Raw genomic sequence first — 56,382 nt, forward strand, 5'->3', positions numbered from 1 at the left:
AAAGCCCCTCGCGCGCGCATCCTACACCGGGCGCGTGTACCCTGGGCGTACTTCATAATAACAAACCCCCGGGGGGGGGGGCGCCCCCGGCCCCCCCCCCCCCCCCCCCCGCTCAGTGTTTTTGACTACACGTCAGTTACCGCAAGGTCACTCGGCGCTTACGCGTCGCGCTTCCAGCGCGGCTTGCGGTCACCCGCCGGGCCGCCGGCCGGACGGTCGTAGTGACCGTCCCGACGCGGCGCACGGTCGTGCGAACGGTCCCGGTCGTTGTAGGACGGCCGGTCGTTGTTGTACGTCGGACGGTCACCGCGCGGGGCACGGTCGTTGCCGTAGGCGGGACGGTCGCCGGTACGCGGCGCGCGGTCCCCGTACGACGGACGGTCGCCGCGGTAGCCACCCTCGCGCCGGTCGCCGCCGCCGTAGGACGGACGGTCACCGGAACGCGGCGCCCGGTCCCCGTACGCGGGACGGTCGCCGGTACGCGGTGCCCGGTCGCCATAGGCCGGCCGGTCACCCGTGCGCGGAGCGCGGTCGCCACTGTTGTAGGCCGGACGGTCACCGCTGTTGTACGCGGGACGGTCGTTGTACGCGGGACGGTCGGCACGCGGGCCGCGGTCGCCCGACGGACGGTCGCCGCGGTAGCCACCCTCGCGCCGGTCGCCGCCGCCGTAGGACGGACGGTCGCCGGAACGCGGTGCCCGGTCCCGGTCGCCGTAGGACGGACGGTCGCCACGCGGCGCGCCGCCACGACGGTCGCCGCCGCGGTCGCTGCCGTACGGCGGACGGTCGCTGCCGCGGTCGTTGCGGTCGCCGCCCCGGTAGCCGCCCTCGCGCCGGTCGCCGCCGCGCTCGCCCCGGTCCGGACGCTCGTAGCGCTCGGTCCGCACCGGCACGTCACCGTTCTTCGCGGCCTCGGCCAACTCGGCCGCCTTGCGCCGCAGTTCCGCCGCCTCGGCCTTGAGCTCGATGATCCGACCGGCGAGCCGCTCGGCCTCGGCCTCGGCCTCGACCGCGGCGTCCGCCACGGACTGCGCCTTGACCTCGGACAACGTGCGTGCGCCGGTCAGCTTGCGCATCTCCGGGTCGTTGGAGCCCTGCACCCGAAGGCGGGTCGGCTCGACGCCGGCGTCCTCCATCAGGCGGTCCACCGTGCGGCGCTGGTGCGGCAGCGCGAGCGTGACCACCGCACCGGCCTCACCGGCGCGCGCGGTACGACCCGCGCGGTGCAGGTAGTCCTTGGAGTCGGCGGCCGGGTCCACGTGCAGGACCAGGTCGATGCCGTCGACGTGGATGCCGCGGGCGGCGACGTCGGTGGCGACCAGGACCGGCGTGCGGCCCTCCTTGTATTCGGCCAGGGTGCGGGTACGCGCGCCCTGGGTCATCCCGCCGTGCAGCGCCTCGGCACGAACGCCCGCCTCACGCAGCTGCTGCGCGACGCGGTCGGCGCCGAACTTGGTCCGCACGAAGATCATCGTGCGCCCGCGACGGGCCGCGATGGCCGCCGTGACGTACGTCTTGTCCTTGGGCTGCACGACCAGCACGTGGTGCGACATGGTCGTCACCGACGATGAGTGCGGGTCCACCGAGTGGGTGACCGGGTCGACCAGGTACTTGCGGACGATCGCGTCCACGCCCTTGTCCAGCGTCGCGGAGAACAACATCCGCTGACCGCCGGCCGGGATCAGGTCGAGCAGTGCGGTGACCTCGGGCAGGAAGCCCATGTCCGCCATCTGGTCGGCCTCGTCGAGGATGGTGATCTCCACGTTGTCCAGCACGGCCGAACCGCGGTCCACCAGATCCTGGAGCCGACCGGGGGTGGCGACCAGGATCTCCACGCCGCGCTCCAGCGCGAAGATCTGCTTCGGCATCGACATGCCGCCGGTGACCGTCTTCATCCGCAGGTCGAGAATGCGACCGTAGGGCTCCAACGCGTCGTGCACCTGCATCGCGAGTTCACGCGTCGGCGTGAGGATCAGCGCGAGCGGGCGACGGGCGCGGGCCTTGCGACCCGACAGGCGGGTCAGCATCGGCAGGCCGAAACCCAGCGTCTTGCCGGAACCGGTCCGACCCCGGCCGAGGATGTCCTTGCCGGCCATCGCGTCCGGCAGCGTCGCCGCCTGGATCGGGAACGGGTGGGTCACGCCGCGTCGCGCGAGCGCGTCCACGACGTCCTTGTGCAGACCGAACTCGGCGAAGCTGGGGCCGGTCGGCTCGGGCACGGCCTCGGCGTCGACCTCGTCCGAGGCGTCGTCCGCCCCGTCGAGCCCGGCCTCGTCGGCGGCGTCGTCCTCGACGCTCGCGTCGACGTCCGTGTCGCCCTCGGTGTCGTTGTGCACATCGGCGTCCGTCGCGGCCTCGTCCTGCGCCGCGAGCTCGGTGTCGCCGTCATTGGTGTCGTCGTTCTCGACGACCTCGGGAGCGATCTCGGTGATCTCCGCGGCGACCTCGGTCACCTCGGCTGCCTGCGCACCCGCCACACCCTCCTGCACCTCGGCACCTTCGGTACCGGGCATGGGCGTAGCAGTGTCATTGGCATAGGGGGGCATGCAAAACCTTCCGGATGCGGCCCGTCTCGAAGGTCCGCAGCCGAAATGTGGTCGCACGAGAAAGCGACACTTCTGCGGAGCACCAGAACGAGCCTACGAGGCGCCGCGACTCATGGCGGTGCCTGGATATGGGCAAAGCGATTCACCAGCGTACCCGATCACTGCGCGTTTACGCCTATCGGGTGCGTTCGTACTCCACCCTCAGACGTGCGTCCTCGTGCACGACGAGCAGCCTCGGACGCTGCCACGACCAGTGCTCGGGGAGCAGGTACAGCGTCCCCGGCGCACGCCGCAACAAGCGCAGTCCGGTGTACCGGTAACGGTAGGAGGCGCCGATTTCTTCCTCGACCGCGATCCCGTCGTCCGATCGCATCCGCAGATCCTGCACCGAATACAGGACCACCCCGGTCCGCCTGGGCAGTTGGTGCGCGACGGCCTTGCCCGCGTCCCGCCCGGACACCTTCGCGTACGCCGCCGATGCCCAGAACAGACACAGCACCACGGCGGCGGCGGTCAACAACACCGACGGCGACCACGGCCGCGAGCCGGCCGCGGAGCTGCGCCGGTGCGCCCCGATCCGGCGCGAGAGCAACACCCCGTACGCACTGATCAACAGCCCCAGCGCGAGCGCGCACGGCAACAGCAGAGGCCACCACTGCGCACCGCGGACGGGCCACCGGTACACCCCGATCCAGGTCGCGCCCGGCAACACGAACCACGCACAGCGCAGCCACCACGCACACCATGCGGCGATCCGTCGGTGCCGACGCAGCCACACCAGCAGCCGGGGATGCACCACCCGGGTCGCGAGCAGCGCGGCGACGAGCACGAGCAGCGGCCGGTACAGCGCGCGCAGGCCGTCCGCCAGATACTCCAGGGTCGGCCTGTCCAGCACGCTCTCGTCGAACCCGAGGTACTCGGACCGAGCCGAGTCACGTGCCCAGCCGAAGTGGTACAGCAATCCGGTGAGTACGAGCGCGACCACCACGAAAGCGGTCACGAACTCGCCGTGGGGGCTTGCCGATCGCCCCTCCGGGGCGCCCTTGGCGACCTCGGTGCGTGCCGTCTCGACGACCCGATGGGCCCGGTGCGCGGACCTGCGCCGCCCGGGCGCCCGTCGACCCGCCGGCGGGGATCCGTGTTCCACCACGGGTGCGGGCTCGATCGTGTCCGGTTCGCCGAACCACTCGGTGAGCATCGAGACCGGCTCGCGGTAGGACACCTCGGCATGCCCCACAGAAAGGTTGCCGGTCGTCCGGAAGGGCGCGAACTCGGCCGGCCCGCCCGGGATTTGCTCGCCCCGCTCGCCCCGCTCGGCCGGTCCGACGTGCCCGCCGGGTGCACCGGAACCGGCCCGGGCGCCCGGCCCGTCGGCACCCTCGCCCGCCCGGGCCGTCCCCCGGGTCCGCGGCTCCGGATCCCCCCACGCCTGTCCGGGCCCCGGTTCGTACGCCTGCGGCCCCGGCGAGCGCCGCCACTCGCCGCGAGCGCGCGGCACCGCCGCCTCGGCCGCTGCGGGCCCGCCCACCCGGGTGGTCGATCCGGTTCCGGGAAACTCGGGCTCATCGTCGGCGAAGTCCGGCATCGGCCCGATGTCCCCCTGCGTGGTCACCGCTTCAGCATGGGCACGGAAAAACCTTGGCTCCAATTCACGACACCACGCGTCACCCGTTCGGCCGCAGCGCGTGAGGGCGCGACGGGAGCGCACGAGATCCCCGACCCGCCCGGGCCGGATACCCGTCCGGTGGATCCCGCTGCGGCGCGGCCCCACCGGGATCCACCGGGCGCGGCACCAGGCCGTGTCCGGCGGATCCCGGGGGGGCCGCGCCGCCTGGCACCGCACCTCGCCGCACCGGAGAAACAACCGAATAGCACCACTATGCGGCTGCTTCTCCGGCACGCCGAGCCACGGCACCAGACGACGCGACCTCATCCACCAAAATCCACCGGACACGGCCTAGCGTGCTCGGGTGTCACAGACCCGAGTACTCACCGCCGTCTCGATCGGCGGCGCCGTCGGGGCGCTGGGCCGCTGGGCACTCGCGGAGGCGCTCCCCCACAGCGGCACCGCCTTCCCCTGGGCGACCCTGCTCACCAACGTCACCGGTTGCCTGCTGATGGGGATCCTGATGGGCCTGACCCCGCCCGGCCCGCTGGTCCGCCCCTTCCTGGGCACGGGTGTGCTGGGCGGCTTCACCACGTTCTCCACCTTCGCCGTCGAGACCCGCACCCTGGCGGCCGGCCACGCGTGGGCCTCGGCCTTCCTCTACGTCGTGGGCAGCGTCGCCCTGGGCCTGGCCGCCGTGCAGATCGGCCTCGCCGTCGCCCGCCGCCCGCGCGGGGTCGCCGGATGATCCCGCTGATGGTGGTCCTGGGCGCGCTGGTCGGCGCACCGCTGCGCTACCTGACCGACCTGCACGTGTCCGCGCGCACCGAGTCGGCCTTCCCGTGGGGCGTGCTGACCGTGAACGTGATCGGCTCGCTGATCCTGGGCGTGCTCACCGGCCTGGCCCCCGACGAGCGGATCGCCGCGCTGATCGGCACCGGCTTCTGCGGCACCCTCACCACGTTCAGCACCTTCGGCTACGCGACCGTGGACACCTACGCCCGAGGCCGGCGCGCCGTCGCCGCCGGCTACGTCCTGCTCAGCCTGACCCTGGGCCTGGCCGCGGCCGCCCTCGGCCACGCCGCGGCCCGCTGACACACCGTCAGCCGTACCCGTGCTCGTGCAGCCACTCGTCCCCGATCCCGAAGTGGTGCGCCACCTCGTGCACGACGGTCACCTCGACCTCCTCGACGACGTGTTCGTACGTCTCGCAGATCCGCAGGATCGGGTTGCGGTAGACGGTGATCCGGTCCGGCAGGACGCCCGCGTACCAGTCGCCGCGCTCGGTCAGCGGGATGCCCTCGTACAGGCCGAGCAGGTCGGCCCCGTGCTCGCCGTCGGGGGCGGGTTCGTCCTCGACGAAGATCGCCACGTTGTTCATGAGCCTGGTCAGCTCAGGCGGGATCCGGTCCAGGGCCTCGGCCACCAGTTCCTCGAACTCCTCGCGCGACATCTCCAGCACTCCCCCATTCTGCGGGTTCGCACCCCCGTTCGCGGGGCCTGCCGGGGGCCCGCACCGGCCCCCGGTTATCCGCTTTGCAAGCGCCGCCGAAAACCCCGTATAGTTCGGGACGTCCCCGACGGCAACAAGACGCCGGACACGGCCAACAAGCCCCCATCGTCTAGTGGCCTAGGACGTCGCCCTTTCAAGGCGGTAGCACGGGTTCGAATCCCGTTGGGGGCACGCAACAAACCCCCTCGGGGGCCGCAACAAGCCGGACAGCCAGTACGGTAGGGTTCAACACGAAGGAAGCCCAAGGAAACGCGGGTAGAGGTCCTGTGGAGCAGTTTGGAGTGCTCGTCACCCTGTCAAGGTGAAGGCCGCGGGTTCAAATCCCGTCAGGACCGCAAGATGGAAAGGTCGGGGCGCCGAAAGGCGCCCTGATCCATCGAGGCCAGGTAGCTCAGTTGGTACGAGCGTCCGACTGAAAATCGGAAGGTCGGCGGTTCGACCCCGCCCCTGGCCACCGCAGCCGGAGAAACCGACGCCCCAGACGATTCGTCGTCCGGGGCGTTCTTGCATTGCCGAGCCGGGCGCCGGTGGCCCGATCGGGCGGCTCGGCACCGCAGCGGCCGGCCGACGCGGCCGGCCGACTCACCCGCTCGGGTGTCGCCCCGGGCGCGCGCTCGTGTCCGCGCCGTTCGTCCCGGACTTCGTCGTGATACTTCGGTCATGAGCGCCGCGGACACCCCCGACCGGATGCCCACCCATCCCCCGCACGACGAGGCGATGGGAACACGGCTGAACTGGCTGCGGGCGGCGGTGCTGGGCGCCAACGACGGGATCGTCTCCACCGCGGGTCTGGTGGTCGGCGTCGCCGGAGCCACCGACGAACGCGCCCAGTTGCTCACCGCCGGACTGGCCGGACTGCTCGCCGGATCGTTGTCGATGGCCGCGGGCGAATACGTCTCGGTGAGCACCCAGCGCGACGCGGAGAGGGCCGCGCTGGTCCAGGAGCGGCGCGAGTTGGCCGACGAACCGGAGGCCGAGCTCGACGAGTTGACCGGCCTGTACCAGGAGTTGGGCCTCACCCGGCCGCTCGCGCGCCAAGTGGCCGAGCAGCTCACCGCCCACGACGCGCTCGCCGCACACGCCCAGGTCGAGCTCAGGATCGACCCGGACGAGCTGACCAACCCGTGGCATGCGGCGGGCGCCAGCTTCCTGGCCTTCACCGCCGGCGCCCTGCTGCCGCTGCTCGCGATGGTGCTGCCGTCCGCCTCGACCCGACTGCCGATCACGGTGGCCGCCGTGCTGGTCGCCCTGGTGGTGTGCGGCTGGAGCGGGGCCCGATTGGGCGGTGCCCCGCCGACGCGCGCGATCGTGCGCACCACCGCGGGCGGGGCCCTGGCGATGGCGGTCACCTACGGGGTGGGCAGTCTGCTCGGCGCGAGCGGGGTGTGAGCCGGATCACCGCCCGCGTCCGGGATCGGGCATCCGCGTCACCATCGAACAAATCGGCCCGGACTCGTCGAGGACTTCCGTGTTTTCCCACTCACCGGGCCACCGCCGGCCCGCAGGTCTCGATACCGTCCTCGGAGTCGGTTCGCATCGGACCGTCACCGACAGCCCGTGGAGCGGAGGATTCGTGGCCACCCCCTCTCGTGTCATCAGGCTCGTGTCGTCGAGTTCGCGTCCGCAACGCAAGGGCGGCATGAAGTCGACCGCGGTCGCGGCGACCCTGACCCTGACCCTCGCGGGCGCGCTCACCGCGTGTGGAAGCGGCGGCGGCAAGAACTCCGCCAGGAGCGGTTACGCCGAGATCTGCGCGGACCGCACGCACAATGTGCGCGTCGACGACTTCCGCTGCCTCGGCCGAACCGACCCGACGCTGTCCTGGTACTACATCCCGCATTCGTGTGGACAGACCCTCACTCCGGCCAGGGGTACGACCCTGCTCGCCGGGCAGGGATCCTTCGATCGCCCGCGCAAGGGCAAAGTGGAACGCGGCGGCTTCGGCTCGTGCCCGTCGAAGAGTTCAAGCTGACGCGGTGTCACATCCGGGGAGGGCTTGAGCCATGCGCCGTATACCCAGTACGCCTCGACCGGGCTGGAAGCCGCTCGTCGAGTCGCAGGGGCTGCTCTACGCGACCTGGCAGGAGGACGACGGCACCGAGGTGCCGTACTGGCACGAAGAGGCGTACTACGAGCTGACCCTCGACGAGGTGGACCGGCTCGAGGACGTCACCGAGGAACTGCACGAGATGTCGGTCGCCGCCGCCCGGCACGTGATCGAGCGCGGCGACCTGACCGCGTTCGGCCTGCCCGACGAGGCCCGCGACTACCTGCGGATCACGCTGGAGGAGGAACACCCGAGCGTCTACGGGCGGTTCGACCTCGCGTGGGGCGGCGACGGCCGCGCGGCCAAGCTGCTCGAATACAACGCGGACACCCCCACCGCGCTGATCGAGGCCTCCCTGGTCCAGTGGTACTGGCTGCGCGACTGCTTCCCGGAGCGCGACCAGTGGAACAGCCTGCACGAGCGGCTGGTCCGCGCGTGGCGGCGGATCAAGCCGTATCTGCGCTCGGAGACGATGCACTTCGCACATGTGGAGGGCACCGAGGACGAGGAGGAGTGGCTGCACACCGCCTACCTCCGCGACACCGCCTCCGAGGCCGGGCTGACCACGATCGGCCTGGAGGTCGCCGAGATCGGCTGGGACAGCGAGCGGCTGCGCTTCGTCGACCTGGAGGAGCGGGGCATCGACACGATGTTCATGCTCTATCCGTGGGAGGACATGCTCGCCGAGCCGTTCGGGAAGCACCTGGTGAGCCATCCCCGTTCGTGCCTGTTCATCGAACCGGCCTGGAAGGCGATCCTGTCCAACAAGGCACTGCTCGCGGTGCTGTGGGAGCTGTACCCCGGCCACCCGAACCTGCTCCCCGCCTTCCTGGACTCGCCACGCGGCATGGAGTCGTACGTGGCCAAGCCGCTGCACGGACGCGAAGGCGACGCGATCCGGATCGTCACCCCCGCCGGCGAGCACATCCAGCCCGCCGAGGCGTACGGCGACGAGGGCTGGTGCTTCCAGGAGTACGTGCCGCTGCCCGACTTCGACGGCAACAAGCCCGTGCTCGGCGCATGGGTGGTGGACGGCAAGTCCGCGGGCGTCGGCATCCGCGAGTCCAGCGGCCCGGTCACCGACGGGTACGCCCGCTTCCTGCCGCACGTGATCGACGGCCCGGCCCCGGACGAGGACACCCGGCTCGCCTGGCTCGACGAGGACTGACCGGGCACGACCCCGCGCGCACGGTCACGTTGCTCGCACACAGTCACGAACGCCGGCGATTCGGCGAGATCGAAATCGCGCCCCGGACGTGCGGATCATCACTCTGCGTGTTCAATCGCCGATTTCCGGTCGGGTCCGTCGAATCCACCCCGATGCCCCGATCGTCGGGCCCGCACGGCACCGATGGGGCCGGGAACCCGGATCCGCCGAGCCGCCGCGGCTGCGTTCCCCGACCGACGGCGCCGAGACCGGGCCCCGATGGCGCCCACCGGCCGTCCCGAAGCCCCACGGCGCCCCCGGCCCGCCGAGGCCGAGCCGGGTCCGCCCCACGACTCGGGCCGCCCGGCCGGCGGCCCTGCGGATCCCCCGCCCCGGGAAAGGTTCGAACCACTGCCGCGGGCAGCCGGCCGGACCGGCCGCGAACATCCGTGTGACCAAGGTCACTGTTTTGACTGGCAATGGTTTTCATCGACGGCCGGAAATCGACTGTGCATTCTATGTGATATTTTACTGGACGCCGTCATGGATCCCGGACGAAAACGCCCCGGCGGGCCCCGTCCCACTCCGGGCCGAGCGTCCCGGACACCGCCCGAAAGCACCGCCGGAACCGCAGGCCGGCCCGCTGAGCGGCACCGCGACGGCCTCGGGCCGACCGTCCGCCGGGTCGGCACTTTCCGGGCACGCAAAAGAGTGCTGCACCGGACCCGGCGGGATCCGGTGCAGCACTCAGGGGAAAAGCTTTCGACGCAGCCCTCAGGCTTCGCTGCGCTGCTGCGGAATGCCCGCGAGCAGGGCGCGGACCTCCACCTCGCGGTAGCGACGGTGTCCGCCGAGCGTGCGGATCGACGTGAGCTTGCCGGCCTTGGCCCAGCGCGTCACCGTCTTGGGGTCGACGCGGAACATGCTGGCAACCTCGGCCGGCGTCAGCAGCGGCTCGGCATCAGGCGTACGAGCGGTCATGAGCGGCCTCCTCGGGAGAACCGAACCAACACGGTTCTTTCTTCAAATTCTGCACCTTGACCCACGATGTCCTAAATAGTTCACGAGGGCCAAGTCGGTTATAGGACGAACGGCTTGTCCTTCACAGTACAAGTACACCATCCGTCGCACCCGGTTGGTCAAACCGCCGGATTTGGCATCCCAGGGTTCAAGCCACGCGATCCCGAAGGACCAGGCATAGCGGACAGTCACCCGACTGTGACGATGAGTCACTCGGGCCCGATCGACCCCTCGTGTCCACCCCGTCCCACCAGCAACGAAGTATCCCCGATGACTCGACCCGACCAGACCGACTACATCTGGTTTGTCCTTTTCATCATATACGAACCATTCGCTGGCGTATGCACCTTGTTGTGAGTCGATCTCCAACAACCTGGAGGGCTGGGAGTCCCACAACTCGAACCAGCAGGTTGAGAGGCTTTCAGATCACGGGGTGAGTGAACACGAAAGAGTGACGACGGTCACGCCGAAACTTCATGAAATGCGGACGCTTGCTCAGCTCGCGTGCTCCAGAGCACGTACCGATTGCCAACGCTCCGTAATCCTTCGGTAGGCCGCCGATGCTCGCGCTCCGTCACCGGATCCCAGTGCGGCGATGCCCTCGGCGACGTCCGCGACCGAGTTCTCGGTCGCCGGATCACCCGTCCCGAGCAGTCGCACGAGCCCGCCGTAGTCCAACTCGACCAGCGCCCGCGGGTGGAACTCCTCCAGCCAGCGGCCCACGTTCTCCAGCCCGGTGATCAGCGCACCGTCCTCGACCGTCTCGCGGAGCACCTTCAGCGCCCGGGCGACCCGACGCCGGGCCTGCACCATCGGCGTGCGGTAGTAGAGCTCGCCCGGCCCCGCCGACGCGTCCTCGGCCGCCGGCACCAGGACCCGCTCCTCCGGGGCGAACAGCACGAACCAGCGCACCGGGACGTGCCACGTGCTGCTGTGGATGTGCGGATGCACGTCGGGGTGCGCGGACTTCCACCGCTCGTGCTCTACGTGCGCCTGATCGATCACCATCCGCGGCCAGAACACGTCCAGCACCGCGGCCGGATACTCCCGCCGCAGCTCGGCCAGCGCCGTCCAGCAGCGCAGCCGGGTCTGCCGCGGGCAGATCACCGTGACGCCGTCCAGGACGTGCACGTAGGCGTCCTCGCTCTCGTGCGGCGGCGCGATCACCGGAGGGGTGGCCAGGAGGTTCTCCAGGCCGCTCCGGTGCTCCTGCGCGGTCAGTCCGGCAGGCGAAGGTGCCTCGGGCGACGCGGGGGTGCCTGTCGGCTGTGTGGCGACGTACGCGGCCCACCGCTCGCGTTCCGGCTCGGGAAACGCGGCAAGCGGCTCGTACACCCGCAGGTACGCCGCGTAGGGGGCAACCACCGAAGTCCGCACGAACGAATCTTGGCACGTCGGTCGAGCCCCGACGTGGAGAAGGTCCGACCCGGTGATCCCCGGGGGTTCTAGGCTTGAACGGCCGCGCAGATCCGCGCGGCGGATACATCACCACGATCCCATGGAGTCACCACAGTGACCGACAGGATGGATGGCCCCGACGGCACGACGTCGGGCCTGGTGTTCGGCAGGTCGACCGGCCACGAACAGGTCGTCTTCTGCCAGGACCGCGCGAGCGGCCTGCGCGCGATCATCGCGATCTACTCCAGTGCCCTGGGACCCGCCCTCGGCGGCACCAGGTTCCACCCCTACGAGACCGAGGAAGCGGCCGTCGCGGACGTCCTCAACCTCTCCCGCGGCATGGCCTACAAGAACGCCCTGGCCGGACTCGACCACGGCGGCGGCAAGGCCGTGATCATCGGCGACCCCGATCGGGACAAGTCCGAGGTGCTGCTGCGCGCCTACGGGCGGTTCGTCCAGTCGCTGGGCGGTCGCTACATCACCGCCTGCGACGTGGGCACCTACGTCGACGACATGGACGTGGTCGCCAAGGAGTGCGACTACGTCACCGGTCGCTCCCCCGAGAACGGCGGTGCGGGCGACTCGTCCGTGCTGACCGCGTACGGGGTCTTCCAGGGCATGCTGGCGTCCGCCGAGCACCGCTGGGGCACCCCGACGCTGCGCGGACGCCGAGTGGGCGTGGCGGGCGTGGGCAAGGTCGGCCGGCACCTGGTCGGCCACCTGGTCGAGGACGGCGCCTCGGTGGTGATCACCGATGTCGACGAGCGGGCGGTGGCGCACGTGCGCCGGCTGCATCCCGAGGTGGACTTCGCAGCCGACACCGACGCCCTGATCCGGCTCTCCGACCTGGACGTGTACGCGCCGTGCGCGCTGGGCGGCGCGCTGAACGACGACACCGTCCCGGTGCTGACCGCGGCCGTGGTGTGCGGGGCGGCCAACAACCAGCTGGCCCATCCCGGCATCGAGAAGGCGCTCGCCGAGCGCGGAGTGCTCTACGCGCCGGACTACGTGGTCAACTCCGGCGGGGTGATCCAGGTCGCCGACGAGCGGCACGGATTCGACTTCGAACGGGCCAAGCGCAAGGCCACGGGCATCCGCGCGACGACCGCGAAGATCTTCGCGCTGGCCGACGAGGAGGGGGTGCCACCGGCCGTCGCGGCGGACCGATTGGCCGAGCGGCGCATGGCGGATGTGGGCCGCCTGCGTGACATCTACCTCCAAAGCTGACCGACACGGTATCGTCAGACTCGGCAAAGGACCCCAGATCAGGCCCCTGACCAGCCGGAACAGCACAGCTCGGTCGGGGTCCGAGCCCCGCTGTCACCCATGCGACGTACCGCCCGGCAGCGGAAGCAGGTACCGTTAATCCCCTACGGGCCGGTTCTCAAGTGCCATCGAACCGACCCTGACTATGAACGCGTGTCAAGACCCGGGGCCGTGAGCCCCGTCGTTGAGGGGGTCGAGCCATGGGGCGCGGCCGGGCCAAGGCCAAGCAGACAAAGGTCGCCCGCCAGCTGAAGTACAACAGCGGCGGTACGGATCTGAGCCGTCTGGCTGAAGAGCTGGGCGCGTCGTCGCCAACCGACTTGCCGATCGGCAAGCCTGAGGTTGACGACGACACGAGTGAAGACGAGTTCGACGACCCCTACGCGGGGTATTCGGCTCGTTACAACGATGACGAGGACGAGGAAGACGACGGCCGATCGCGCCATCGTTGACCCTGCGTTCCTCGTTCTCGAGCACGGGAACGAACGCCCACTTCAGCCGGGGCGCCCGTGCGCTGTGACACCGCCCGGTCCGGGACCGAGTAGGACGACTACTCGACCCCGGGCCGTTTGGCGTGTTCGCGAACGCGCCCACGGGGGCACCGCCGTCCCGATCCGGGACGACGGCCACCGCCGCGGGTGCCTTCGTCATGCCCGGTGATCGCCGTTCAGTACGGCCCGGCCGGAGCCGGTGACGATGTCGCCGAGGATCCAGGCCGGCACGCCGCGCTCGGCGAGCACCGCCAGCGCGGCGTCGGCCGCGTCCGCGGCGACCACCGCGACCATGCCCACGCCCATGTTCAGCGTCTTCTCCAACTCGGCGCGGGGCACCCGGCCGAGCGCGCCGACCAGGCCGAAGACCGGGGCCGGCGTCCAGGTCGAGCGGTCCAGGCGCGCGTCCAGGTGGGCCGGGAGCACGCGCGCGAGGTTGGCCTCCAGGCCACCGCCGGTGACGTGCGAGAAGGCGTGCACGTCGGTGCGCCGGGCCAGGTCGAGGCAGTCCAGCGAGTAGATCCGGGTCGGTTCGAGCAGTTCCTCGCCGAGTGTGCGGCCCAGTTCCGGGACGTCCCGGTCCAGGCTCCAGCCGGAGAGCGTGAAGAACACGTGCCGGGCCAGCGAGTAGCCGTTCGAGTGCAGACCGGAGGCGGCCATCGCGATCACCACGTCGCCGGCGCGCACCCGTTCCGCGCCGAGCAGGCCGTCGGCCTCCACGACCCCGGTGCCGGCGCCCGCGACGTCGTACTCGTTCGGGTCGAGCAGGCCGGGGTGCTCGGCCGTCTCGCCGCCGACCAGCGCGCAGCCGGCCAGGACGCAGCCCTCGGCGATGCCCTTGACGATCGCCGCGATGCGCTCGGGAACGACCTTGCCGGTGGCGATGTAGTCGGTCATGAACAGCGGCTCGGCGCCGCACACGACCAGGTCGTCGACGACCATGCCGACCAGGTCGTGGCCGATCGTGTCGTGCTTGTCCATCGCCTGCGCGATGGCGACCTTGGTTCCCACCCCGTCCGTCGCGGTGGCCAGCAGGGGGCGTTCGTACCGCTTGAACGCGGACACGTCGAACAGGCCCGCGAAGCCGCCCAGGCCGCCGACGACCTCGGGCCGGGTGGCCTTGCCGACCCACTGCTTCATGAGTTCGACGGCGCGATCACCGGCCTCGATGTCGACGCCGGCCGCGGCGTAGGTCGCGGTGCTGGGGGTGGGGGTGGACTGGTCGCTCACGGCGGCGGCCCTTTCGGGTCGGGTCGGTGGATCTCCTCGGACACCCCGCCGCGCCCCCGGGTGGGGACACGACGCGGCGATCCGAAGAAGAGAACTCGGGGACTCGGCTGATCAGGGACGGCGGAGCGCGTCCTCGGCCCCGCCGCCGCCGAGGAGGGCCTGCACGCCGTCCACGTCGGTGCGGACGGTCTGCTCGATGCCTTCGAGGAGGTGCTTGCCCAGCCGCTCGGGGTCGGGCAGTTCGATCGGGTATTCCCCGTCGAAGCAGGCCCGGCACAGCCGGTCCTTGGGGATGGTGGTCGCCTCGACCATCGCGTCGATCGAGATGTAGGCGAGCGAGTCGGCCCCGAGGGACTTGGCGATCTCGTCGACCGAGAGACCGTTGGCGATCAGCTCGGCCCGGGTGGCGAAGTCGATGCCGAAGAAGCACGGCCACTTCACCGGCGGCGAGGAGATCCGCACGTGCACCTCGGCCGCGCCGGCCTCGCGCAACATGCGCACCAGCGCACGCTGGGTGTTGCCGCGCACGATCGAGTCGTCGACGACGACCAGTCGCTTGCCCTGGATGACCTCGCGCAGCGGATTGAGCTTGAGCCGGATGCCCAGCTGCCGGATGGTCTGGCTGGGCTGGATGAAGGTCCGACCCACGTAGGAGTTCTTGACCAGGCCGTTTCCGTACGGAATGCCGGACTGCTCGGCGTAGCCGATCGCGGCCGGGGTGCCCGATTCCGGGGTCGGCATGACCAGGTCGGCGTCGACCGGGAACTCCTGGGCCAGCCTGCGGCCCATCTCGACCCGGGACGCGTAGACGCCGCGGCCGGCGATCGTGGTGTCCGGGCGGGCCAGGTAGACGTATTCGAAGACGCAGCCCTTGGGCTTGGCCTCGGCGAAGCGTCGGGTGCGCAGGCCGTGCTCGTCGACCGCGATCAACTCGCCCGGCTCGATCTCGCGAATGAACGAGGCGCCGACGATGTCCAGGGCGGCGGTCTCGCTCGCGACCACCCAGCCGCGTTCCAGCCGACCGAGCACGAGGGGCCGGATGCCCTGGGGATCGCGCGCGGCGTAGAGCGTGGTCTCGTCCATGAAGACCAGCGAGAAGGCGCCCTTGACCTCGGGCAACACCTGCATCGCGGTCTGTTCCAGGGACAGGTCCGGGCTGCCGGCCAGGAGCGTGGTCAGCAGATCGGTGTCGCTGCTGGCCTCGATCCGGCCCTGGTAGGGATGGTTCGATTCGCCGCGATCGGGGCCCTGCTCGGCGACCAGACGGGACAGCTCACCCGTGTTGGTGAGGTTTCCGTTGTGGCCGAGCGCGATGCTGCCGGTCGCGGTGGCCCGGAAGGTCGGCTGGGCGTTCTCCCAGACCGACGAACCGGTGGTCGAATAGCGGGCATGGCCGACGGCCATGTGCCCGCGAAGCGAGCCCAGGGTGGTTTCGTCGAAGACCTGGGAGACCAGGCCCATGTCCTTGAAGACCAGGATCTGGGATCCGTTGCTCACAGCTATGCCGGCGGATTCCGTTCCGCGGTGCTGCAATGCGTAGAGACCGAAGTAGGTGAGTTTTGCGACCTCTTCGCCGGGGGCCCAAACGCCGAAGACGCCGCAGGCATCCTGCGGGCCCTTCTCGCCGGGGAAGAGATCGTGGTTGAGTCGTCCATCGCCACGTGGCACGAGATCGAGTCTACGACAGCGCCGGATCCGTCGCGGTTCACCCCATCAGTGGCAGGTATCCGGACAAGTCGCTGCGTTCGCCACTGGCCAGCACCCGGCCGTCCTCGACCGCGTCCGCCCAGGTCAGGCGGCCGGTGGCGAGACGGATCCAGGTCCTTGGGTCGGTCTCGACCACGTTGGGCGGAACGCCCCGAGTGTGCCGGGGGCCTGTGACGCACTGCACTACGGCGAACGGCGGGACGCGGACCTCGACCGAGTGCCCGGGCGCCCGGGTCGCCAGCGCGTCGGCCAGCGCCCGCACCACGGTGCCCAGCGCCTGCCGGTCGTGCGGGAACGGTTCGCCGATGGCGCGTTCGAGGTCGTCCGCGTGCACGACGCCCTCGATCAGGCGGGTCACGAGCATGTCGGCGACGCGCATCGGACCGATCCGGGTGATGGTGACCCGGGTGTCCGGGACGCCGTCGAGGGCGGCGATCGCGGCGTCCGCGTAGTCGGCGGGGGTGTGGCCGGCCTCGGCCATCTCGTCGGCGATGGAGGAGACCACGGCGGCGTAGGCGGAGGTGCCGTTCGCCCACTGTTCGACGGTGATCACCGGGCCGGTCGGGGCGGGCTCGGCGAGCCAACGCGGTACCGCCTGGATGCTCGCGGCCAGGTGTCCGACCAGGTTGGCGGTGGACCAGCCGGTCAGGCCGGAGGGAGCGGCCAGTTGGGCCGGGGTCAGCCGGGCCGTGACGTCCACGATCGCGCGCCACTGCGCGATCAGCGCGGCACGCACCTTGACCGGGTCGACCTTGCGGGGGCGGGGGGCGGCGGGACGGCTCGTCATGGGTGCAGATTAGAGCGCGCGACCGACCGCAGGTAGCCGATTCGTTTCTGCACAGATTCGGCTCCGGGCCGCCCGAGCCGACCGCCGAATCGTGACGCTGGGCCCATGAGCAATTACGGGGATCCCGGCCGGGTCGACACGATCGCGGCCGAATTGGCGGCGGCGAGCGAGCGGGTGCGGCCCGGGCCGATCATCGCGACCGATTGGCGGGGCGGCGCGGCGGACGCCTTCGCGGTCCGCGCGCAGACGTGGCGGCGGGAGTGCGCGGCGACGGAGCCGGCCGTGCTCGCCGTGGTCGAGGCGCTGCGGGTGCACGCGGCCGCGATGCGGGCCGCGCTCGCCCGGATCGCGGCCAACGAGCGGGCCGCCCGGGAGGCGGCCGGGGCCGGCCCGCACGAGCGGTTTCCGGTCGAGGGCAGCGCGGCCTGGCTGGACGAACGGTGGGCACCGCGGTGACCGCCGGGTTCACCGCGACGCCGGGCGCGCTGGTGGCCCTCGCGGGCCGGTTGCGGGCGGTCGCCGGCGAGGTGTGGGCGCTGCGCGAGCGCGTCGCGGCCGTCGACGTGGCGACGAGCCGGCCGCTGGCTCCGCAGACCTTCGAGGCGGTGCGCGCCCGGCTGCGCGAGGCGGTGGAGACGCTGGATCGGGCCGAGCGCACCGGGGTGGACCTGGCCGACCGGCTGGTCGAGAACGCGCGGGCGTACGCGGAGGTGGACGAGGTCGCGGCGACGCGACTGCTCGACCTGGCCGCGCCGGCCACCGCTCCGCCGCCGGCCGCCGCCTCGGTCCGCGTCGCCGAGCCGCCGTTCGCGCTGCCCGAGGCGTACGACGGACCGGTCACGGTCCGGCCGATCGGTCGCGGCGCGGGCATCGCCCGGGTCACACCGGTCGCATCGGCCCCACCCGTGGCACCGGTCACCCCGGCCGCCCCGGACGGGGACGAGATCGTGGCCCGCGCGAAGCGGTGGGCCGACCTGCGGCTGGGCTACAGCATGAGCGGGCTGCACGACGGCTACCGCACGGACTGCTCGGGGCTGGTCTCGATGGCCTGGGGGCTGTCGCCGCCGGGGCTGACCACGGTGACCCTGCCGGAGGTGTCCCACCCGATCGGCCGGGACGACCTGCGGCCCGGCGACATCCTGCTGAACACCGCGCCGGGGGCGGCCGGACACACGCTGATCTTCGCGGGCTGGGCGAATGCGGCGCACACGACCTACTTCGCGTACGAGGAGAGCGCCTCGAAGGGCGCGCACCACGCCACCGTGCCCTACCCGTACTGGCCCGGCCACGGTACGTTCCGGCCGTACCGGTTGGGGACGTAGTGGCCGCGGGCGCACCGCGGGGCGGGGGGTGGGGCGATGCGCCTCGGGACGAGGTCCGGCACGCACGTGGGCACGGGCCCCGCCGCCGTCCGGCGCCCGGTCCGCGTCGCGGTGATCGTGCGCAGGACGCTGCTGCTGGGATCGGCCCTCGTGGCGTTGCCCACGTGGCGGATCGCGGCGGCCAACCCGTGGAACCTGGACGTGTTCGACCGAGGGATCCTGATCGGCGGGGTGGTTCCGGCCGCGTTCGGATTCTGCCTGATCGGGATCGAGGTCGCGCTCACGTTCCGTGGCTTTTTGGTCCGCGTGGCGGCACTCGGCCTCGCGTTCGTGGCCGGGCTGGTGATGGCCCTCGGCACCGTGGTCGCCGTGCTCACTCGGGACGACCGCCCGGCCGGAGAGGTCGTGGCGATCTCGCCGGACGGCCGGATTCGGGCGGTGCGGGTGGACGAAGCGGCCTCGTACACGATCGAACCGAACTACGACCTGGACATTCGCCTCAGTGCCGGGCTGAACCGGAGCACGAGCATCCTGCGCCAGTGCGAGAGCCGCCGGGCAACGATCACGAGCGTGCGGTTCCTCGACAACCGCACGCTGGAGTACACCCCGTCGCGGGGGGCGCCGGTGCGCGTGAGCTTCGATCGGAACCTGAACACCGACGAGCGCAAGTGCCCGTGAGGGGTGCACGAGGCACCCCGCACGGGCACAGGATGTCGCCGATCAGCCGAACAGGCCCGCGAGGGTCCCCTCGTGGGCGGTGCGCACCTCGCTCAGCGCCACCGTGAAGTGGCCCTGGAAGTCGAGCGTGTCGCCGTCGACCACGCCGATCCGGGCGCACGGCAGACCGCGCACCTTGCACATGTCGCTGAAGCGCAGTTCCTCGCTCCGCGGCACCGCGACGATCGCCCGGCCCGCCGACTCGCTGAACAGCGCGACCGTCGGGTCGAGGTTCTCGGCCAGCACGACCCGGGCACCGTGGCCACCGGCCAGGCACGCCTCGACCAGCGCCTGGGCCAGGCCGCCGTCGGCGAGGTCGTGCGCGGCGTCGATCATGCCGTCCCGCGAACCCGCGATCAGGATCTCGGCGAGCAGCCGCTCGCGCTCCAGGTCGACCCTCGGCGGCAGGCCGCCGAGGTGGTCGTGGGCCACCTGGGCCCACGCCGAGCCGGAGAGCTCCTCGTGCGTGTCGCCCAGGAGCAGGATGATCTGCCCCTCCTCGGCGAAACCGATCGGCGTGCGCCGCTCGACGTCGTCGATCACGCCCAGCACGCCGACCACCGGCGTCGGGTGGATCGCCGTCTCGCCGGTCTGGTTGTAGAACGACACGTTGCCACCGGTCACCGGCGTGCCCAGGATCTGACACGCGTCCGCGAGACCACGCGTGGTCTCGGCGAACTGCCACATCACCGCCGGGTCCTCGGGCGAGCCGAAGTTCAGGCAGTCGGTGACGGCCAGCGGCTTGGCACCGGTGGTGGCCACGTTGCGGTAGGCCTCGGCCAGCGCGAGCTGTGCGCCGGTGTACGGGTCCAGCTTGCAGAAGCGGCCGTTGCCGTCGGTGGCGAGCGCGACGCCCAGGCCGGTCTCCTCGTCGATCCGGACCATGCCGGAGTCCTCCGGCTGGGCCAGCACGGTGTTGCCGAGCACGTACCGGTCGTACTGCGCGGTGACCCACGACTTGTCCGCCAGGTTCGGCGACGCGACGACCTTCAGCAGGGTGGCCTTGAGCTCCTCGGCCGTGCCCGGGCGCGGCAGCCGCTCGGCGGCGTCCGCCTGGAGGGTGTCCTGCCACTGCGGGCGGGCGTACGGGCGCTCGTAGACGGGGCCCTCGTGCGCGACCGTGCGCGGCGGCACGTCGACGATCTGCTCGCCGTGCCAGTAGATCTCCAGCCGGTCGCCCTCGGTGACCTCGCCGACGACGGTGGCGATCACGTCCCACTTGTCGCAGATCTCCATGAAGCGGGCCACGTGGGCCGGCTCCACGACCGCGCACATGCGCTCCTGCGACTCGCTCATCAGGATCTCTTCGGGCGAGAGCGTGTGGTCGCGCAGCGGAACGGTGTCCAGCTCGACCCGCATGCCGCCGGAGCCGGCCGAGGCCAGCTCGGAGGTGGCGCAGGACAGGCCCGCGCCGCCGAGGTCCTGGATGCCCGCGACCAGGTGCTCGCGGAACAGCTCCAGGGTGCACTCGATCAGCAGCTTCTCCTGGAACGGGTCGCCGACCTGGACGGCCGGGCGCTTGGCCGGGCCGGACCCGCCACCATCGTTTTCGGTGAAGGTCTCCGAGGCCAGGACCGAGACGCCGCCGATTCCGTCGCCGCCGGTGCGGGCGCCGTACAGGATCACCAGGTTGCCCGCGCCGGACGCCTGCGCGAGGTGGATGTCCTCGTGCTTCATCACGCCCACGCACAGGGCGTTGACCAGCGGGTTGCCCTGGTAGCAGGGGTCGAAGACGATCTCGCCGCCGATGTTGGGCAGGCCCAGGCAGTTGCCGTAGCCGCCGATGCCCGCGACCACGCCGGGCAGCACGCGCCGGGTGTCGGGGTGCTCGGCCGCACCGAACCGCAGCGGGTCCATCACCGCGACCGGGCGGGCGCCCATCGCCAGGATGTCGCGCACGATGCCACCGATGCCGGTCGCGGCGCCCTGGTAGGGCTCCACGTAGGAGGGGTGGTTGTGCGACTCGACCTTGAAGGTCACCGCGTAGCCCTGGCCGACGTCGACGACGCCGGCGTTCTCGCCGATGCCCACGAGCATCGCGTCGTTCTCGGGCATCTTGTCGCCGAACTGGCGCAGGTGCACCTTGCTCGACTTGTACGAGCAGTGCTCGGACCACATCACCGAGTACATCGCCAGTTCGGACGAGGTCGGCCGGCGGCCGAGGATCTCCCGGATGCGCGCGTACTCGTCCGGCTTGAGGCCGAGTTCGGCGAAGGGCTGCTCGACCTCGGGGTGGTCGAGCGCGTTCTTGACGGTGTCCAGGCTCATCAGGCGTTCACCAGGCGCTTCAGGATCGAGGTGAAGAACGGGAGGCCCTCGGTCGTCGGGCCGGTCAGCGGCTCGACCGCGTGCTCGGGGTGCGGCATCAGGCCGACCACGTTTCCGGCGGCGTTGCTGATGCCGGCGATGTCGCGACGCGATCCGTTCGGGTTGACGTCGAGGTAGCGCGCGATCACGCGGCCCTCGGCCTCCAACATGTCCAGGGTGCGCTCGTCGGCGACGAAACCGCCTTCACCGTTCTTGAGCGGAACGGTGATCTCCTGCCCTTGCGCGAAGTCCGACGTCCATGCGCTGGACACGTTCTCGATGCGCAACTTTTGGTCACGGCAGATGAAGTGCAGGTGGTCGTTGCGGGTGAGCGCGCCCGGCAGCAGGTGGGATTCGCAAAGAATTTGGAAACCGTTGCAGATGCCCAATACCGGAAGGCCGGCCTGTGCCTGCTCGATCACCGATTCCATGACCGGCGAGAAGCGCGAGATCGCGCCGCAACGCAGGTAGTCGCCGTACGAGAATCCACCGGGCAGGACGACCGCGTCGACCTGCTGGAGGTTCTTGTCCTTGTGCCACAGGGCGACCGGCTCGGCACCGGCGATACGCACCGCGCGCCGGGCGTCGCGGTCGTCGAGCGAGCCGGGGAAGGTGACGACGCCGACGCGGATCGTCACTTCCCCTCCTCCGCCTCGACGCGGACCACGAAGTCCTCGATCACGGTGTTGGCGAGGAACGACTCGGCGGCTTCGCGGATGCGGGCGAGGGCGGCCTCGTCGACCGGTCCCTCCAGCTCCAGTTCGAAACGCTTGCCTTGGCGGACGTCGGTGATTCCGTCGAATCCCAGACGCGGCAGCGCGCGCTGCACGGCCTGTCCCTGGGGATCGAGGATTTCCGGCTTGAGCATGACGTCGACGACGACGCGTGCCACAGGCACTCCCACTGTGATGGTTCGGGCCGGTCCGTATCCGGGATACGGGGGTTCGGACCCTGCTGCTGGATCGGGTCGGTCGACGCCGGGACCCGATGGATCGGCGGTATCAGGGTACCGGCCGCCTCCGGGAGACCGCCCCGACGCCAAGTTATCCACAGCTTTGGGGTTGTCCACAGGCAGGTTCGGTGGGTCTCGATGTCAATAAATCGCCTCGAAACGGGCAATGTGCCCTACCTCGCCCCACTCGACCGCGGATGCGATCGAATGTTGTCCACAGGCTGTGGATCCCTGCTCGGCCGACGGACGGACACGCCCACCCGCGCGCGGCGAGAGGAATATCTCGCGTATCGTGAAAACGAATCGCCGACCGGTAAATTAGCGCCTACCGAACCGAAGAACAGCGGACCACACCGCAACGGTTCGCGTTTAGCGCTTAGAATCGGCAATGTAGTTTTGTTTTTCGCCTCGGTGCTATCACCCGAGAGGACACCGCCATGGCCCAGCGTGTAGTCGTCAGCCTGCACGACGACATCGACGGAAGCGAGGCCACGGAAACCATCCGTTTCGGCCTCGACGGCAAGTCGTATGAAATCGACCTTTCGGAAGAGCACGTTCAGCAGATGCGGGATGCCCTGGCTCCTTATCTCGCGGTCGCGCGGCGAACCGCGCGCACGGGAAAGCCGTTCCGTCAGACCACCGTCACCTCCGACCCGGCGGCGGTGCGGGCCTGGGCCCGAGCACGCGGCATGGACGTGCCCGCCCGCGGGCGCATCCCGGCCCGCGTGTACGCGGAATTCGAGGCCGCCAACACCGCCAACTGACGGCACCATCCTCCCGGCATCCGGCGCGATCCACGTCCGGCCGGGCCTTCCGGCCCCCGTCCTGCGCCAGTCGGCAGGACGGGGATCGGGACCCCGCGAAAGAACTTTCCCGGCAAAGCCGGACATCTGTAGCGATCCGACTCCGGAGCGTACTTGGCACCTCCCGGGGTCCTATAGAGTTCTCTTGCACCCGGGAAACCGGGGAACACACGCAGGCGTAGCTCAGTGGTAGAGCGCCCCCTTTCCAAGGGGGAGACGCAGTGTTCGATTCCTGTCGCCTGCTCTGCTCGACCCTTCGACCGAGGTTGGTGGCAACCACCTCCGCGGATCGGGTAGGGTTGGGACACAACGCGGGGCCGAAACCCCGAGTCGTGCGGACGTGGCTCAGTTGGTAGAGCATCACCTTGCCAAGGTGAGGGTCGCGAGTTCGAATCTCGTCGTCCGCTCCATGAGAAGGCCGGATCACCCAGGTGATCCGGCCTTCTTGCTGTGCGCATACGGCAGGTCCCGGGCCTGCGGGACGCACGTGCCCGGGCATCCGGATGCCCGGCCCCGCGGGTGTGCCGGAACACGACACCGCCGGGCCCCGGCAGGGAGCCCGGCGGTGATCGGGTGCGGTGCTCAGGCCCAGCGGCGGCCGGTCAGTCGCTCGTACGCCTCGACGTACTTCTCGTGCGTACGCCGGACGACCTCCTCGGGCAGGGCCGGCGGCGGGGTGTCCGCCGCGCGGTCCCAGCCGGAGTCGGGCGAGGCCAGCCAGTCGCGCACGTACTGCTTGTCGAAGGACGGTTGGGCGTGCCCGGGCTCCCATTCGTCGGCGGGCCAAAAGCGCGACGAGTCGGGCGTGAGCACCTCGTCGGCCAGCACGAGCCGGCCCTCCGGGTCGAGGCCGAACTCGAACTTGGTGTCGGCCAGGATGATCCCGCGCTCGCGGGCGATGTCCCGGGCCCGGCCGTAGACGGCCAGCGTGGCCTGGCGCAGCGTGGTGGCCAGCTCGGCGCCGTGGTGCTCGACGACGTAGTCGTACGACACGTTCTCGTCGTGCTCGCCGACCTCGGCCTTGGTGGCCGGGGTGAAGATCGGCGCGGGCAGTTCGGAGCCGTCGGTCAGGCCCTCGGGCAACGCGATCCCGCACACCGTGCGCGCGTCGCGGTATTCCACCAGGCCGGAACCGGCCAGGTAGCCGCGCGCGACGCACTCGACCGGCACCATGTCCAGGCGCCGGCACACCAGCGCACGGCCGGCCCAGTCGGCGGGGGCACCGGCCGGGACCTCGGTGGAGATCACGTGGTTGGGATACAGGTCCGCGAGCAGTTCGAACCACCACAGCGACATGCTGGTGAGGATCCGACCCTTCTCCGGGATCTCCGGGTCCAGGACCCAGTCGAAGGCCGACATCCGGTTGCTCGCCACCATCACGAGGTTGCCGTCGGTGTCGGTGTACAGATCACGCACCTTGCCGGTGTGGATGTGGGTCAGGCCGGGAACCTCGACCGGCTCGGGCTTGGTGACGAATCCGCTCACTGAAACCAGCACTTTCTCGGGTCGTGGGCTCGCCGCTTCTGCGCCGGGGCGAGGCGAGCCGAGTCTTTCACGACCCCCCTCGGGGCCGGAATGTGCCGGCCCACCGCCGGGGCCTAGGCGGCGGAGCCGCCCGGGTGGACCGGTTCCCGGGTGGGGATGCCGATGCGGGCCAGCCACATGCGCAGCGGGGCGTCGTTGCCCTCGTCGACGGCGCGGGTGATCAGGGTCGCCAGGTCGACCGCCCGGCCGGCTCCGTCGACCAGGACCGGGCCGTCCAGCCAGTCCACCGCCGGCCGCATCCGGCCGGTGTCCAGGGCCGCGCACGCGACCACCGCGAACAGGTGGTCGGCGGCCCTGCGCCGGCCCTCGTCCGGGTCCCGGCGCAGCCCCGCCAGGGCGTCGTCGACCGGGGCCGCGAAGGCCGCCGCCCGGGCCCGCCAGACCGGCTCGATGACCGCCTGCGGGTAGTCCGCCCAGCGGACCGGGTCCGGGGTCGGATTGTCCGCGAAGATGCCCGCCGCCAGGCGGGAGATCTCGCCGTCCATGGCGTCCGGGTCGGTGAGCAGGTCGCTGGCGGGCCGCTCGGTCAGGCGCGCACCGAACGCGTTCGCGAGCTTGTCCCGCCGGGACAGCTCGGTCAGTGCCGACACCACACCCGCCATCAGCGCGTCCGGCCGCCGTCCGATCGTCCAGGCGGGGGCCGCGAGGCGGGTCAGCAGCCGGTCCCAGCCCGCGTAGGCCAGACCGACCTGTTCGTGCGCGGCGGCCCGCAGCTCCGGCTCCAGCGGGATGGCCAGGGCCGCCGCGCCGACCGCGATCTCGCGTTCCATCAGCTCGGCGTGGCCCTGGCACAGGCCCAGCAGTTGGCGGGCGAACGCGCGGGAGACGCGGCGGGCCGGGCGCAGCGGGAGCGGGCCCAGTGAGCGGCGCACGTCGGCGACGGCGTCCAGCCTGCGCACCCAGCGCCGCGCACCCGCGACGGCGGGTTCGGCCGATGCCTCGGTGCCCGCCACGACCGGGGCGAGCAGGGCGCGCAGTTCGCCCTCCCGCAGCCACCACAGGAACGGTGCGCCGATCACCAGCACGGTGCGCCGGGCCCGTCGGGGGTCGGGCTCCAGCCAGCTGTCGCATTCGGGGCACAGCCGGATGCCGTCCGGCATCGGAACGTGCAGCTCCTCGGCCAGTTCGCGGACCATCGTGTGCAGTTCGGGGGCGTCCCGCGGGCTCAGCGTGATCGCCGGGACGCCGGTCCTGCGTACCAGCGCGAGGTCGAGCGCGACCCAGGCGAGCACGGCCACCAGGGCCACCGCCGAGGCGGCGAGCAGCGTTCCCGGCGCACTCGCGCCGAACGTGCGCGAGGCGCCGTACAGCAGCAGGCCGGCGGCCGTGAGCGCGGCAAGGACGGCGCCGTTGCGCACCCACAGCACCGCGCGCGCCCGCGCGCGCGCCTCGGCCAACGCCAGTGGTTCGGCCGACTCGCCCACACGCATCGCCCTCATCCGATCCTGGATCCGGGGATCACTCGTCCGAGTCGTCGGTCACGACCCGCGGTGCTCGCACGATAATGCGACGAGTTCGGGTGTTCAGCCCCTTCGGGCCGAACACCATCCCTGCGAGTGAGATCCGGGGCCGGACGGCTGTGTGTGTTCGAGCCGACCGGTGACGACTGCAAACGGCCGAATTCAGCTGTTCGCGACCCCGCCGGCGACGCTGATCTCGCCCCGGATCGCCTTGGCCGCGATGTCGGTGCGGTGGTGCGAGCCGGGCAGGCCGATCAGCGCGACGCCCTCGTACGCACGTTCGCATGCCTGCTCCAGGGTCGCCCCGGTGCCGATCACCGAGAGCACCCGGCCGCCGGAGGACAACACGTCGCCGGCCTCGCCGCGGCGGGTGCCGCCGTGCAGGACGTAGGTGTGCGGGAGCTTGGCCACCTCGGCCAGGCCCTTGATCGGGTCGCCCGTGCGCGGGGTGGCCGGGTAGTTCTCCGCGGCGATCACGACGGTCACCGCCGCGCCCTCGTGCCAGCGCAGCGGCTCCAGCTCGCCCAGGCGGCCGGTGGCGGACGCGTGCAGCACGCCCGCCAGCGGGGTGGCCAGGCTCGCCAGCACGACCTGGGTCTCCGGGTCGCCGAAGCGGCAGTTGTACTCGATCACGCGCGGGCCGCGCGAGGTCAGCGCCAGACCGATGAACAGCACGCCGGAGAACGGGGTGCCGCGGCGGCGCATCTCGTCCACGGTGGGCTGGGCAACGGTACGCACCAGGTCCTCGGTCAGGCCCTCGGGGGCCCACGGGAGCGGGGTGTAGGCGCCCATGCCGCCGGTGTTGGGGCCGGCGTCCTGGTCGCCGACCCGCTTGAAGTCCTGGGCGGGCTGCAGGGCCACCACGTCGTTGCCGTCGCACAGCACGAACAGCGAGACCTCGGGGCCGTCCAGGAACTCCTCGATCACCACGCGGTCGCAGGACGCGGCGTGCGCGCGGGCGGCCTCGATGTCGTCGGTGACCACGACACCCTTGCCGGCGGCCAGGCCGTCGTCCTTGACCACGTAGGGCGGCCCGAACGCGTCCAGCGCGTGGTCGGCCTCCTCGGGGGTGGTGCACACGTAGCTGCGCGCGGTGGGCACGCCGGCCGCGGCCATCACCTCCTTGGCGAACGCCTTGGAGCCTTCCAGCCGGGCGGCGGTGCCGGACGGGCCGAAGCAGTCGATGCCACGGGCGCGCACGGCGTCCGCGACACCGGCGACCAGCGGCGCCTCGGGGCCGACGACGACGAGGTCGACGCCGAGCCGTTGCGCGAGGTCGGCCACGTCCCCGGCGTTGAGGGCGTCGACCTGGCGCAGCTCGGCCACCTGGGCGATGCCGGCGTTGCCGGGCGCGCAGTAGACGGCGGAGACCGCGGAGTCGAGGGAGAGCGAGCGGCACAGCGCGTGCTCACGGGCACCGCTGCCAATCACGAGGACCTTCACACCGGCAGCCTAGTGCCGTGCGCCGGCAACGTTTGACCCGGCGCGGTGTCCGGTGTGGTGCCTCGGTGTGCCGCCGGAACGTTCTCGTACCGGAGTACTCGGATGTTTCGGCGGGGCGGCGAGGTGCCGTGTCGGGCGCCGCGCCGGGGTGAACCTTGCCGGCGCACGGCACTGATGCCGTGCGGCACGAGCACCGAACTCAGGCGAAGACCACCATCGCGCCCAGGGTCACGCTCTCCTGCGCCGCGGCGTACAGGGTCGCCCACACGAAGCGCTCGCGGGCGAACGGCGCTCCGTCGTAGGTGGGCGTGGGTCGGGGCGGGTCGAGCAGGTCCACCCCGATGTAGGGGGCGAGGTCCTCCAGCTCGCGCAGCATGCCCAGGCTGGAGCCCAGCGGCCCGCCGTCCTCGGGCAGCGGGTCGTCCATCAGCGGCTGCGGGAAGTCGATCGGCAGGTAGGCGCCCGCGTGGTCGTAGTGCCAGACCAGGTGGGAGAACTGGGCGGCGGCCTCGAAGGTCTCCAGGAGCCGGTCGTAGTCCTCGCCCAGCCGCTCCACCGGGGTGACCGGGAACCCCGTGCGGTGCAGCAGATAGGCGCGGCGCAGGTAGTGCAGCGATTCGTGGTCGAACGCGCCGGCCAACCGCACCTCCGCGGTGCCCGGCTGCCACGTGCGCACCGGCACGGCCGGCAGGCCGTTGCCGACGAGCGCGGCGTCGTAGGCGGCCAGTTCGTCGCGGAACGGATTCTCCGGGTTGTGACACAGCGCGTCCACCAGCGGAACGAGCCAGACGTCGCAATCCACGGTGCAGCTCCCGGTCTTGTCGGTGCGGGTGGCGGGTCAGGGCGCCACCGTACCGTCCTGGGGCGGGGCGATCGTCAGCGCGCGTCCGCGAGTTCGCGGGCGAGCCGGCGGCCGACCGAGGTGTAGTCGCGCATCAGGGCCATCGCCGCCTCCGCGTCGCGTCGCGCGACCTTGTCGGCGAGTTCGCGGTAGCGGCCCCAGCCGGACGCGGTCGGCGGGGCGTCGCGCAGGTAGGGAACGATGTACATCCAGGCCTGGACCCGGAGCACGGCGAGCACGTCCGCCAGTCGGCGATTGCCGCTCCAGCGCCCGAGTTCGGCGAAGAAGCGGCGATCGAGCAGGGCCACCTCGGACACGTCGCCGTTCCATCGCGCGGCGTCGAGCCGATCGCCGAGCGCACACAGCGCGGGCATCGCCTCCTCCGGCGCGGTGCGCGCGACCCGGCCGATCAGCGGGACGCCGAGCAGTCGACGGGACTCGACGATCTCGGCGAAGTCGGTCCAGGTGAAGGTGCACACCTGGAAGCCGCGGTGGTGGCCGCCGAGCAGCAGGCCCTGCGCGGCCAGTTGGATCAGCGCCTCCCGTACCGGAGTTGCCGAGACGCCGAAGCGTTGCGCGGTCTCGTTGACGGTGAGCGAGGTACCGGCGGCGAGCCGCCCGGTCACCAGGTCGTCACTGAGCACCTCGGCGATCTCCTGGCGCAGGCTGGTCCGCCGCAACGGGGCGCCTGCGCCGATGGGATCGGCCGAGCCGAAAAGCAGGCCGCCGTCTAAAACACTGCCCTGTGCCGACTGCACGCGGTCTCTTCCCGCCGGCCGTCGGCGCCGTCGCGCCGACGGGCATCCGTCCGATCAAGTCGATCGCGTCGATCATATGAACGGATATCCGATTTGGGGAACAACGTGCCCATCCGATTTGGCCCGCGACGTCGGGAGTTCGACCTCCGGATCCGCGAACGACCGGCCCGCGGAGGCGGAAAGAGCCGTACCCGCACCGGTCGGGGTGCGGGTACGGCTCGTTGCGAAGCTCCGAGCGGGACCGCCCGAACCGGTCGGGCGGATCCGCAGGAGGGGTCAGCGGGTGCTCACGCGCAGAAGGCGTCCGCGACGGTCAGCGCCTCGTCCAGGATGGCCAGGCCCTCCTTGACCTCGCCCTCGGTGCTCGTGCACGGCGGCACCACGTGGGTGCGGTTCATGTTGACGAACGGCCACAGGCCGCGGGCCTTGCACGCCGCGGTGAACTCGTTCATCGGCTGCGCGGCCGGGCCGGCGGCGTTGTAGGCGACCAGCGGCTCGCGGGTCTCCTTGTTCCTGACCAGCTCGATCGCCCAGAACACGCCGAGGCCGCGGACCTCGCCGACGCTCGGGTGCCGCTCGGCCATCGCGCGCAGTTCGGGGCCGATCACGCTCTCGCCGAGCCACTTGGCGTTCTCGACGATCTTCTCCTCGCGCATCGCGGTGATCGTGGCGACTGCGGCGGCGCACGCGAGCGGGTGACCGGAGTAGGTCAGGCCGCCGGGGAAGGGGCGCTCGCGGAAGGTCTCGAAGATGCGGTCGGAGATGATCACGCCGCCGAGCGGGACGTATCCGGAGTTGACGCCCTTCGCGAAGGTGATCAGGTCCGGGGTGATGCCCCAGTTGTCCACCGCGAACCACGCACCGGTGCGGCCGAAGCCGGCCATCACCTCGTCGGCGATGAAGATGATCCCGTACTTGTCGCACAGCGCCCGGACCCCGGCGAGGTAGCCGGCCGGCGGCACCAGGATGCCGGCGGTGCCGACCACGGTCTCCAGCACGATCGCGGCGATCGTCTGGGCACCCTCGAACACGATGGTGTTCTCCAGGTGCGCCAGCGCACGCTCGCACTCCTGCGCCTCGCCGTCCGCGTGGAAGGCGGAGCGGTAGGCGTACGGGCCCCAGAAGTGCACGATGCCGGACACGCCGGTCTCGTTCGGCCAGCGGCGCGGGTCGCCGGTCAGCGCGATCGCGTTGGCGGTGGCGCCGTGGTACGAGCGGTAGGTGGAGAGCACCTTGTGCCGACCGGTGTGCAGGCGCGCCATCCGGATCGCGTTCTCGTTCGCCTCGGCGCCGCCGTTGGTGAAGAAGACCCGGTCGAGGTCGCCGGGCGCGAGCTCGGTGATCAGCCGAGCGGCCTCGCTGCGGGCGTCGTTGGCGAAGGCCGGCTGGATCATGCACAACTTGTCGGCCTGCGCCTTGATCGCCGCGACGACCTTGGGGTGCTGGTGGCCGATGTTGGTGTTGACCAGCTGGGACGCGAAGTCGAGGTATCGGTTGCCCTCGTAGTCCCAGAAGTAGGAACCTTCGGCACCCGCGACCGCCAGCGGGCTGATGAGCCCCTGTGCGGACCAGGAGTGGAAGACGTGGGCGCGGTCGGCGTCGTGGACGGCCTTCCCGGCCGCCGGGTCCAGAGTGCTCATGCGGCCACCCTACGGCCGGACAAACACCGCTCCACCCGTCAGGTTGTCAACGATCACGGGGCCCGGCCGACAGTGTGTCGGCCGGCCCCGCATCGTGTCCTCGGCCCCTGCGGGCCGCCGCCTGCCCGCTACTTGCCGCGGAGCAGGCTGTTGATCTCGATGGTCTGCGTGCGGCCGGGGCCGACGCCGATCGCCGAGATCGGCGCGCCGGACATCTCCTCCAGGGCGCGGACGTACGCCTGCGCGTTCTTCGGCAGATCGTCGAAGCTCTGCGCGCCGGTGATGTCCTCGGTCCAGCCGGGGAGCTTCTCGTAGATCGGCTTCGCGTGGTGGAAGTCGGTCTGCGACATCGGCAGTTCGTCGTGCCGCACGCCGTCGATGTCGTACGCGACGCAGACCGGGATCTCCTCCCAGCCGGTCAGCACGTCGAGCTTGGTCAGGAAGAAGTCGGTGAGCCCGTTGACCCGGGTCGCGTAGCGCGCGATGACCGCGTCGAACCAGCCGCAGCGCCGGTCGCGACCGGTGGTCACCCCGCGCTCGTGGCCGATCCGGCGCAGCGCCTCGCCGTCCTCGTCGAAGAGTTCGGTCGGGAACGGTCCGGCACCCACGCGCGTGGTGTACGCCTTGAGGATGCCGATCACGCCGGTGATCTTGGTCGGGCCGATGCCCGATCCGGCGCACGCGCCGCCCGCGGTCGGGTTGGAGGACGTGACGAACGGATAGGTGCCGTGGTCCACGTCCAGCAGCGTGCCCTGGCCGCCTTCGAGCAGGACGACCTTGCCCTGGTCCAGGGCCCGGTTCAGGACCAGCGTGGTGTCGGCGACGTACGGCTCGAGCTGCTCGGCGTAGCCGAGGTATTCCTCGACCACTTCCTCGACCCGCAACTCGCGGCGGTTGTACATCTTGACCAGCATCTGGTTCTTGTCCGACAGCGCGCTCTCGACCTTCTGGGTCAGGATGCCGACGTCGAACAGGTCCTGGACGCGGATCCCGACCCGGTTGATCTTGTCGGCGTAGGCCGGGCCGATGCCGCGCCCGGTGGTGCCGATCCTGCGCTTGCCGAGGAACCGTTCCGTCACCTTGTCGAGGGTGCGGTGGTACGGCGTGATCAGGTGCGCATTGCCCGAGATGAGCAACTTGGAGGTATCGATGCCGCGTTCGACCAGGGTGCTGATCTCGTGGAGCAGCACCCCCGGGTCGACCACGACACCGTTGCCGATGACGGGCGTGCACTCGGGCGTGAGGATGCCGGAGGGCAACAGGTGGAGGGCGTACTTCTGATCGCCGATGACAACGGTATGGCCGGCATTGTTGCCGCCCTGGTACCGGACCACGTAGTCGACGGATCCGCCGAGCAGGTCGGTAGCCTTCCCCTTGCCCTCGTCTCCCCATTGGGCGCCGACGAGTACGAGTGCGGGCATGAGGCGTACACCCCTTCCAGGCGGGGCATGTTTGACAACGGGAGCCCCGGACGGTCCAAGCCCCTTGACGCGGTGCGCGGCAAGGGGCTCTTGCGGGGAGAGGTTACCTGAGGAAGGACGACCGGTGTCGGCCGAGCGCTCGCTGCTCGTGATCACGGACCCTGCGGCTCGCTCGGCGGACGGCGAATCCGTCCGGGTCGCGCTCGATGTTCTGCGGGCCTGCGCCCCCAGCAAGATCGTCATTCCCACGGACACCGCCGACCTGCAACGCGCACTCGCGCGGCGGGGCCGTCGGCGTGTCGTGGTGATCGGCGGGGATGCCGGAGTGCACGCCGTGGCGCGGTTACTGGATCGTGCGGGCGAGCTCGGCGACACGCCCCTGGGCATCGTCCCGGTGGACACCGGACGCGGCCACGGACTGGCCGAGGCACTGGGCCTGCCGGCCGAGCCCGCCAAGGCCGCACGCGTGGCCCTGGGCGAGAACGAACGTTCCTTCGACCTGATGTCGGACGATCTGGGCGGGCTCGCGCTGCGCTCGGTCCGGATCGGTCACGGCGTGCGCTCGACCCGTTCGGCGCCGGCGCGGCCGACGCTCGGGCGCGGCTGGCGCATGCTGGTCGACCACGCCGTGCGGACCGTGTCGAGCACCGTCGGCGCGGCGGTGGGACCCTCGGGTCACCGACTGCGAATCGAGGCGGACGGGTGTGTCGTTGCCGACATGGATCGGCCGGTGTTGTCCGTGCATCTGGGTTGCGACGGCTCGGTGACACCGGGGTCGAAGATGACGGAAGTCACGTCGAACGGGTCCGACGGCACCGACGGAATGAACGGAACGAACAGGACGAACAGTGCCAATGGCGCACACGCCCTACCGGACGCGGCCGTCGCGGACGGCGTCGGTACGGCGAGTGTGATGATCACCGGGCATCCGGGAGCCGCCCGGTTCGGCGCGGCCCAGGCCCGTGACGCACTGGTGCAGTTGCGCGCACACGAGATCACGGTGTGCGGTCGCGACTTCACCTACGCGGCCGACGGCATGGCGACCGGGCCGGTCCGTCTGCGCACCTGGACGGTGCGCCCGACCGGATGGCGGCTGTTCGTACCGGCGTAGCCGCACACCGCAGCCGCGGGCGCCCGACTTCCGGGACCGTGGCCGAAGCGCCGGCCGGGCCGAAGACATTCGGCCCGGCCGGCGTTCGAGGCCACCTCGGTCGAAGGCCGGGTCCGACTCAGCCTTCGAGCGCGTCGGCACCGGCCGGGCTGCTGTCCCGCAGGAAGATCGTGCAGCGCGAGTACTCCTCCTCCTCGCCGATCGCCCCCGCCGCCCGCGCCAGCGCATGCAGCGAGCGCAGGAAGCCGCGGTTCGGCTCGTGCTCCCACGGCACCGGGCCGTGGCCGCGCCAGCCGGAGCGGCGCAGTGCGTCCAGGCCGCGGTGGTAGCCGACCCGGGCGTAGGCGTAGGACTCGATCACGTTGCCCTTGGCGAACGCGTCGTCGGCCAGGTCGGCCCACGCGAGCGAGAAGGTCGGGAACTTCGCGGCCACCTCGGCCGGCGGCACTCCGTCCACGAGCAGCGCCAGCGGCTCGGCTTCCTCGGGCAGATAGGTGGGGTCGGGTCCGCCGAAAAGGTTCTGATCGATGGTCATGGTCCCCATGATTGCCCATCACGGCCGATCGCCCGTCACGACGCGAAGCCCGCGACCTCGTGGTCGCGGGCTTCGACGAGGCGGGTGCGGCCCGGCGCCTGCTGCTCGAGCCGGGGGCCCGCTACTTGAGCCGGGTGCCCGCGGAGCGCAGGTCCTGGCAGGCCACGACCACGCGGTCGGCCATCCCGGTCTCCGCCGCCTTGCCGTACGAACGCGGGTCGTACAGCTTCTTGTTGCCGACCTCGCCGTCCACCTTGAGCACGCCGTCGTAGTTGCGCAGCATGTGGTCCACGACCGGGCGGGTGAAGGCGTACTGGGTGTCGGTGTCGACGTTCATCTTGACCACGCCGTAGTCGAGCGCCTCGCGGATCTCCTCCAGGAGCGAGCCCGAGCCGCCGTGGAAGACCAGGTCGAACGGCTTCTCCCGGCCGTACTTGGCGGCGACCGCGTCCTGGATGTCCTTGAGGATGCTCGGACGCAGCTTGACGTTGCCCGGCTTGTACACGCCGTGCACGTTGCCGAACGTCGCGGCCAGCATGTAGCGGCCCTTCTCGCCCAGGCCGATCGCCTCGACCGTCTCCAGCGCGTCGGCCGGAGTCGTGTAGAGCTTGTCGTTGATCTCGTTGTCGACGCCGTCCTCCTCGCCGCCGACGACGCCGATCTCCAGCTCCATGATGATCCGCGCGGCGGCGCACTTGGCGATCAGCTCACGGGCGATCTCGAGGTTCTCGTCGAGCGGCACGGCCGAGCCGTCCCACATGTGCGACTGGAACAGCGGGTCCTGACCCTTGGCCACACGCTCGGCCGAGATGTCGATCAGCGGGCGCATGAACCCGTCGAGCTTGTCCTTGGGGCAGTGGTCGGTGTGCAGGGCGATGTTCACCGAGTACTTCTCCGCGACCACCTTCGCGTACTCGGCGAACGCGACCGAGCCCACGACCATGTCCTTGACGGTGGTGCCGGACAGGAACTCCGCGCCGCCCGTGGACACCTGGACGATGCCGTCGCTCTCCGCCTCGGCGAAGCCGCGCAGCGCGGCGTTCAGGGTCTGGGACGAGGTCACGTTGATCGCCGGGTAGGCGAATCGACCGGCCTTCGCCCGGTCGAGCATCTCGGCGTAGACCTCGGGAGTTGCGATGGGCATGCGTCTGCTCCTCGTTGCTCAGCCAAGCGGTGATATGAGGGTTTTCGGACACGGACGGCCGTATCCCCGCTTGCCGCCCATCCTGGCAGACCGCTCCGGACGACACCGCATCCCGTCCTCCCCGTTCGGGGGAGCGAATGCAATATCTGACGGAGCGTCAGGTCGATGCGGCCGGGCCGCACCGGGCTCTGGGGATACCCGCGGGGAGTGACACCGGCCTTCGCGGCGCCCTGGTCGCGGTTCGTCCTCGGTTCTTTGTCCACAGCCTCCCCAGTGGTCGCGTTCGTCATGCACACCCGGAACTTCGGGTGGACACGCAACCTGTCGGCCCCCGGGACGTCACCAGGACACAGGCTGTGCACGGAGGGTGGGGGCGGTCTCATGACAGCGAAGGGGGCGGCGGGGCTGTGGCGCTGCTGAGCATGCCGGCATTCGGGGGCGACCAGTCGTCCGGCTCGCCGTCGGAGAACGCGACGGCGCCGGAGGCACCACGTCGGTCGCGATTTCGAATCCTGCGCGGCGGCGGGGAACCGCCGGCCCGCCCGACGTTGACCGAGCTGTATCACGCCCAACGGCTCGGCATGGTCCGGCTGTCCATCCTGCTCGTCGACGACCTCGGCACCGCGGAGGATGTCGTCCAGGACGCCTTCACCGCGCTGTACCGGCGCTTCGGCGAGGAACTGGAGGACGTCGACAACGCGCTGGCCTACCTGCGCACCTCGGTGGTCAACCTCTCCCGCTCGGTACTGCGCCGCCGGCGTACCGCCCGTGCCTACGTGCCCCCGCACGAACCCGACGCCTCCTCGCCCGAGGACGCGGTGGTCCTGTCCGAGGAGCACCTGCGGGTGCTCGGGGCGGTGCAGCGTCTGGCTCCGCGACAGCGCGAAGTGCTGGTGCTGCGTTATTGGTCCGATATGACGGAGGCCCAGATAGCCGAGACCCTCGGGCTTTCCCGTGGAGCGGTGAAGTCCACGGCAAGCCGTGCCATCGACGCCCTCGAAAAACTCATGAAGGACGAACAGTCGTGACCGAACGCGATGCGCGCGACGAATCGATGGAGGATCTGCTGCGCGCGGCCCTGGCCTCGCGCGCGGACTCAGTCACGCTCGGCTCGCTGCGACCGCCGGGCCCGCCCACGTCGAACGAGGATCGCCGGAGTCGGGTCGGGAGGGTCGGCATCCCGCTCGCGGTGCTGGCCGCCGTGGCCGCGGCCTTCGGCGGGGTGTCCCTGATCGGCGCGCCGGAGCACACCGCGGGTGCGCCCGCGAACCGGCCGATGTCGGTGAGCGCACTGCCGACCCCCCCGGAGCGCACCGCGATGTCCCTGGCGCCGCCGCCCGCGGCGACGACGCCGCCGCCGAGTGTGCCCGGGACCACCGCTCCCCCGTCCGTGCCCGACTCGGAGCCGCCGGACGAGAGCACTCCGTCCACGACGCCCCCGACTCGCGTCGGCACGCCGAGCGTGCCGACGAGCACCCGGCCGCCGAGCAAGTCCTTCGGGGCGCAGGCGATCAAAGTCGCCGTGCCGTCCGGGTGGCGTGACCGGCCCGGCACTCCCATGAGCGACGGCACGCTTTCCAGCCGCTGCTTCTCCGCGCCCGTGACGGGGGACGTCAAGTACCCCTGCGATCTCGACTCCGCGCGGATCCTCGTCAACTCGGTCGGCGATCCGGACGTGTGGAGCTACGCGAAACTGTTGGACGTCTCCGCGTACAACTACGCCACCCAGCCGTTGTGCGCGAAGGACGGGCACCTGGGCCTCCTGGACAGCGCCGAGACGATCACGCCCGAGGTGGTGACCCGGGAGAAGCGCACGGTCGGTGGGCACGGCGCGGAGTACCGCGTGGTCTCGGTGACCTGCAAGGGCGGTCAGGACTTCAGGGTGCGCACCTGGTCGATGCCGGATCTGGGCATCGAGATCTTCGCGACCAGTGCCGGGCCGAAGGCGGACACCAACATCGACCACGTGGTCGCGTCCGTGGACCTGTCGGGCTTCAAGCCCCGCACGACCGGCTGATGCACGCTGCCGACCGGACGAGAGCACACCACGCCGCACCCACGGCACGCGCCGCCGCGGGTGCGTGCCGTGGGTGCGTGCCATGGGTGTGGTCAGTGGCCCTCCGCCACCTTCTGGGCCGCCTTCCGGGCCGCGACCAGGATCGGGTCCCACACCGGTGAGAACGGCGGCGCGTAGCCGAGGTCCAGGGAGGTCATCTCCTCGACCGACATCCGGTGGGTGAGCGCGACCGCCGCGGTGTCGATCCGCTTCGCGGCGCCGTCCCGGCCGACGATCTGCACGCCCAGGAGCCGACCGGTGATGCGCTCCGCGATCATCTTGACCTTCATCGACCGGGCGCCCGGGTAGTAGCCGGCCCGCCCGGTGGACTCGATGGTCGCGCTCACGAACTCGTAGCCCGCGGCCGCCGCGTCCTTCTCGCGCAGCCCGGTCCGGCCGATCTCCAGGTCGCAGACCTTGCTCACGGCGGTGCCGACCACGCCGGGGAAGGTCGCGTAGTCGCCGCCGATGTTGGTGCCGATCACCCGGCCGTGCTTGTTCGCGTGGGTGCCGAGGGCGATGTGTTGGCGGCGGCCGGAGACCAGGTTGAGCACCTCGACGCAGTCCCCGCCCGCCCAGATGCCGTCCGCGGTGACCCGCATCCGCAGGTCGGTGCACAGACCACCGCTCGCACCCAGCGGCAGGCCCGCCGCACGGGCCAGTTCGGTGGCGGGACGCACACCCAGGCCGAGCACCACGATGTCCGCGGGGAAGCGGCCGTCGGCGGTCAGCACGGCCTTCGCGCGACCGTCCACCACCTCGATCTCCAACGCCTCGGTCTCGGTCACCACCTCGATGCCCAGACCCTCCATCGCCTCCTGCACCAGTGCGCCCATGTCCGGGTCGAGCGTGGACATCGGGTGCGCGGAGCGGTCCACGACGGTGACCCGCAGGCCCTTGCGAACCATCGCCTCGGCCATCTCGATGCCGATGTAGCCGCCGCCGATGACCACCGCCGTACGGTGCTCGGGAGCCAGCCACCCGGTCAGCTCGCGGGCGTCCTCCAGCGTCTGCACGCCGTACACGCCGGGCGCGTCGATGCCCGGCAGCGGCGGCCGGATCGGCACCGCGCCGGTGGCGAGCACGAGTTGGTCGAAGCCGATCCGGTCGGCCCGTCCGGTGGCCAGGTCGCGGACCGCGATCTCGCGCCGATCCAGGTCGAGCCCCTCGGCCTCGACCCCCATCCGCAGGTCTATCCCGCGCTCGCGGTGCTCCTGTGGCGTGCGCGCGATCAGCGCGTCCGGGCCGTCCACCTCGCCGGACACCAGATACGGGATGCCGCACGCGGAGTACGAGGAGAACCGGCCGCGCTCGACCACGACGATCTCCAGGTCGTCCTCGGCGCGCCGGCGCCGGGCCTGGGACGCCGCACTCATTCCGGCGGCGTCGCCGCCGATCACCACCAGCCGCTCGATGCCCACGTGCTACCCCTGACTCTGTGTGCGTGCGTGTGTCCGTGTGTGCCGGGCGCGGGCGTCCGCCCGCACCCGATCGTGGTCGGCCCGGCCCACGATTCCCGCCGGCAAGGTCCCGACCCGGTAATGATGCGCGGTTCGGGGCGGGGACGGGTGACGAGGCACGCTTCGCGCGGACTACCCTCCAGAGGTGGAATTCCAAGCTGTCAACGTCCTCGACGCGACGTCCCTCATCTCGACGTTCGGACTCATCGGCATCCTCGCGATCATCTTCGCGGAGACGGGTCTGCTGGTCGGGTTCTTCTTCCCCGGCGACTCGATGCTGTTCCTGGCCGGCGTCGCCGCGTCCTCGTCGGCGGAAGAGATCGTCGGCACGTCCATCTCGCTTCCCTGGTTGCTCCTGGGCGCACCGCTGTGCGCGATCGCCGGCGCCCAACTCGGCCACTTCCTCGGCGCCCGGTTCGGCACGAAGATGTTCAACAAACCGGACTCCAAGCTGTTCAAGGCCGAGTACGTGACCAAGGCCGAGGAGTACTTCGAGAAGTTCGGCCCGGCGAAGGCGGTGCTGCTCGCCCGGTTCATCCCGATCGTCCGCACCTTCCTGAACCCCGTCGCCGGCGTCCTGGAGATGCCCGCGCGGACGTTCTTCCTGTGGAACGTCATCGGGGGCCTGGTGTGGACCGACGGAATCATCCTGCTCGGCTACAAACTGGGCGACACGATCGGCAGCAGTATCGACAAGTACCTGCTGCCGGGGGTGTTCGTCATCGTGCTGATCTCGTTGCTGCCGATCATCATCGAGGTCATTCGCAGCAAGCGGGAGGCGAAGCGCGAAGCGGCGTCATCGTCGTCGAGTAACTGAACACATACGCTGCGAAGCGGTGGTGCGCCAATGGCGCACCACCGCTTTTCGTTGTCCGCGCCGACGCCCCGATCGGCCGAATTGAAATGCTCGGGCGTGCAACCTTTTCGCGCCGCCGTGCGTCGGGCCGGCGCACGACTATTACCCGGAGACGAAAACACCCTGCCCCCGGACGGGGACCGGGAGCAGGGTGGCTTTCGATGCGGCGTCCGCCCTCGGGTGGGACGCCGCTCCCGCGGGGCACGAGGCGCCGCAGGAGACCCGGACACGCTACGGGAGCGATACCGGCGGTGGTGTTGGCCGCCGGGTCGGACGGGGAACCGACCCGGCGGCCCGAGGGGAAAGGGCAGGGGTGCTCACGTCCTGTTCGGCGCGAATTGACTCGGCTGCGGGATCGCGGCGAGTGCGCAGGACGACATACACGACGAATTCATACTTCCCCCCCGGGAAGTCCGGTCGGCGGATGCGCCGACGTCGGAACCGGGTCCGACAATATCCGAGACCGCGAAAAAAGCAACGGCCGCTCCGGGAATGCGCAAGGCATCACACGGTGCGGCCGTCGGTGGAATGGCTCCGCGGGGATTTGATTCAGTTCAGTTCGAGGTCTTCCAGGTGGTACGCGACCCGGTACTCCAGGCCGGCCTTTTCCACCGTCGGCGCGGCCCCGCGCTCGACGATCACCGCGACCGCCACGACCTCGGCACCGGCCTCGCGCAGCGCCTCCACCGCGGTCAGCACCGAGCCGCCGGTGGTGGAGGTGTCCTCGACGGCCAGGACCCGGCGACCCTTGACGTCCGGACCCTCGATGCGGCGCTGCAGGCCGTGCGCCTTTCCGGCCTTGCGCACCACGAACGCGTCCAGCTTGCGCCCCTGCGCGGCGGCGGCGTGCAACATCGCCACGGCGACCGGGTCGGCGCCCAGGGTCAGCCCGCCGACCGCGTCGAACTCCAGATCCGACGTGAGTTCCAACATCACCCGGCCGACCAGCGGCGCGGCCTCGCCGTCCAAGGTGATCCGGCGCAGGTCGACGTAGTAGTCCGCCTCCCGGCCGGAGGAGAGGACGACCTTGCCGTGCACGACGGCCTTGGTCTTGATCTGGTCGAGGAGCGCATCGCGGTCGGAATTCATGGCACCGGAGCCTAACCGGCGCGACGGCGGCGTACGTGGACCAGACGCCAGACGAGCAGCGCGCCGAGCGCGGGCACCAGTATCCGGACCGCGCGCCGCGCGGCACGACCGGTGCCGTGGCCGGCCTCGGACCACAGGTCCGGCTCGGTGTCGACCGCGGCCGGCCGCGGCGCCGGCGGCTGCGGCTGCCGGGGCCGGGCCTGCGGCGTCGCGAACGGGTCCGCGATCGGCTCGACCGGCTCGAACGGGGTGTCCGCCGTCGGCACCGGGGCCAATTCGTCGGCCAGCGCCGCGGCGAACAGGTCGGCGGCTCGGGCGAATGCGGCGGCCGGGCGCGCCGGGTCGCGCACGGCCGCCGCCGCATCGGCGGCGTCGGTCGGCTCCGGCGTGTCGGCGAACACGATCCGGGTCTCGCCCGGCCCGTCCGGCTCGTCCGCCGCCAGGTCGTACAGCCGCACGGTGAACTCCGCGGCGAACCGGCCCGCGCCGTCGCCGTCCGCGCCCTCGGTGGCCTCGGTGGCCTCGGTGCCCGCCACGCTCGCCACCAGCGCCAGCGGCTCGACCGCGTCCGCGAGCCGCAGCCCGCCGCGATAGGTGACCGTGTCGGCGCCGACCCGCAATCGCCACCGACCGATCAACTCGACCCCCTCGGCATCCACCCGGGCCGGCTCGTCCAACAGCAGGCCGGGCACGCATTGGGCCAGTCGTTCGGCATCGTGGAAGGTGTCCCAGACCGATCGGACCGGGATCGGCACGACGACTTCGTACTGCATCCGTTCTCCCCGTTCATGGCAGCGGACGGTGCTCGACCGGCGCGCCCGTGGACCGACCCGTGCGGTCGGCGGCTACCGCCCACCCCATCACACCCGCCGATGCCGCCCGGTCGGCGCGTCGGGGTCGATCACCCGCGATGTCGTACCGGGATCGGGGGCCGGGATCGGCGGCCCCTCGGGCAACCGCAACCGGCGCGCCCGCGGGTAGGCGACCGGCACCACCAGCCCCGCGAACAACACCGCGGCACCCGCCAACGCGGCGGCCGCGCCCGACGGCCCGGAGCCGAGTGCGTGCGTACACCAGCGGGCGAACAGCCACGAGCCGCCCGCCGCACCGGCGGAGACGATCGCCAGGCCCAGGTGGGTACGCGCCACCCGGATCGTGTCCAGGCCGCGCAGCCGCCGGCGCAGCACCAGGGCCGCCCAGACCAGGCCGATCAGCTGGGCGAGGCCGTACCCGGCGGCCATCCCGGTGACCGCCCACTCGGCGGGCAGCGTCCAGTAGGCCACCAGCGAGAACAGCGCCCCGGCCGCGGTCATCGCGACGTTGGCCCAGAACGGCGTGCGGGCGTCCTGGACCGCGTACAGCCCGCGCTGGATCAGGTATTGCGCCGAATACGCGATCAACCCGGGCGCGAACGCGGTCAGCATCAGCCCCATCGCGTGGGTGTCCGCCTCGGTGGTCACCCCGTGCCGGAACACCAGCGCCGTCACCTGCGGGCCCAGCGCCAGGAACAGGAACGACACCGGCACGATCACCAGCGCGTTCAGCCGCAGGCCCCGGGAGATCAACTCGCGTACCTGCGCCGGCTGTCCGTCCGCCGCGGCCCGGCTGATCCGGGGCATCAGCATGGTCACGATCGACACGGTGACCACGCCGTGCGGGACGATCCACAACAACTGGGCGTTGGCGTAGGCGGTGTAGCCCACGCCGTGGCCGAGCCCGGACTCGACCGCCTTGTCGGAGACCTCGACCGCGAGCCGGGTGACCAGCCAGTACCCCAGTTGGGAGACGCCGACCATGGCGACGCCCAGCCGGCCATCCGCAGCGGCGTGCCGAGGCCGTGCCCGCGCCAGTCGAAACGTGGCCGCCAGCGCACCCCTGCGGCGCGCAGATACGGCACCAGCGCGACAGCCTGCACCACGATCCCCAGCGTGGTGCCCAGGCCGAGCAGGCGGGCCTGGGCGGGGGTGATGCCCGCCGCGTCCCGGACGTCGTGCGCGACCAGCAGGAAGGACCCGAAGACCGCGATCACCACGACGTTGTTCAGGATCGGCGTCCAGGCCATCGGCCCGAACCGGCCGCGTGCGTTGAGCACTTCGCCGACCAGGGCGAACACGCCGTAGAAGAGGATCTGCGGCAGGCACATCCGGGCCAGTGCGATGGTCAGTTCGCGCTGCGCGCCGTCGTAGTCCGCGTACGCCGACACGATCGCGGGCGCGGCGAGCACGCCCGCGACGGTGAGCACGAGCAACACGCAGCCGACCGCGGTCAGCAGCCGGTCGGTGTAGCCGGCTCCGCCGTCCGCGTCGCGCCGGGCGGCGCGCACCAGTTGCGGCACCAGCACCGAGTTGAGCGCGCCGCCGACGAGCAGGATGTAGAGGATGTTGGGCACCGTGTTCGCGACGTTGTAGCCGTCCGCGAACAACCCCGTACCCAGCGCCGCGACCACCGTCGCGCTGCGCGCGAAGCCGGTCAGCCGGGACACCGCGGAGCCCAGCGCCAGGCTCGCACCACCGCGCAACACCGAGCGGCCGGCGCGTACGGCCTCGCCCCCTTCGGCCGGACGGCGAGCGGGCGCCCGCGAGCGCGCCGACTGCCCGGCGGGTGTCCCGGACGCGCCGTCTCGGCTCTCCTCGCGAGCGTGCCCGCCCTGCGGCGGCGCCGAGACGACATGGCTCACAAACGGCTCCGATTCGGCCTCGATCGGGGTTCGCGACATGCTCCCCCGTTGTCTGAGTCCTCGGGAGGCCACTTCCGTTGCATCCGAATTTCTTGGTGACGAAACCCGCTGCCACGGGCTCTTACAGGAAGCGGGGCTACCCGCATCCCTCCGTCCCCGAGGAGACGTCCCGTGGTCACGCTGCTCCCGGCGCCGCCCGCGCGCTCGAACGTTCCCGCCGCGGCGCCCACCGCGCCCGGCGCCGGCACCCTCGCCTCCGCCGTGCCGGGCGATCCGAGGCTGCGGGTCGCCCGGCTGACGTCCGACGCGCACCTGGCCCATCTGGACGGACGCGGCGACGCGGGCTTCCTGCAATACCCGTCCTGGGCCGTGGTCAAGGAGGGTTGGCGCAGCGAGGGGATCGGCTGGTACGACGCGAACGGGGTGGTGGTCGGGTCGGCCCTGGTGCTGTACCGCAAGATGCCCAAGGTGCCGTACTGGTTCGCCTACCTCCCCGAGGGTCCGGTGATCGACTGGACCGATCCGAATCCGGAGCGCTGGCTCACCCCGCTGATCGAACTCATGCGCAGGCGGAACGTGTTCACCGTGCGGATGGGTCCGCCGCTGGCGCACCGGCGGTGGCAGGCGCAGACGGTCAAGGACGCGGTCAGGCACGGTCTCAAGCATTTGGACCGGGTCACCCCCGACGAGATCGACCCGCTCGGCGCCACCGTCGCACTGCGGCTGGGCGACCTGGGCTGGCGTCCCTCCGGCGACGGCGCGGACGCACAGCCCCGGTACACCTTCGAGTTGCCCTTCGAGAACCGACCGCTGGACCGGATCCGGGCGGGCTTCAACCAGGAGTGGAAGCGGGCGATCACCAAGGCGGGCAAGTCCGGCGTGGACATCACCGTGGGCGGCTACGAGGACCTGCCCGCGTTCTTCGAGTTGCTCCAGGTCACCGAGCGCCGCAACGGCTTCCGACTGGGCCGGGAACTTCCCTACTACGAAAGGCAGTTCCGCGCCCTCAACACCGAGTCGGCGGGCCGGATGAAGCTCTACCTGGCGCGCTTCGAGGACCGACTGCTCGCCGCGCACACGCTGATCAGCGCGGGCTCGCGGGTGTGGTACCAGACCGGCGCGTCCACCGACCACGGTCGCGGGGTGCGCCCCAGCCACGCCCTCCAGTGGCGGATGATCCAGGACGTGCACGAACGCGGCGTGCCGGTCTACGACATGCGCGGGGTCAGTCCGGTGATCGACCCGGACGACCGGCTGTTCGGCGTGCTGCGCTGGAAGCTGGGTACCAACGGGCGGGTCGTGGAGAACCTGGGCGAATGGGAGTACCCGGTGGTGCCGGCGCTGCACAAGGCGTTCCGGGCGTACATGTCGATCCGCTGAGCACCGGACGAGGGCTGTACGAGGGCTGCGGGAGAGCCGGATCGGCCGTACGCGGGCTGTTCACCCGCGCGCGTAGTCGGCGATGCGCGGGTTGGTCAGGGTGGACGGCGGCACGTCCACGCGCGCCTCGTGCGGCGGGAACCAGACGGCCCGGACCAGTCGGTCGGCGGCCAGGAACGGCACCACGGCCGGGTCCGGCGCGTCGTCGGCGGCCCGCAGCCCGGTGCCGGCGGCGAGCGCGGCGAGGACGAAGCCGCGATCTGCCGGGCCCGGCACGGTGACCCGGTACGGCACCGTGCGCAGGCCCGCGGCGCGCAGGCCGGCCTCCGCGCACCAGTAGGCGCGCGGGTGTGCGTCCGGTGCGGGCGCGTGCACCACGATCCGGCCGGCCGGGCGCAGCACGGTCCGGGTCAGGCCGTAGAACTCCTGCGTGTACAGCCGCGCGGCGGCGCCCGTGGCGGGCCCCGGCAGGTCGGCCACGACCACGTCGAAGCGCTCCGCGGCGGCCCGCACCCACGCGAAGGCGTCGGCGCCGACGACGCGCACACGCGGATCGGCGAACGCGTCGCCGGCCGGCGCACGCAGCGCCGGATCGGTGCGCGCGGGCGCGGTCTCGGCCACACGTGCCACCACGAGCACCACCTCGCGCACGGCCGGGTAGCGCAGCACCTCGCGCAGTGCCAGCCCGTCGCCGCCGCCGAGCACGAGCACCCGCTCGTGCCGACCGGCCATCGCGGGGTGCACGAGCGCCTGTGCGGCCTCGCTCGCCCCCGGGGCCGCCACCCGCCGCTCGCCGTCCACGTACAACTCGGGGCCGGCTCCCGTGTGGGTGAGCACCACGCCCTCCCGGGCGGACACCACGTCCCCGTCGAAGAGCGCGTCGCGCGCGGCCCGTTCGAAGGCGGGCGTGTACAGCCAGGTGCCGGCCAGCAGCGCGAGCACCGCGCCCGCCGACACATACATCCCCACCCGCAGCCGAAGCCGCAGATCGGTGCGGAACAGCCACAGGACCACGAGTGCGCCCGCGATCGCGTTGACCACGCCCGCGAGCAGCACGGTGCGCAGTTGACCCAGGTGCGGCAGCAGCAGGAACGGGAAGAGCAGGCCGCCGATCAGCGCGCCCACGTAGTCGGCCGCGAACAGGTCGGCCACCGCACTGCCCGCCTCCTGCGGACGGATCCGCTGCACCAGCGTCATCAGCAGCGGAATCTCGGCCCCGATCAGCAGCCCGAGCACGGCCGAGACGGCGATCATCGGCCAGCGGTAGACGTCGTACCAGGCGAAGGCGGCGTACAACCCGGTCGCGCACATCCCGCCGCACGCCGCGAGCAGGATCTCGGCGGCGATGAACGCCGCCGCGGCCCGGCGCGCGAGCGGCTTGGCGGCCAGCGCACCGACACCCATCGCGAAGACCATCACCGAGAGCACGATCGAGGTCTCCACCACCGGATCGCCGCCGAGCGTGCCGCCGAGCGCGGCCAGCGCGAGTTCGTAGACCAGCCCACACGCCGCGCAGACCAGTACGGCGAGCAGGACCACGAACCGCGCCAGCCCGGGCGCGATCGCGGCCGGGCGCGGCCGGGCCGCGGGCACGCGCGCGATGGTCGCGGCGCGCGGTGCGGGGGAGTTCACCCCGAGCACGGTAGGCGCGATGCACCCGGGCGGCATCGAACGCGCCGACGGTTCACCCGAACCGGCTAGTGCGGGGGCGGGGCCGGGGCCGAGGGCGGGAGGCGGAGGCAGGGCCCAGGGGCAGGGGCAAGGCGGAGCCGGGCCCGGGGGCGGAGCCGGAGCCCGGAACCGAGGCTGGGCCGGAGCCCGGAAGCCGGAACCGAGGCCGGGCCGGAGCCGGGGGCGAAGCCCGGAAGCCGGAACCGAGGCCGGGCCGGAGCCCGGAGGCGGAACCGGAGCCGAGGCCGAAGCCGGCACACGTGCACGGACGCGACGCCGACCCCGCCTCCGACCCCGCCCCCGGCGTGAAGGCGGGCCCACTCGGGCCGGCCCCGTCCCGCCGGGTCAGGTCAGGCCGGGCCGACCCGAGCCGGGCCGACCCCCACCCCACCCCGCCGGCTCAGGCGATGCATGCCGACACGATCGCGGCGATCGCGATCTGGGAGGACGCGGTGACCCACACGCACGGGTGCGGCTCGCGTTCGACCACGGTGGCGCCGAGTCGGCCCGGGGTGACCAGGTCGATCACCAGGAAGGCGATGGCCATCAGGATCAGCCCGGAGACGCCGAACATCGCCGTGGAGGCGAGGCCCTTGCCGAACTCGTCGTAGGTGGTCGCGATCGCCGTGGTGACGATCATGCCCACGCCCAGCAGCGCCGAGGAGAGCACCAGGGCCGCGTTGCGATTGCGCTCGATCCAGATCTGCCGGCCGAGGTTGCCGGGGGTCAGCACGTCCACGAGCACGAAGCCGAGGACCATGAGCACGATGCCCACTCCCCCGTACGCGAACGCGTAGCCGACACCCTCCGCAAGGTCCTTGAACATGGCCGCCGTCCCCCATCGTCGTCGGATCATCTGATGGGGCGTCATTGTGTCGGATCGACTCGTGCGATCGTCACATCGCGCGACTCCGAGTGCTCACGATCCGACATTCCTGCGGATAGGTGTGCCAGGTGGACCAGACCGCGCCGGCCCCGCACCGCTCGACCACCATCGCGGTGATCGCGTGCGGCAGCCCCGGATAGTCGCCGACCAGGCCGTACTCGTGCCCGCTCGCCAGGGTGACGATCTCGCGCACCCGCGCGACGAACGCCGTGTCCTCCAGCCGCTGGGTCAGCGCGGTGAACTCGTACTCCCACCGGCCGAGCCGGGTGGCCGCCCGAGCGGGCAGCGGCGTGGCCGCGCCCGGCACGCACGCGACCGTCTCCGACACCGGCTCGCCCTCCCCCCGGCCGGGGCCGATCAGCATCTGGTGCGACGCGCCCAGCAGCCGCAGCTCCAGCTTCAGCCCTCCGAGTTCGACGGCGCGCTCGGCCAGCGCGGGAAGCGGCGGCAGGCCCAGGCACCAGCCGAGGTCGTCCGCACGGGTGTCGGTGTACGTGGTGGTGAGTGTGGCGTGCATTCTCGCGCTCATCTGTCCGGGCAACGGGGAAGACCCCACGGGAGGCTCCCGGGGGCGACAATCGGCTGCAAACCAGGGGACATGACTCACGGTAGGTGCCCGAAGGCACAGCGTCGTCACCCGGGAAGGTGAAAGGCATTGACACGAATGGGTGAAGGGCACCCTGTGGGCGGCCCCGACCCGCACGCGAGGATGGGCGGGTAGACCGAACCCCGCGAAGGAGCCGTACGGATGAACCGACCGCTGCTGGCCCGACACCTGGACGGCCTGGGCACCACGATCTTCGCCGAGATGTCCGCCCTCGCGCGCACCACCGGCGCGATCAACCTCGGCCAGGGCTTTCCCGACACCGACGGCCCGGCGGAGGTGATCGAGGTCGCGGTCGCCGCCATGCGCGACGGTGCGAATCAGTACCCGCCGGGCGACGGCATCCCCGACCTACGCCTGGCCGTGGCCGAGCACCGGCAGCGCTTCTACGGGCAGACCTTCGACCCCGACTCCGAGGTGCTGATCACCACCGGAGCCACCGAGGCGATCGCCGCGGCCCTGCTCGCGCTGCTGGAGCCGGGCGACGAGGTGGTCGCCCTCGAACCGTTCTACGACTCGTACGCGGCCTGCATCGCGATGGCCGGCGCACGCCGGGTCGGCGTCACCCTGCGCCCCCCGCACTTCCGGCCGGACCCGGCCGAGCTGCGCGCGGCGATCACCGACCGCACCCGGGTGATCATGCTCAACAGCCCGCACAACCCGACGGGCACCGTGCTCACCCGGGCCGAACTGGAGACGGTCGCCGAGATCGCGATCGAACACGACCTGATCGTGGTCACCGACGAGGTGTACGAACACCTCGTCTACACCGGCGAGCACATCCCGATCTCCACCCTGCCGGGCATGCGCGAGCGCACCGTCACCATCTCCTCGGCGGGCAAGACCTTCTCGTTCACCGGCTGGAAGATCGGCTGGGTGTGCGCACCGCGGGAGCTGATCGCGGCGGTGCGCACCACCAAGCAGTTCCTGACCTACACCTCGGGCGCACCGTTCCAGCCCGCCATCGCGCACGCGCTGCGCCTGCCGGACGAGTACTTCGGCGGGCTGCGCGAGGACCTGCGCCACAAGCGCGACCTGCTCGGCGGCGGTCTGCGCGCGGCCGGGCTGACCGTGTACGAGCCGCAGGGAACCTACTTCACCACCACCGACATCACCGCACTCGGCTACACGGACGGCCTGGACTTCTGCCGCCGGCTGCCCGAGCTGCGCGGTGTGGTCGCGATCCCGGAGGTGGTCTTCTTCGACGACGTCGAGGTCGGCCGGCCCCTGGTGCGGTTCGCCTTCTGCAAGCGCGTCGAGGTGCTGGAGGAGGCGGCCAAGCGGCTCGCGGCGACCGGCTGAGCCGAACCCGCGTGGCCGGGCGCCGGCGGATGTGTGGGGGCGGGCCGCCCCCACACAACACGACACGCGTGGCGACTACGCCTCGCCGTCGGCCGCCGGCTTGTCCTCGGGGCCGTACTGCTCGTTGATCCAGTTCCCGAACGAGATGCACGTGCTGATCCACGCGCGCGTGGTGAACACGAACAGCTCGCGGTTGATGCCGGGCTCGCAGTCGAGCTGGGCCTCGCCGATCAGCCGCAGCTTGCCCTCGTGCTCGTGCGTGTAGACCTTGGGCCAGAAGAACTGGCGGTGCCACTCGTCGAGCAGCTCCAGCATCCGCGGCCGCTCGGCGGGGTCGAACTCACGGTCCAGGAACATCCGGACCGTGAAGATCTCGTGCTTGTCCCCGCGCAGCATGAAGTAGACGCGGAAGCCGTCCCAAGGCGCGCAGACGTCACCTTCCTCGTCGGTGAAATGGTTCACCTGAAGCTCGTCGAGGACCTGGTTGATCAGCTCCGCCGACGGCTTGACGACCGGTGCGGCCGGAACGAAGGTCGACCTCGGAAGCGAGGACGGGTCGATGCTCATGAAGGATCCTCTCCAGACGTATGGACGCCATCCTCTCTCATTCGGCCCAGACCGGTGGGCCACGACCGAGCCCCTATTCGTACTCCGTACCACCCTTTCGGGTCAGGTAGGCCACGGAGACGATCTTGCCGATCGCACGGCCGCCGACCACGTCGCTGTACCGCTCCCTGGCCGGGCGCACCACGAGGCCCTCACGCAGGTGCGCGGCCGTGCCCGAGACGGTCTCCCGGCCCTCGGCCAGGGCCAGCAGAGCGGCCTCGTCGTAGGGCCCGGCATACAGCGTCGGCACCACCGGCAGCACGGTCTCCAGGCCGGCGAGCAGCTCGGCCAGCTGCTCGGCGTCCACCCGGCGCACCGCCCCGGCGGCGTCCGCGAGCGCGACGTCGAAGACCGCGTAACCAGGAAGCTCCGAACGGCCCTGCGCGCCGTACCCCAGGTCCTGTACGCCCTGCCCGAACACCTCGCCGAACACACCCACCCGGGCCGCGCCGAAGCGCGCGGCCAGCTCCGCGGCGGCCTCGGGCAGCCGGTGTGCGAGCACGCTGCGCCAGTAGAGGTTGTGCTCGTCCCGGGCCAGCGCCTGCGACCTGGCGCCGAAGCCCTTGGAGGACACGAAGCTCTCGCCGGTGTCGGCCACGTAGGTGTACAGGCACGCGGTCCCGTGGATCTTCTCGGTCGCCACCACCGGCTCGCCGGCCGTGAACAGCGCGGGATAGCGCCGCACGTTCTCGACGTCGACCCACGGCAGCAGCTCGGCCGCGGGCACGATCTCGCCGCTCATGTGCACGGGGATCGGCGGCACCCACTTGACGATGCCGAGCAGCTCGGCGAAGTCCTTGTCGTCGGCGAGCGCGGCCGCCAGGTCCAGGCCGGCCAACGCCGCCGGCCGGCACACGATGCCCTGCGAGAGCTCGCCGCGCAGCCGGATCGCCCGGACCCGGTTCTTCGCCGACCCCGCGAGCCGCCCGGTGAGCCCGAGCTCCTCGATCAGCAAATCCGGCAGCACCGCCTGCTCCGGGATGTACACCGCGACGTCACCGGTGACGTAGGCCCCCTTGGCGACGACGGCGCGGTACAGCCCGACCTGGGCCAGTTCCAGCGCGTCCGCGTTCGGGTGTGCGTGTACGACCAACCGCTCGGCCGTGACCCTGAGTGTGGACATGAGGCGCCCCTTCCCCCGTGCTCGCTTCGGGGTGAATCCCCGTGCACCCCACGGTCCCAAGCACCCGGGCGGGGCGGCCAACGATTTACCGGCGTCCTGGGACAGGATGGGACTCATGCCGAACTTCATCGAGAAGCCGACGGTTGTCGAGGCCGCCGGCAACATCCCCAAGACCATTCGCGAGTTCGTCGGCCGGGTGAACACCGGCGACGAGGCGCTCAGCATCGCGCACATGACCAGTCCGGGGGGCTGGGAGGAGCCGGGCCAGCGCCCCGAGTTCGACGAGTACACGGTCGTCCTGCGCGGCGTGCTGACCGTCGAGTTCGAGGGTGGCGTCCAGGAGGTCACGGCCGGCCAGGCCATCCACACCGCCGCCGGCGAATGGGTGCGCTACAGCACCAGGGGCACCGAGGGCGCCGACTACATCGCCGTCTGCCTCCCGGGCTTCACCCCGAACACGGTGCACCGCGACGAGTAGGGCACAGCTCGCGGCCCGGCGGGTGGCGATCGCCGCGACCCGCCGGGGTGCCGGAGTGCGATCGGGTCAGATCTTGGCCGTGATGGTCGACACGAACTTCGGCAGCAGTTCGCTCTGCCATCCGCTCCAGGGCCGGTCGGTGCCCTCCTTGGTGAGGCTGCCCGAACCGTCGATCTGAAGGGCGTACTGCCCCTTGCGCATCCGCAACGTGTTGCTCGAGTAGTAGGCGTCGTCGGCGCCCCCGGCGGTGCCGAGCGCCTTGAAGTCGGACGCGACCCGCTGCGCACCGTTCTTGCCGAGGTCCCAGTTGTAGTCGAGTTCCTTGGGAGCGTCGATGTTGTTGATCTGGATGGTCAGCTTGATCACGTTGCTGTAGCCGAAGCCGCGCTTGGAGGTCATCGTGTAGAGGCAGGTCGTGCTGCGCACGGCCGGCCCCCGGGACGCGTAGGAACCGGCAGCCTTGGCGGTGCCCTGTTCCTCCTGGGTGAGCACCTCGGGGATGACCTTGGCGATCTCGTCCGGCCTGATCAGGTCGCACACGTCCGGCCAGGTGGACATGTCGGTTGCGACCGGCGCGAACTTGCCGCCGCTCTTGGGCGCGGGCGGCGCCTCGGGGCGCGAGGCGGCCTTGGACGCCGCCACGCTCGGGGTGCCGGCGACCGCGTTCGGGTCGAAGCTTTCCAGTTTACGGACGCTCTCCGTGGGCGGCAGCTTGACCGCTTCGTTCTTCTTGCCGTCCGTGCCGTTGATCAGCAGCGCGGCGATCACCGTCGCCGCCGTGCCGGCCGCGAGCACGGCCAGCCAACTGATGACCTGCTTGCGGCGGTTGGGCCGCGGCGGCTCGGGCGGATACGGCGGCGGGTAACCGGGCGCCCCATAGCCGGGCGGCGGCCCGTAGTGCCCCGGCCCGCCGTACTGGCCGGGCGGCTGCTGGCCGTACCCGCCCTGCGGCGGGTAGCCGGGCCCCTGGCCGGGGTATTGGCCGGAGTTCGGGCTGTTGTACTGGCCGGTCATCGAGTGCTCCCGTGGTGACGAACCGTCGAGGGACGACGGCGAATCAGTCGTCCGTCATCTTGATGTTGAGGACGCGCACCAGGGCCGGTCCGGCCTTCTTCGTCCAGGTGTCGGGTGCTTCGTCGGCGCCCGAGGAGTCCTTGGTCTTCGCGCTGACCTCCAGGACCACGTAGTAGCCGGGCGAGTCCGGCTTGGCGCCCTGCTTGTACAGGTTCAGCTTGCCGTTCTGGCGGAACGCGTCCTGGACGAACAGCTTGTTCGCGAGGTCCTCGAAGCCGGAGTACGGGGCCGCGTCCGCCTTGGCCTTCTCGTACACGTCCTTGACCGGCGCGGCATCGCCGATCGCCTTGATGGTCATGGTGAGCTTGCCCGGCGTCGCGGCGTCCTGGAGGTTGGGCAGCTTGATCTGCACGGTGCACTCGGTGTTCCGGGGCGCCTTCGCGCCCTTGCGGCCCTGCCGCGAGCCCACGATGCTCGCGTCCGGGACCGCGTTCTGGATCTCCTTGTCGGAGAGCATCGTGCACGCGTCCGGCCATGTGCCGGTGTCCCCGGACGCCCGGAACTTGGCGCCGTCGGTGAACGCCACACCGGGCGGCGGGGTGTATCCGTCGGGGAACGCGACGCCGTTCTCCGCGACCGGCTTGTCGCCCTTGTCGTTCTTCTTGTTGATCTCGTCGACGATGTACGAGGCCGCGACCGTGGCCAGCACGCCGCCGATCACCACGCCGAGCCAGCCCAGGATCGGCTTCAACTTGCTCCGGCGCGGCGGCTCGTGCGGCGGCATCGGTCCGCCGGGGTACGGCTGTTGGTACATCCCGGGCTGACCGTACGGCGGCTGCTGCTGGTGCGGCCCGCCGTAGTGGTTCCCCCCTGGGTTCCCGATTCGTACCATCCCCGTACCCCTCCTGATGCCTGATCCGATGCGCTGTTCCGATGCGCTGTCGCCGTTGCTGCCCTACCGCGTGTACCGCGGGTTACATCCGTGCCACGAGGTAGCCGACGAGCGTCGGCCCGTACTGCTTGACGGCGTCGTCGCTCGGCAGCCTCGCCCCACCCGGACCGTCCAGTCCGCTGGACATGTACAACTCCACGAAGTACGGGCCCTTGTGGAAGTAGATGTAGGAGTCGTCGCGGAACGCGTCGTCGGTGCCCAGCTTCGTGCCCAACTCCTCGAACGTGCCGAACGGTTTGCGTCCGTGGTTCTTCTTGGTGTCGCCGTAGTGGCCCTTCGCGATCGCCGGCGTGCTCACCTCGTGGAGTGTGAGTTCGATCTTGGCGTACGTCGGATACTTCGGATTGTTCGGGTCGGGTACATCGAGGTCGAACCTGCACTGGTTGTCGGCCGCGCCCGGGAAGTCGTACTTGACCGAAACGGTCGTGTCCGGCTTCCTGGTCTTGACCGTTGCGCCCTTGACGACCTTGCCGAGCTGCGCGTCCGAGAACATGTCGCACGCCTTCGGCCAGGTCTTGCCGTCGTTGGTCGCGTTGAATTTTGGCCCGGCGTCGGCCGGCGGCGCTGCGGGGAAAACCATCGGGCGATCCGCCGGCGCCGCGCTCTCGCCGGGCGGGCCGCTCTTGCCGCCGCCGGAGGCCCCCGGCGCCGCGGGCCCGGCCGAGGTCGGGCCGGGCTTGGCGGCGTCCGCGTCGTCGTCCTTGTTCAGCAGCACGAAGCCGCCGACGCCCGCCCCGATCAGCACGACCGCGACCGCGGCCCACAGCGCGACCCGGTTGTTCCGGCGCGGCGGGGTGGGCTGCCCGTACGGGTGGCCGTGCGGTCCGTACGGGCCCGGCGGCGGGTAACCGGGCTGCTGCGGCGGATACCCCTGCTGTTGCGGATAGCCCTGCTGCTGCGGGAAGGCCGGCTGCTGCTGCGGGTGTTGCGGGTACTGCCCGGGTTGGCCGTGGCCGCCGCCGTGCTGCCCGGGGCCCTGCGGCCAACCCCCGCTCACAGCTTCTGCCCGACGACTGCGGCCACGGTCGGACCGTACTGACGCGCCATGGTGTTCCCCTTGAGCGGGTTGCCCTGCGAGTCCTCGATCTGGGCGTCCACGGTGACCCAGACCCGGAAGCCGTTCTTGGAGATCTGCACCGTACGGTTGTCGCGGAACGCCCCGTCCACGCCGAGCTTGGCGGCCGGGATGTCGTCGTACTGGTCGGGGTATGCCTTGGTGGCCGTCTCCGCCTGCGTCTTCTCCTTGGCGAAGGCGGTCTTCTCGTCGGCCGACGGCTTGAAGCCGTAGGTGGTGATGTTGATCTTCGCGGGGTAGTCCGAGGACTGCAGGTTCGGCAGGTCGAGCAGGATGTCGCACTCGTTGTCGTTGACGGCCTTGCCGAACATGTTCGAGTACCGACCCATGAAGCTCTTGCGCTCGCGGATCGTGGCCTCGGGGATGACCGTCTTGATCTCTTCGTCGGTCAGCAGGTCACAGGCCTTGGGCCAGGTCTTCGGGTCGACCGAGAGATTGGCGAACTTGGGCCCGGTGATCGCGGGCAGCGTGTCCGGGATCTTCAGCGTGTTGGTGATGTCGGCCTTCTTGGGCCCGGTCGCCGCGGTGTTCTGCGGGGCGGCGGACTTGCCGGTGACGATCGGCGCGGCCGTGGTCTTCTGCGCGGCCGGGTCCTTCTTGTCGGTCGGGTCGTCGAAGCCGACCAGCGCGACCACGACGGACGCGACGATCGCGCCGGTGACACCGACGATCCAGGTGCCGATCACCTTCTTGCTGCGGCCCCCGCGCGGCGGCCGGCCGTTCGGGTCCAGCTGGATCGGGTTCTGCCCGTACTGCTGGTAGTGCCCGTACTGGCTGTACTGCGGGTACGGATAGCCGGCGGGCTCCTGGAAGCCGCCCTGCTGCTGCTGTTGTTGTTGCTGCTGCTGCGGAAAGCCGCCGGGCGGCGGGTACCCACCCTGCTGCGGATAGCCACCCTGCGGCGGGCCCGGCTGTCCCTGCTGTCCCGGTTGTCCCGGCGGGCCGGGTGGCATCGGCGGCACAGGCGGATAGCCCTGACCATCGCTCATCGGGAGGTCCCCCTCGGATCTCGGCTTTCGCCTGGCGTTTGCTTGCAGGCATCAGGCGCGGAGACATGCTGCCATGCGCATGGAGGGGCCGCAGAGGTCAAGGGTGTCGTTTGTGGCGACATTCACCTGAATAAGTCTCCGGGGGTGCACAACGTTTCGATGACACCAAGCGTCCCGATCATGAGATCGCCCCTCCGGAGTCCACCCCTCACAGCTCGCGAGGCACTAAAGTTGAGTCGGGAATACTCAAGCGATTTGACCGGTTGCACCCGACGGCTCATCCTTGAGCGACAACCACTCAACTCTTTCCGTGGAGGAACCGAATCATGGCACGTGCGGTCGGTATCGACCTCGGTACGACGAACTCCGTCGTCAGCGTTCTGGAAGGCGGCGAGTCGACCGTCATCACCAACGCGGAGGGGTCGCGGACCACACCGTCCGTGGTTGCCTTCGCGAAGAACGGTGAGGTTCTGGTCGGCGAGGTGGCCAAGCGTCAGGCCGTCACCAACGTCGACCGGACCATCCGGTCCGTCAAGCGCCACATGGGGACCACGTGGTCCGTGGCGATCGACGACAAGAAGTACACCGCGCAGGAGATCAGCTCCCGCATCCTGATGAAGCTCAAGCGCGACGCCGAGGCCTACCTCGGCGAGAAGGTCACCGACGCGGTCATCACCGTGCCGGCGTACTTCAACGACGCCGAGCGGCAGTCCACCAAGGAGGCCGGCGAGATCGCCGGTCTGAACGTGCTGCGCATCGTCAACGAGCCCACCGCGGCGGCGCTGGCGTACGGCCTGGACAAGGCCGACGAGCAGACCATCCTCGTCTTCGACCTCGGCGGCGGCACGTTCGACGTGTCGCTCCTGGAGATCGGCGACGGCGTGGTCGAGGTCAAGGCCACCAACGGTGACAACCACCTCGGCGGCGACGACTGGGACCAGCGGGTCATGGACCACCTGGTCAAGCAGTTCCAGAACGCGCACGGCGTGGACCTGTCCAAGGACAAGATGGCCCTCCAGCGCCTGCGCGAGGCGGCGGAGAAGGCCAAGATCGAGCTGTCCTCCTCGATGGAGACCTCGATCAACCTGCCCTACATCACGGCCTCGGCCGAGGGCCCGCTGCACCTGGACGAGAAGCTCACCCGCGCCCAGTTCCAGCAGCTGACGCAGGACCTGCTCGACCGCACCAAGGTGCCGTTCCAGAAGGTCATCGAGGACGCGGGCATCCCGCTCTCGGCGATCGACCACATCGTCCTGGTCGGCGGTTCGACCCGGATGCCGGCCGTGGCCGACGTGGTGCGCGAGCTCACCGGCGGCAAGGAGCCCAACAAGGGCGTCAACCCGGACGAGGTCGTGGCCGTCGGCGCCGCGCTCCAGGCCGGTGTGCTCAAGGGTGAGGTCAAGGACG

Annotated in this window: 51 protein-coding genes, 5 tRNA genes and 1 pseudogene; 24 read left to right on the forward strand and 33 right to left on the reverse strand. The window is 71.0% G+C overall.

What is annotated here, in order from left to right; genetic code table 11:
• Positions 1-158: 158 nt before the first annotated feature.
• Positions 159-2,513 carry a DEAD/DEAH box helicase gene (locus tag ACIBM5_RS39125; protein ID WP_396011471.1) on the reverse strand — a complete coding sequence of 785 codons (2,355 nt, stop codon included), beginning with the start codon at positions 2,511-2,513 and terminating at the stop codon, positions 159-161.
• 208 nt (positions 2,514-2,721) lie between these two features.
• Positions 2,722-4,158: a hypothetical protein gene (locus ACIBM5_RS39130; RefSeq protein WP_396011472.1), complete on the reverse strand. Its 1,437-nt coding sequence runs from the start codon at positions 4,156-4,158 to the stop codon at positions 2,722-2,724.
• Positions 4,159-4,516: 358 nt separating this feature from the next.
• Here ACIBM5_RS39130 and crcB (ACIBM5_RS39135) point away from each other — a divergent pair, with 358 nt between their 5' ends.
• Positions 4,517-4,900 carry a fluoride efflux transporter CrcB gene (crcB, locus tag ACIBM5_RS39135; protein ID WP_396011473.1) on the forward strand — a complete coding sequence of 128 codons (384 nt, stop codon included), beginning with the start codon at positions 4,517-4,519 and terminating at the stop codon, positions 4,898-4,900.
• Positions 4,897-5,247, forward strand: a complete 351-nt coding sequence (gene crcB, locus ACIBM5_RS39140; protein WP_396011474.1) for a fluoride efflux transporter CrcB — start codon at positions 4,897-4,899, stop codon at positions 5,245-5,247. The genes crcB (ACIBM5_RS39135) and crcB (ACIBM5_RS39140) overlap by 4 nt, the downstream gene beginning before the upstream one ends.
• Positions 5,248-5,254: 7 nt before the next feature.
• On the opposite strand, the gene ACIBM5_RS39145 is transcribed toward crcB (ACIBM5_RS39140), so the two are convergent.
• A complete protein-coding gene (locus ACIBM5_RS39145; protein WP_391589171.1) occupies positions 5,255-5,614 on the reverse strand; it encodes a metallopeptidase family protein in 360 nt (119 codons plus the stop codon).
• A gap of 149 nt (positions 5,615-5,763) precedes the next feature.
• Here ACIBM5_RS39145 and ACIBM5_RS39150 point away from each other — a divergent pair.
• The 6 genes from ACIBM5_RS39150 to ACIBM5_RS39175 all read left to right on the forward strand — a co-directional run bounded on the left by ACIBM5_RS39150 (position 5,764) and on the right by ACIBM5_RS39175 (position 8,880).
• Positions 5,764-5,836, forward strand: a tRNA-Glu gene (locus ACIBM5_RS39150).
• Positions 5,837-5,925: 89 nt separating this feature from the next.
• Positions 5,926-6,000: transfer RNA gene (locus ACIBM5_RS39155), tRNA-Asp, on the forward strand.
• Positions 6,001-6,045: 45 nt separating this feature from the next.
• Positions 6,046-6,119: transfer RNA gene (locus ACIBM5_RS39160), tRNA-Phe, on the forward strand.
• A 206-nt stretch (positions 6,120-6,325) separates the two neighbouring features.
• Positions 6,326-7,054, forward strand: a complete 729-nt coding sequence (locus ACIBM5_RS39165) for a VIT family protein (RefSeq protein WP_396011475.1) — start codon at positions 6,326-6,328, stop codon at positions 7,052-7,054.
• Positions 7,055-7,268: 214 nt separating this feature from the next.
• Complete coding sequence (locus tag ACIBM5_RS39170) at positions 7,269-7,637, forward strand: hypothetical protein (protein WP_396011476.1); 369 nt, start codon at positions 7,269-7,271, stop codon at positions 7,635-7,637.
• 31 nt (positions 7,638-7,668) lie between these two features.
• A complete protein-coding gene (locus ACIBM5_RS39175; RefSeq protein WP_391589174.1) occupies positions 7,669-8,880 on the forward strand; it encodes a glutathionylspermidine synthase family protein in 1,212 nt (403 codons plus the stop codon).
• A 753-nt stretch (positions 8,881-9,633) separates the two neighbouring features.
• Here the strand turns inward: ACIBM5_RS39175 and bldC are convergent.
• Both bldC and ACIBM5_RS39185 read right to left on the reverse strand, forming a co-directional pair.
• Positions 9,634-9,840 carry a developmental transcriptional regulator BldC gene (gene bldC / locus ACIBM5_RS39180; RefSeq protein ID WP_020555617.1) on the reverse strand — a complete coding sequence of 69 codons (207 nt, stop codon included), beginning with the start codon at positions 9,838-9,840 and terminating at the stop codon, positions 9,634-9,636.
• Between the two features lie 534 nt (positions 9,841-10,374).
• A complete protein-coding gene (locus tag ACIBM5_RS39185; protein WP_396011477.1) occupies positions 10,375-11,256 on the reverse strand; it encodes a hypothetical protein in 882 nt (293 codons plus the stop codon).
• Between the two features lie 147 nt (positions 11,257-11,403).
• Here ACIBM5_RS39185 and ACIBM5_RS39190 point away from each other — a divergent pair, with 147 nt between their 5' ends.
• Positions 11,404-12,504: a Leu/Phe/Val dehydrogenase gene (locus ACIBM5_RS39190; protein ID WP_396011505.1), complete on the forward strand. Its 1,101-nt coding sequence runs from the start codon at positions 11,404-11,406 to the stop codon at positions 12,502-12,504.
• Between the two features lie 239 nt (positions 12,505-12,743).
• Positions 12,744-12,995, forward strand: coding sequence for a DUF3073 domain-containing protein (locus ACIBM5_RS39195; RefSeq protein ID WP_020555620.1), 252 nt, complete (start codon positions 12,744-12,746; stop codon positions 12,993-12,995).
• Between the two features lie 195 nt (positions 12,996-13,190).
• On the opposite strand, the gene purM is transcribed toward ACIBM5_RS39195, so the two are convergent.
• The 3 genes from purM to ACIBM5_RS39210 all read right to left on the reverse strand — a co-directional run bounded on the left by purM (position 13,191) and on the right by ACIBM5_RS39210 (position 16,758).
• A complete protein-coding gene (gene purM / locus ACIBM5_RS39200) occupies positions 13,191-14,264 on the reverse strand; it encodes a phosphoribosylformylglycinamidine cyclo-ligase (protein WP_396011478.1) in 1,074 nt (357 codons plus the stop codon).
• Positions 14,265-14,375: 111 nt separating this feature from the next.
• A complete protein-coding gene (gene purF, locus ACIBM5_RS39205; protein WP_391589177.1) occupies positions 14,376-15,932 on the reverse strand; it encodes an amidophosphoribosyltransferase in 1,557 nt (518 codons plus the stop codon).
• 37 nt (positions 15,933-15,969) lie between these two features.
• On the reverse strand, positions 15,970-16,758 hold the full coding sequence (locus tag ACIBM5_RS39210) for a sterol carrier family protein (RefSeq protein WP_396011479.1): 789 nt from the start codon (positions 16,756-16,758) through the stop codon (positions 15,970-15,972).
• Positions 16,759-16,863: 105 nt separating this feature from the next.
• Here ACIBM5_RS39210 and ACIBM5_RS39215 point away from each other — a divergent pair, with 105 nt between their 5' ends.
• From ACIBM5_RS39215 to ACIBM5_RS39225, 3 genes are read left to right on the forward strand one after another with little or no spacing between them, the layout of a single operon-like run.
• Positions 16,864-17,214 carry a hypothetical protein gene (locus ACIBM5_RS39215; RefSeq protein ID WP_396011480.1) on the forward strand — a complete coding sequence of 117 codons (351 nt, stop codon included), beginning with the start codon at positions 16,864-16,866 and terminating at the stop codon, positions 17,212-17,214.
• Entirely contained in the window at positions 17,199-18,080 is an 882-nt protein-coding gene (locus tag ACIBM5_RS39220; RefSeq protein WP_396011481.1) for a hypothetical protein, read from the forward strand. Before ACIBM5_RS39215 ends, ACIBM5_RS39220 begins: the two co-directional genes overlap by 16 nt.
• A 36-nt stretch (positions 18,081-18,116) precedes the next feature.
• Entirely contained in the window at positions 18,117-18,758 is a 642-nt protein-coding gene (locus ACIBM5_RS39225; protein ID WP_396011482.1) for a hypothetical protein, read from the forward strand.
• A gap of 42 nt (positions 18,759-18,800) precedes the next feature.
• On the opposite strand, the gene purL is transcribed toward ACIBM5_RS39225, so the two are convergent.
• From purL to purS, 3 genes are read right to left on the reverse strand one after another with little or no spacing between them, the layout of a single operon-like run.
• Positions 18,801-21,065, reverse strand: coding sequence for a phosphoribosylformylglycinamidine synthase subunit PurL (gene purL, locus ACIBM5_RS39230; protein ID WP_396011483.1), 2,265 nt, complete (start codon positions 21,063-21,065; stop codon positions 18,801-18,803).
• The gene (gene purQ, locus ACIBM5_RS39235; RefSeq protein WP_391589183.1) at positions 21,065-21,742 is read right to left on the reverse strand and encodes a phosphoribosylformylglycinamidine synthase subunit PurQ; all 678 of its coding nucleotides are present in this window, start codon (positions 21,740-21,742) and stop codon (positions 21,065-21,067) included. The genes purL and purQ overlap by 1 nt, the downstream gene beginning before the upstream one ends.
• Positions 21,739-21,996: a phosphoribosylformylglycinamidine synthase subunit PurS gene (gene purS, locus ACIBM5_RS39240; protein ID WP_391589184.1), complete on the reverse strand. Its 258-nt coding sequence runs from the start codon at positions 21,994-21,996 to the stop codon at positions 21,739-21,741. Before purS ends, purQ begins: the two co-directional genes overlap by 4 nt.
• Positions 21,997-22,493: 497 nt before the next feature.
• On the opposite strand from purS, the gene ACIBM5_RS39245 reads away from it, so the two are divergent.
• The 3 genes from ACIBM5_RS39245 to ACIBM5_RS39255 all read left to right on the forward strand — a co-directional run bounded on the left by ACIBM5_RS39245 (position 22,494) and on the right by ACIBM5_RS39255 (position 23,269).
• Positions 22,494-22,820, forward strand: coding sequence for an Lsr2 family protein (locus ACIBM5_RS39245; protein ID WP_126636576.1), 327 nt, complete (start codon positions 22,494-22,496; stop codon positions 22,818-22,820).
• 211 nt (positions 22,821-23,031) lie between these two features.
• Positions 23,032-23,103 (forward strand) — tRNA-Gly (locus ACIBM5_RS39250).
• A gap of 90 nt (positions 23,104-23,193) precedes the next feature.
• Positions 23,194-23,269: transfer RNA gene (locus tag ACIBM5_RS39255), tRNA-Gly, on the forward strand.
• 172 nt (positions 23,270-23,441) lie between these two features.
• Here ACIBM5_RS39255 and ACIBM5_RS39260 read toward each other — a convergent pair.
• The 7 genes from ACIBM5_RS39260 to ACIBM5_RS39290 form a co-directional block, all read right to left on the reverse strand.
• On the reverse strand, positions 23,442-24,344 hold the full coding sequence (locus ACIBM5_RS39260; RefSeq protein WP_396011484.1) for a phosphoribosylaminoimidazolesuccinocarboxamide synthase: 903 nt from the start codon (positions 24,342-24,344) through the stop codon (positions 23,442-23,444).
• Positions 24,345-24,457: 113 nt separating this feature from the next.
• Complete coding sequence (locus tag ACIBM5_RS39265) at positions 24,458-25,843, reverse strand: hypothetical protein (protein WP_396011485.1); 1,386 nt, start codon at positions 25,841-25,843, stop codon at positions 24,458-24,460.
• 183 nt (positions 25,844-26,026) lie between these two features.
• Positions 26,027-27,307, reverse strand: a complete 1,281-nt coding sequence (gene purD / locus ACIBM5_RS39270) for a phosphoribosylamine--glycine ligase (protein WP_391589187.1) — start codon at positions 27,305-27,307, stop codon at positions 26,027-26,029.
• 199 nt (positions 27,308-27,506) lie between these two features.
• On the reverse strand, positions 27,507-28,109 hold the full coding sequence (locus ACIBM5_RS39275) for a hypothetical protein (protein WP_391589188.1): 603 nt from the start codon (positions 28,107-28,109) through the stop codon (positions 27,507-27,509).
• 74 nt (positions 28,110-28,183) lie between these two features.
• On the reverse strand, positions 28,184-28,906 hold the full coding sequence (locus tag ACIBM5_RS39280) for a GntR family transcriptional regulator (RefSeq protein ID WP_391589189.1): 723 nt from the start codon (positions 28,904-28,906) through the stop codon (positions 28,184-28,186).
• 287 nt (positions 28,907-29,193) lie between these two features.
• The gene (locus ACIBM5_RS39285) at positions 29,194-30,546 is read right to left on the reverse strand and encodes an aspartate aminotransferase family protein (RefSeq protein WP_396011486.1); all 1,353 of its coding nucleotides are present in this window, start codon (positions 30,544-30,546) and stop codon (positions 29,194-29,196) included.
• A 128-nt stretch (positions 30,547-30,674) separates the two neighbouring features.
• Positions 30,675-31,967, reverse strand: a complete 1,293-nt coding sequence (locus ACIBM5_RS39290; RefSeq protein ID WP_396011487.1) for an adenylosuccinate synthase — start codon at positions 31,965-31,967, stop codon at positions 30,675-30,677.
• Positions 31,968-32,091: 124 nt separating this feature from the next.
• On the opposite strand from ACIBM5_RS39290, the gene ACIBM5_RS39295 reads away from it, so the two are divergent.
• Positions 32,092-33,078 (forward strand): diacylglycerol kinase family protein, encoded by a 987-nt coding sequence (locus tag ACIBM5_RS39295; protein WP_396011488.1) that lies wholly within the window; start codon positions 32,092-32,094, stop codon positions 33,076-33,078.
• 118 nt (positions 33,079-33,196) lie between these two features.
• Here ACIBM5_RS39295 and ACIBM5_RS39300 read toward each other — a convergent pair whose 3' ends face one another.
• Both ACIBM5_RS39300 and fbaA read right to left on the reverse strand, forming a co-directional pair.
• Positions 33,197-33,613, reverse strand: coding sequence for a DUF3151 domain-containing protein (locus ACIBM5_RS39300; RefSeq protein ID WP_026219278.1), 417 nt, complete (start codon positions 33,611-33,613; stop codon positions 33,197-33,199).
• 121 nt (positions 33,614-33,734) lie between these two features.
• Positions 33,735-34,757, reverse strand: coding sequence for a class II fructose-bisphosphate aldolase (gene fbaA, locus ACIBM5_RS39305; protein WP_396011489.1), 1,023 nt, complete (start codon positions 34,755-34,757; stop codon positions 33,735-33,737).
• A 407-nt stretch (positions 34,758-35,164) separates the two neighbouring features.
• Here fbaA and ACIBM5_RS39310 point away from each other — a divergent pair, with 407 nt between their 5' ends.
• Together ACIBM5_RS39310 and ACIBM5_RS39315 are read left to right on the forward strand one after the other, a co-directional pair.
• Positions 35,165-35,785: a SigE family RNA polymerase sigma factor gene (locus tag ACIBM5_RS39310; protein WP_391589195.1), complete on the forward strand. Its 621-nt coding sequence runs from the start codon at positions 35,165-35,167 to the stop codon at positions 35,783-35,785.
• Positions 35,782-36,774: a hypothetical protein gene (locus ACIBM5_RS39315; RefSeq protein ID WP_396011490.1), complete on the forward strand. Its 993-nt coding sequence runs from the start codon at positions 35,782-35,784 to the stop codon at positions 36,772-36,774. Before ACIBM5_RS39310 ends, ACIBM5_RS39315 begins: the two co-directional genes overlap by 4 nt.
• A 92-nt stretch (positions 36,775-36,866) precedes the next feature.
• On the opposite strand, the gene ACIBM5_RS39320 is transcribed toward ACIBM5_RS39315, so the two are convergent.
• On the reverse strand, positions 36,867-38,234 hold the full coding sequence (locus ACIBM5_RS39320; protein WP_396011491.1) for an FAD-dependent oxidoreductase: 1,368 nt from the start codon (positions 38,232-38,234) through the stop codon (positions 36,867-36,869).
• 184 nt (positions 38,235-38,418) lie between these two features.
• Here ACIBM5_RS39320 and ACIBM5_RS39325 point away from each other — a divergent pair, with 184 nt between their 5' ends.
• On the forward strand, positions 38,419-39,090 hold the full coding sequence (locus ACIBM5_RS39325) for a DedA family protein (RefSeq protein ID WP_391589198.1): 672 nt from the start codon (positions 38,419-38,421) through the stop codon (positions 39,088-39,090).
• Positions 39,091-39,678: 588 nt separating this feature from the next.
• On the opposite strand, the gene pyrE is transcribed toward ACIBM5_RS39325, so the two are convergent.
• The 3 genes and pseudogenes from pyrE to murJ form a co-directional block, all read right to left on the reverse strand.
• Positions 39,679-40,218, reverse strand: coding sequence for an orotate phosphoribosyltransferase (gene pyrE, locus ACIBM5_RS39330; RefSeq protein ID WP_391589199.1), 540 nt, complete (start codon positions 40,216-40,218; stop codon positions 39,679-39,681).
• An 11-nt stretch (positions 40,219-40,229) separates the two neighbouring features.
• Positions 40,230-40,991, reverse strand: coding sequence for a hypothetical protein (locus ACIBM5_RS39335; protein ID WP_396011492.1), 762 nt, complete (start codon positions 40,989-40,991; stop codon positions 40,230-40,232).
• Between the two features lie 87 nt (positions 40,992-41,078).
• Positions 41,079-42,934 (reverse strand): annotated as a pseudogene (gene murJ / locus ACIBM5_RS39340) (murein biosynthesis integral membrane protein MurJ).
• A 132-nt stretch (positions 42,935-43,066) separates the two neighbouring features.
• Here murJ and ACIBM5_RS39345 point away from each other — a divergent pair.
• Positions 43,067-44,275, forward strand: a complete 1,209-nt coding sequence (locus ACIBM5_RS39345; RefSeq protein WP_396011493.1) for a lipid II:glycine glycyltransferase FemX — start codon at positions 43,067-43,069, stop codon at positions 44,273-44,275.
• Between the two features lie 60 nt (positions 44,276-44,335).
• On the opposite strand, the gene ACIBM5_RS39350 is transcribed toward ACIBM5_RS39345, so the two are convergent.
• From ACIBM5_RS39350 to ACIBM5_RS39360, 3 genes are all read right to left on the reverse strand, one after another.
• Positions 44,336-45,907 carry a polyamine aminopropyltransferase gene (locus ACIBM5_RS39350; protein WP_396011494.1) on the reverse strand — a complete coding sequence of 524 codons (1,572 nt, stop codon included), beginning with the start codon at positions 45,905-45,907 and terminating at the stop codon, positions 44,336-44,338.
• A 439-nt stretch (positions 45,908-46,346) separates the two neighbouring features.
• The gene (locus tag ACIBM5_RS39355) at positions 46,347-46,772 is read right to left on the reverse strand and encodes a DUF350 domain-containing protein (protein WP_391589204.1); all 426 of its coding nucleotides are present in this window, start codon (positions 46,770-46,772) and stop codon (positions 46,347-46,349) included.
• A gap of 70 nt (positions 46,773-46,842) precedes the next feature.
• Complete coding sequence (locus ACIBM5_RS39360; RefSeq protein WP_396011495.1) at positions 46,843-47,349, reverse strand: DUF2617 family protein; 507 nt, start codon at positions 47,347-47,349, stop codon at positions 46,843-46,845.
• A gap of 231 nt (positions 47,350-47,580) precedes the next feature.
• Here ACIBM5_RS39360 and ACIBM5_RS39365 point away from each other — a divergent pair, with 231 nt between their 5' ends.
• Positions 47,581-48,738: a pyridoxal phosphate-dependent aminotransferase gene (locus ACIBM5_RS39365; RefSeq protein ID WP_396011496.1), complete on the forward strand. Its 1,158-nt coding sequence runs from the start codon at positions 47,581-47,583 to the stop codon at positions 48,736-48,738.
• A 75-nt stretch (positions 48,739-48,813) separates the two neighbouring features.
• Here ACIBM5_RS39365 and ACIBM5_RS39370 read toward each other — a convergent pair whose 3' ends face one another.
• Both ACIBM5_RS39370 and ACIBM5_RS39375 read right to left on the reverse strand, forming a co-directional pair.
• On the reverse strand, positions 48,814-49,305 hold the full coding sequence (locus ACIBM5_RS39370; RefSeq protein WP_391589207.1) for a YbjN domain-containing protein: 492 nt from the start codon (positions 49,303-49,305) through the stop codon (positions 48,814-48,816).
• A gap of 73 nt (positions 49,306-49,378) precedes the next feature.
• Positions 49,379-50,467: an RNA ligase (ATP) gene (locus tag ACIBM5_RS39375; protein WP_396011497.1), complete on the reverse strand. Its 1,089-nt coding sequence runs from the start codon at positions 50,465-50,467 to the stop codon at positions 49,379-49,381.
• 115 nt (positions 50,468-50,582) lie between these two features.
• Here ACIBM5_RS39375 and ACIBM5_RS39380 point away from each other — a divergent pair, with 115 nt between their 5' ends.
• A complete protein-coding gene (locus ACIBM5_RS39380; RefSeq protein ID WP_391589209.1) occupies positions 50,583-50,945 on the forward strand; it encodes a cupin domain-containing protein in 363 nt (120 codons plus the stop codon).
• Positions 50,946-51,011: 66 nt separating this feature from the next.
• On the opposite strand, the gene ACIBM5_RS39385 is transcribed toward ACIBM5_RS39380, so the two are convergent.
• The 4 genes from ACIBM5_RS39385 to ACIBM5_RS39400 all read right to left on the reverse strand — a co-directional run bounded on the left by ACIBM5_RS39385 (position 51,012) and on the right by ACIBM5_RS39400 (position 54,975).
• Positions 51,012-51,959, reverse strand: coding sequence for a hypothetical protein (locus ACIBM5_RS39385; RefSeq protein ID WP_396011498.1), 948 nt, complete (start codon positions 51,957-51,959; stop codon positions 51,012-51,014).
• A gap of 43 nt (positions 51,960-52,002) precedes the next feature.
• Complete coding sequence (locus tag ACIBM5_RS39390) at positions 52,003-52,851, reverse strand: hypothetical protein (RefSeq protein WP_396011499.1); 849 nt, start codon at positions 52,849-52,851, stop codon at positions 52,003-52,005.
• An 82-nt stretch (positions 52,852-52,933) separates the two neighbouring features.
• The gene (locus ACIBM5_RS39395; RefSeq protein WP_396011500.1) at positions 52,934-53,908 is read right to left on the reverse strand and encodes a hypothetical protein; all 975 of its coding nucleotides are present in this window, start codon (positions 53,906-53,908) and stop codon (positions 52,934-52,936) included.
• Complete coding sequence (locus ACIBM5_RS39400) at positions 53,905-54,975, reverse strand: hypothetical protein (protein WP_396011501.1); 1,071 nt, start codon at positions 54,973-54,975, stop codon at positions 53,905-53,907. Before ACIBM5_RS39400 ends, ACIBM5_RS39395 begins: the two co-directional genes overlap by 4 nt.
• Before the next feature lie 326 nt (positions 54,976-55,301).
• Here ACIBM5_RS39400 and ACIBM5_RS39405 point away from each other — a divergent pair.
• On the forward strand, positions 55,302-56,382 hold a 1,081-nt coding region (locus tag ACIBM5_RS39405), incomplete at its 3' end, for an Hsp70 family protein (RefSeq protein ID WP_396011502.1).

The sequence above is a fragment of the Embleya sp. NPDC050493 genome (assembly GCF_044458105.1).
Lineage (GTDB): Bacteria > Actinomycetota > Actinomycetes > Streptomycetales > Streptomycetaceae > Embleya.

Bases quoted from the DNA above. Each gene is read 5' to 3' on its own strand.
- ACIBM5_RS39125 (WP_396011471.1), bottom strand. From the start codon at position 2,513: ATGCCCGGTACCGAAGGTGCCGAGGTGCAGGAGGGTGTGGCGGGTGCG.
- crcB (WP_396011474.1), top strand. From the start codon at position 4,897: ATGATCCCGCTGATGGTGGTCCTGGGCGCGCTGGTCGGCGCACCGCTG.
- ACIBM5_RS39165 (WP_396011475.1), top strand. From the start codon at position 6,326: ATGAGCGCCGCGGACACCCCCGACCGGATGCCCACCCATCCCCCGCAC.
- ACIBM5_RS39175 (WP_391589174.1), top strand. From the start codon at position 7,669: ATGCGCCGTATACCCAGTACGCCTCGACCGGGCTGGAAGCCGCTCGTC.
- bldC (WP_020555617.1), bottom strand. From the start codon at position 9,840: ATGACCGCTCGTACGCCTGATGCCGAGCCGCTGCTGACGCCGGCCGAG.
- ACIBM5_RS39190 (WP_396011505.1), top strand. From the start codon at position 11,404: ATGGATGGCCCCGACGGCACGACGTCGGGCCTGGTGTTCGGCAGGTCG.
- ACIBM5_RS39195 (WP_020555620.1), top strand. From the start codon at position 12,744: ATGGGGCGCGGCCGGGCCAAGGCCAAGCAGACAAAGGTCGCCCGCCAG.
- ACIBM5_RS39210 (WP_396011479.1), bottom strand. From the start codon at position 16,758: ATGACGAGCCGTCCCGCCGCCCCCCGCCCCCGCAAGGTCGACCCGGTC.
- ACIBM5_RS39215 (WP_396011480.1), top strand. From the start codon at position 16,864: ATGAGCAATTACGGGGATCCCGGCCGGGTCGACACGATCGCGGCCGAA.
- ACIBM5_RS39225 (WP_396011482.1), top strand. From the start codon at position 18,117: ATGCGCCTCGGGACGAGGTCCGGCACGCACGTGGGCACGGGCCCCGCC.
- purL (WP_396011483.1), bottom strand. From the start codon at position 21,065: ATGAGCCTGGACACCGTCAAGAACGCGCTCGACCACCCCGAGGTCGAG.
- ACIBM5_RS39245 (WP_126636576.1), top strand. From the start codon at position 22,494: ATGGCCCAGCGTGTAGTCGTCAGCCTGCACGACGACATCGACGGAAGC.
- ACIBM5_RS39265 (WP_396011485.1), bottom strand. From the start codon at position 25,843: ATGAGGGCGATGCGTGTGGGCGAGTCGGCCGAACCACTGGCGTTGGCC.
- ACIBM5_RS39285 (WP_396011486.1), bottom strand. From the start codon at position 30,546: ATGAGCACTCTGGACCCGGCGGCCGGGAAGGCCGTCCACGACGCCGAC.
- ACIBM5_RS39290 (WP_396011487.1), bottom strand. From the start codon at position 31,967: ATGCCCGCACTCGTACTCGTCGGCGCCCAATGGGGAGACGAGGGCAAG.
- ACIBM5_RS39300 (WP_026219278.1), bottom strand. From the start codon at position 33,613: ATGACCATCGATCAGAACCTTTTCGGCGGACCCGACCCCACCTATCTG.
- fbaA (WP_396011489.1), bottom strand. From the start codon at position 34,757: ATGCCCATCGCAACTCCCGAGGTCTACGCCGAGATGCTCGACCGGGCG.
- pyrE (WP_391589199.1), bottom strand. From the start codon at position 40,218: ATGAATTCCGACCGCGATGCGCTCCTCGACCAGATCAAGACCAAGGCC.
- ACIBM5_RS39335 (WP_396011492.1), bottom strand. From the start codon at position 40,991: ATGCAGTACGAAGTCGTCGTGCCGATCCCGGTCCGATCGGTCTGGGAC.
- ACIBM5_RS39355 (WP_391589204.1), bottom strand. From the start codon at position 46,772: ATGTTCAAGGACCTTGCGGAGGGTGTCGGCTACGCGTTCGCGTACGGG.
- ACIBM5_RS39360 (WP_396011495.1), bottom strand. From the start codon at position 47,349: ATGCACGCCACACTCACCACCACGTACACCGACACCCGTGCGGACGAC.
- ACIBM5_RS39365 (WP_396011496.1), top strand. From the start codon at position 47,581: ATGAACCGACCGCTGCTGGCCCGACACCTGGACGGCCTGGGCACCACG.
- ACIBM5_RS39370 (WP_391589207.1), bottom strand. From the start codon at position 49,305: ATGAGCATCGACCCGTCCTCGCTTCCGAGGTCGACCTTCGTTCCGGCC.
- ACIBM5_RS39375 (WP_396011497.1), bottom strand. From the start codon at position 50,467: ATGTCCACACTCAGGGTCACGGCCGAGCGGTTGGTCGTACACGCACAC.
- ACIBM5_RS39380 (WP_391589209.1), top strand. From the start codon at position 50,583: ATGCCGAACTTCATCGAGAAGCCGACGGTTGTCGAGGCCGCCGGCAAC.
- ACIBM5_RS39385 (WP_396011498.1), bottom strand. From the start codon at position 51,959: ATGACCGGCCAGTACAACAGCCCGAACTCCGGCCAATACCCCGGCCAG.
- ACIBM5_RS39390 (WP_396011499.1), bottom strand. From the start codon at position 52,851: ATGGTACGAATCGGGAACCCAGGGGGGAACCACTACGGCGGGCCGCAC.
- ACIBM5_RS39400 (WP_396011501.1), bottom strand. From the start codon at position 54,975: ATGAGCGATGGTCAGGGCTATCCGCCTGTGCCGCCGATGCCACCCGGC.